This is a genomic window from Methylobacillus draconifructus (assembly GCF_045984355.1).
In the GTDB taxonomy this organism is placed as follows: Bacteria; Pseudomonadota; Gammaproteobacteria; order Burkholderiales; family Methylophilaceae; genus Methylobacillus; species Methylobacillus flagellatus_A.
Genome location: NZ_JBJQII010000003.1, coordinates 114,570 through 172,240, shown reverse-complemented (window position 1 = coordinate 172,240; position 57,671 = coordinate 114,570). Strand labels below are relative to the sequence as shown.

48 protein-coding genes, 1 tRNA gene and 1 riboswitch (2 of these 50 cut by a window edge) are annotated in these 57,671 nt (G+C 56.8%); of the genes, 23 read left to right on the top strand and 26 right to left on the bottom strand.

The features are described from left to right. The 9 genes from ACJSDX_RS07255 to ku all read right to left on the bottom strand — a co-directional run. Positions 1-19 carry the start of a cytochrome c oxidase assembly protein gene (locus tag ACJSDX_RS07255; RefSeq protein ID WP_407994136.1) on the bottom strand. The gene continues 863 nt to the left of window position 1, outside the view, so the window shows 19 of its 882 coding nt (coding positions 1-19); its start codon is at positions 17-19; its stop codon lies off the left edge, out of view. Positions 20-21: 2 nt separating this feature from the next. Further along, positions 22-390 carry a hypothetical protein gene (locus ACJSDX_RS07250; protein ID WP_407994135.1) on the bottom strand — a complete coding sequence of 123 codons (369 nt, stop codon included), beginning with the start codon at positions 388-390 and terminating at the stop codon, positions 22-24. Next, positions 387-1,049, bottom strand: a complete 663-nt coding sequence (locus ACJSDX_RS07245) for a cytochrome c oxidase subunit 3 (RefSeq protein ID WP_407994134.1) — start codon at positions 1,047-1,049, stop codon at positions 387-389. Before ACJSDX_RS07245 ends, ACJSDX_RS07250 begins: the two co-directional genes overlap by 4 nt. Beyond that, a complete protein-coding gene (gene ctaD / locus ACJSDX_RS07240) occupies positions 1,039-2,985 on the bottom strand; it encodes a cytochrome c oxidase subunit I (RefSeq protein ID WP_407994133.1) in 1,947 nt (648 codons plus the stop codon). The genes ACJSDX_RS07245 and ctaD overlap by 11 nt, the downstream gene beginning before the upstream one ends. Before the next feature lie 14 nt (positions 2,986-2,999). Continuing rightward, on the bottom strand, positions 3,000-4,070 hold the full coding sequence (gene coxB / locus ACJSDX_RS07235) for a cytochrome c oxidase subunit II (RefSeq protein ID WP_407994132.1): 1,071 nt from the start codon (positions 4,068-4,070) through the stop codon (positions 3,000-3,002). Beyond that, entirely contained in the window at positions 4,067-4,675 is a 609-nt protein-coding gene (locus ACJSDX_RS07230; protein ID WP_407994131.1) for a c-type cytochrome, read from the bottom strand. The genes coxB and ACJSDX_RS07230 overlap by 4 nt, the downstream gene beginning before the upstream one ends. After that, positions 4,656-6,422: a methanol/ethanol family PQQ-dependent dehydrogenase gene (locus ACJSDX_RS07225; RefSeq protein WP_407994130.1), complete on the bottom strand. Its 1,767-nt coding sequence runs from the start codon at positions 6,420-6,422 to the stop codon at positions 4,656-4,658. Before ACJSDX_RS07225 ends, ACJSDX_RS07230 begins: the two co-directional genes overlap by 20 nt. A 307-nt stretch (positions 6,423-6,729) precedes the next feature. Next, entirely contained in the window at positions 6,730-9,237 is a 2,508-nt protein-coding gene (ligD, locus tag ACJSDX_RS07220) for a DNA ligase D (RefSeq protein ID WP_407994129.1), read from the bottom strand. A gap of 12 nt (positions 9,238-9,249) precedes the next feature. Beyond that, entirely contained in the window at positions 9,250-10,107 is an 858-nt protein-coding gene (gene ku, locus ACJSDX_RS07215) for a non-homologous end joining protein Ku (protein ID WP_309564976.1), read from the bottom strand. 305 nt (positions 10,108-10,412) lie between these two features. Here ku and ACJSDX_RS07210 point away from each other — a divergent pair, with 305 nt between their 5' ends. Both ACJSDX_RS07210 and ACJSDX_RS07205 read left to right on the top strand, forming a co-directional pair. After that, positions 10,413-10,832, top strand: a complete 420-nt coding sequence (locus ACJSDX_RS07210; RefSeq protein WP_407994128.1) for an HhH-GDP family DNA glycosylase — start codon at positions 10,413-10,415, stop codon at positions 10,830-10,832. A 347-nt stretch (positions 10,833-11,179) separates the two neighbouring features. Then, positions 11,180-11,686, top strand: a complete 507-nt coding sequence (locus tag ACJSDX_RS07205; protein ID WP_309564978.1) for an FxDxF family PEP-CTERM protein — start codon at positions 11,180-11,182, stop codon at positions 11,684-11,686. 133 nt (positions 11,687-11,819) lie between these two features. On the opposite strand, the gene ACJSDX_RS07200 is transcribed toward ACJSDX_RS07205, so the two are convergent. The 11 genes from ACJSDX_RS07200 to ylqF all read right to left on the bottom strand — a co-directional run bounded on the left by ACJSDX_RS07200 (position 11,820) and on the right by ylqF (position 26,521). Beyond that, a tRNA-Arg gene (locus tag ACJSDX_RS07200) sits at positions 11,820-11,894 on the bottom strand. A gap of 114 nt (positions 11,895-12,008) precedes the next feature. Continuing rightward, positions 12,009-13,562: an alkyl hydroperoxide reductase subunit F gene (gene ahpF, locus ACJSDX_RS07195; RefSeq protein WP_407994127.1), complete on the bottom strand. Its 1,554-nt coding sequence runs from the start codon at positions 13,560-13,562 to the stop codon at positions 12,009-12,011. 99 nt (positions 13,563-13,661) lie between these two features. Continuing rightward, complete coding sequence (gene ahpC / locus ACJSDX_RS07190; RefSeq protein WP_309564982.1) at positions 13,662-14,231, bottom strand: alkyl hydroperoxide reductase subunit C; 570 nt, start codon at positions 14,229-14,231, stop codon at positions 13,662-13,664. Between the two features lie 98 nt (positions 14,232-14,329). Next, positions 14,330-15,514: a GGDEF domain-containing protein gene (locus ACJSDX_RS07185; RefSeq protein WP_407994126.1), complete on the bottom strand. Its 1,185-nt coding sequence runs from the start codon at positions 15,512-15,514 to the stop codon at positions 14,330-14,332. A gap of 98 nt (positions 15,515-15,612) precedes the next feature. Next, the gene (locus ACJSDX_RS07180; RefSeq protein ID WP_407994125.1) at positions 15,613-17,511 is read right to left on the bottom strand and encodes an ATP-binding cassette domain-containing protein; all 1,899 of its coding nucleotides are present in this window, start codon (positions 17,509-17,511) and stop codon (positions 15,613-15,615) included. A gap of 80 nt (positions 17,512-17,591) precedes the next feature. Next, entirely contained in the window at positions 17,592-19,697 is a 2,106-nt protein-coding gene (locus tag ACJSDX_RS07175) for an AsmA family protein (protein WP_407994124.1), read from the bottom strand. Positions 19,698-19,748: 51 nt separating this feature from the next. After that, the gene (locus ACJSDX_RS07170; RefSeq protein WP_407994123.1) at positions 19,749-20,900 is read right to left on the bottom strand and encodes an MFS transporter; all 1,152 of its coding nucleotides are present in this window, start codon (positions 20,898-20,900) and stop codon (positions 19,749-19,751) included. A 151-nt stretch (positions 20,901-21,051) separates the two neighbouring features. After that, entirely contained in the window at positions 21,052-23,058 is a 2,007-nt protein-coding gene (locus ACJSDX_RS07165) for a UvrD-helicase domain-containing protein (protein ID WP_407994122.1), read from the bottom strand. 175 nt (positions 23,059-23,233) lie between these two features. Next, entirely contained in the window at positions 23,234-23,932 is a 699-nt protein-coding gene (locus tag ACJSDX_RS07160; RefSeq protein WP_407994121.1) for a PEP-CTERM sorting domain-containing protein, read from the bottom strand. Between the two features lie 340 nt (positions 23,933-24,272). After that, entirely contained in the window at positions 24,273-25,316 is a 1,044-nt protein-coding gene (locus tag ACJSDX_RS07155; RefSeq protein ID WP_407994120.1) for a PEP-CTERM sorting domain-containing protein, read from the bottom strand. A 281-nt stretch (positions 25,317-25,597) separates the two neighbouring features. Continuing rightward, positions 25,598-26,521: a ribosome biogenesis GTPase YlqF gene (gene ylqF, locus ACJSDX_RS07150; RefSeq protein WP_407994119.1), complete on the bottom strand. Its 924-nt coding sequence runs from the start codon at positions 26,519-26,521 to the stop codon at positions 25,598-25,600. A gap of 264 nt (positions 26,522-26,785) precedes the next feature. Here ylqF and ACJSDX_RS07145 point away from each other — a divergent pair, with 264 nt between their 5' ends. From ACJSDX_RS07145 to ACJSDX_RS07130, 4 genes are all read left to right on the top strand, one after another. Then, entirely contained in the window at positions 26,786-27,556 is a 771-nt protein-coding gene (locus ACJSDX_RS07145; protein ID WP_407994118.1) for a PEP-CTERM sorting domain-containing protein, read from the top strand. 20 nt (positions 27,557-27,576) lie between these two features. Then, on the top strand, positions 27,577-29,094 hold the full coding sequence (locus ACJSDX_RS07140; protein ID WP_407994117.1) for an alkaline phosphatase: 1,518 nt from the start codon (positions 27,577-27,579) through the stop codon (positions 29,092-29,094). A gap of 88 nt (positions 29,095-29,182) precedes the next feature. Continuing rightward, on the top strand, positions 29,183-29,920 hold the full coding sequence (locus tag ACJSDX_RS07135) for a hypothetical protein (RefSeq protein WP_407994116.1): 738 nt from the start codon (positions 29,183-29,185) through the stop codon (positions 29,918-29,920). A gap of 90 nt (positions 29,921-30,010) precedes the next feature. Beyond that, a complete protein-coding gene (locus ACJSDX_RS07130; protein WP_407994115.1) occupies positions 30,011-30,832 on the top strand; it encodes a class I SAM-dependent methyltransferase in 822 nt (273 codons plus the stop codon). A 24-nt stretch (positions 30,833-30,856) separates the two neighbouring features. Here ACJSDX_RS07130 and ACJSDX_RS07125 read toward each other — a convergent pair whose 3' ends face one another. The 3 genes from ACJSDX_RS07125 to ACJSDX_RS07115 are packed head-to-tail and all read right to left on the bottom strand — an operon-like array spanning position 30,857 to position 32,577. Beyond that, the gene (locus tag ACJSDX_RS07125; RefSeq protein ID WP_407994114.1) at positions 30,857-31,795 is read right to left on the bottom strand and encodes a YihY/virulence factor BrkB family protein; all 939 of its coding nucleotides are present in this window, start codon (positions 31,793-31,795) and stop codon (positions 30,857-30,859) included. Positions 31,796-31,828: 33 nt separating this feature from the next. Further along, positions 31,829-32,278: a copper chaperone PCu(A)C gene (locus ACJSDX_RS07120; RefSeq protein WP_407994113.1), complete on the bottom strand. Its 450-nt coding sequence runs from the start codon at positions 32,276-32,278 to the stop codon at positions 31,829-31,831. Continuing rightward, positions 32,275-32,577 (bottom strand): hypothetical protein, encoded by a 303-nt coding sequence (locus ACJSDX_RS07115; RefSeq protein ID WP_407994112.1) that lies wholly within the window; start codon positions 32,575-32,577, stop codon positions 32,275-32,277. Before ACJSDX_RS07115 ends, ACJSDX_RS07120 begins: the two co-directional genes overlap by 4 nt. 280 nt (positions 32,578-32,857) lie before the next feature. On the opposite strand from ACJSDX_RS07115, the gene ACJSDX_RS07110 reads away from it, so the two are divergent. The 11 genes from ACJSDX_RS07110 (at position 32,858) to ACJSDX_RS07060 (ending at position 44,479) form a co-directional block, all read left to right on the top strand. After that, entirely contained in the window at positions 32,858-34,456 is a 1,599-nt protein-coding gene (locus ACJSDX_RS07110) for a sigma-54 interaction domain-containing protein (RefSeq protein WP_407994111.1), read from the top strand. 200 nt (positions 34,457-34,656) lie between these two features. Then, positions 34,657-35,214: an OsmC family protein gene (locus tag ACJSDX_RS07105; RefSeq protein ID WP_407994110.1), complete on the top strand. Its 558-nt coding sequence runs from the start codon at positions 34,657-34,659 to the stop codon at positions 35,212-35,214. A gap of 16 nt (positions 35,215-35,230) precedes the next feature. After that, entirely contained in the window at positions 35,231-36,379 is a 1,149-nt protein-coding gene (locus ACJSDX_RS07100) for an acyl-CoA dehydrogenase family protein (protein WP_407994109.1), read from the top strand. A gap of 29 nt (positions 36,380-36,408) precedes the next feature. Further along, positions 36,409-37,623, top strand: coding sequence for an FAD-dependent oxidoreductase (locus ACJSDX_RS07095; RefSeq protein ID WP_407994108.1), 1,215 nt, complete (start codon positions 36,409-36,411; stop codon positions 37,621-37,623). Positions 37,624-37,645: 22 nt separating this feature from the next. Further along, positions 37,646-39,022, top strand: a complete 1,377-nt coding sequence (locus tag ACJSDX_RS07090; protein WP_407994107.1) for a CmpA/NrtA family ABC transporter substrate-binding protein — start codon at positions 37,646-37,648, stop codon at positions 39,020-39,022. Positions 39,023-39,026: 4 nt separating this feature from the next. Continuing rightward, positions 39,027-39,896, top strand: a complete 870-nt coding sequence (gene ntrB / locus ACJSDX_RS07085; protein WP_407994106.1) for a nitrate ABC transporter permease — start codon at positions 39,027-39,029, stop codon at positions 39,894-39,896. Next, complete coding sequence (locus ACJSDX_RS07080; RefSeq protein ID WP_407994105.1) at positions 39,886-40,812, top strand: ABC transporter ATP-binding protein; 927 nt, start codon at positions 39,886-39,888, stop codon at positions 40,810-40,812. The genes ntrB and ACJSDX_RS07080 overlap by 11 nt, the downstream gene beginning before the upstream one ends. A gap of 28 nt (positions 40,813-40,840) precedes the next feature. Next, the gene (cynS, locus tag ACJSDX_RS07075; protein ID WP_407994384.1) at positions 40,841-41,284 is read left to right on the top strand and encodes a cyanase; all 444 of its coding nucleotides are present in this window, start codon (positions 40,841-40,843) and stop codon (positions 41,282-41,284) included. An 18-nt stretch (positions 41,285-41,302) separates the two neighbouring features. Beyond that, positions 41,303-42,151 carry an MBL fold metallo-hydrolase gene (locus ACJSDX_RS07070; RefSeq protein WP_407994104.1) on the top strand — a complete coding sequence of 283 codons (849 nt, stop codon included), beginning with the start codon at positions 41,303-41,305 and terminating at the stop codon, positions 42,149-42,151. A 6-nt stretch (positions 42,152-42,157) separates the two neighbouring features. Continuing rightward, a complete protein-coding gene (locus tag ACJSDX_RS07065) occupies positions 42,158-42,964 on the top strand; it encodes a sulfite exporter TauE/SafE family protein (RefSeq protein ID WP_407994103.1) in 807 nt (268 codons plus the stop codon). A gap of 66 nt (positions 42,965-43,030) precedes the next feature. Continuing rightward, the gene (locus ACJSDX_RS07060) at positions 43,031-44,479 is read left to right on the top strand and encodes an alginate export family protein (RefSeq protein ID WP_407994102.1); all 1,449 of its coding nucleotides are present in this window, start codon (positions 43,031-43,033) and stop codon (positions 44,477-44,479) included. Between the two features lie 147 nt (positions 44,480-44,626). On the opposite strand, the gene ACJSDX_RS07055 is transcribed toward ACJSDX_RS07060, so the two are convergent. Beyond that, positions 44,627-45,784: a PEP-CTERM sorting domain-containing protein gene (locus tag ACJSDX_RS07055; protein ID WP_407994101.1), complete on the bottom strand. Its 1,158-nt coding sequence runs from the start codon at positions 45,782-45,784 to the stop codon at positions 44,627-44,629. 209 nt (positions 45,785-45,993) lie between these two features. Between ACJSDX_RS07055 and hrpA the strand changes: the two genes are divergently transcribed. The 4 genes from hrpA to crcB all read left to right on the top strand — a co-directional run bounded on the left by hrpA (position 45,994) and on the right by crcB (position 53,222). Beyond that, positions 45,994-50,097 carry an ATP-dependent RNA helicase HrpA gene (hrpA, locus tag ACJSDX_RS07050; RefSeq protein ID WP_407994383.1) on the top strand — a complete coding sequence of 1,368 codons (4,104 nt, stop codon included), beginning with the start codon at positions 45,994-45,996 and terminating at the stop codon, positions 50,095-50,097. 186 nt (positions 50,098-50,283) lie between these two features. After that, the gene (locus ACJSDX_RS07045; protein WP_407994100.1) at positions 50,284-51,537 is read left to right on the top strand and encodes a lytic murein transglycosylase; all 1,254 of its coding nucleotides are present in this window, start codon (positions 50,284-50,286) and stop codon (positions 51,535-51,537) included. A gap of 64 nt (positions 51,538-51,601) precedes the next feature. Beyond that, positions 51,602-52,639, top strand: a complete 1,038-nt coding sequence (locus tag ACJSDX_RS07040; protein WP_407994099.1) for a Gfo/Idh/MocA family protein — start codon at positions 51,602-51,604, stop codon at positions 52,637-52,639. A gap of 196 nt (positions 52,640-52,835) precedes the next feature. Next, positions 52,836-53,222 carry a fluoride efflux transporter CrcB gene (crcB, locus tag ACJSDX_RS07035; protein WP_407994098.1) on the top strand — a complete coding sequence of 129 codons (387 nt, stop codon included), beginning with the start codon at positions 52,836-52,838 and terminating at the stop codon, positions 53,220-53,222. Between the two features lie 35 nt (positions 53,223-53,257). Here crcB and ACJSDX_RS07030 read toward each other — a convergent pair whose 3' ends face one another. Beyond that, positions 53,258-54,169 carry a LysR family transcriptional regulator gene (locus ACJSDX_RS07030; protein ID WP_407994097.1) on the bottom strand — a complete coding sequence of 304 codons (912 nt, stop codon included), beginning with the start codon at positions 54,167-54,169 and terminating at the stop codon, positions 53,258-53,260. A 119-nt stretch (positions 54,170-54,288) separates the two neighbouring features. Between ACJSDX_RS07030 and ACJSDX_RS07025 the strand changes: the two genes are divergently transcribed. After that, positions 54,289-55,485 carry a hypothetical protein gene (locus ACJSDX_RS07025; RefSeq protein WP_407994096.1) on the top strand — a complete coding sequence of 399 codons (1,197 nt, stop codon included), beginning with the start codon at positions 54,289-54,291 and terminating at the stop codon, positions 55,483-55,485. A 21-nt stretch (positions 55,486-55,506) separates the two neighbouring features. Here ACJSDX_RS07025 and ACJSDX_RS07020 read toward each other — a convergent pair whose 3' ends face one another. Then, positions 55,507-55,830, bottom strand: coding sequence for a thioredoxin family protein (locus tag ACJSDX_RS07020; protein ID WP_309565003.1), 324 nt, complete (start codon positions 55,828-55,830; stop codon positions 55,507-55,509). A 190-nt stretch (positions 55,831-56,020) separates the two neighbouring features. Next, positions 56,021-56,233, top strand: a riboswitch (cobalamin riboswitch). A 150-nt stretch (positions 56,234-56,383) separates the two neighbouring features. On the opposite strand from ACJSDX_RS07020, the gene nrdA reads away from it, so the two are divergent. Further along, on the top strand, positions 56,384-57,671 hold the 5' portion of the coding sequence (gene nrdA, locus ACJSDX_RS07015; RefSeq protein WP_309565004.1) for a class 1a ribonucleoside-diphosphate reductase subunit alpha. 989 nt of this gene lie beyond the right edge of the window; the window shows 1,288 of its 2,277 coding nt (coding positions 1-1,288); the start codon lies at positions 56,384-56,386; the stop codon falls past the right edge of the window.

Below are 57,671 nucleotides of genomic sequence, written 5' to 3'. Positions count from 1 at the left end.
ACAGGATAATGAATAGCATGTTCATTGATAGCAGGGAGAAATCAGCCAGGCGGTCAACCATAACATGGCGGTCACGATGGAAAACAATATGCCGCTCAAGAGCGCAATCCAGGCGACAAAAGCCTGGCGAGATTCGACGCGGCTTGATTGCCTGCGTCCGGCAGGGTCCGCTTTATCCTTTGCCTCCACCTGCCGCCATGCGCGCAGGGCCAGCCAAGTCAAGGCCATTGTTGCGAACAGGCTGGCTGCCGAGACGGCATGGAGCATCCAGCCTGCTTGTTGCTTGCATGCAGGAGTAGTGAGGGCATAGATGACAGACAAATGGCCAAGCACGACGAGAGGGGCCAACAGCAGCGCCGGCCAGCTTGCGGTTGTAGCACGCGTGGTCATGATGCGATCCACCTCGGGACAAGATAGATCACTGCGTAGATGGGCAGCCAGGTGAACACGACAAAATACCAATACAGGCCGTTTTCGCTGACATCCACATAGCTTTTACCTCCTACCGGCTCATAAAACATCAATACCGTCAGCACCAGGGAGTCCACGGTATCTGTGATCAGGTGTACGGTATGCAGCCCCAGCAACAGCCATACGGCGGAGCCATAGGCATTGCTGTCCCATGCCACGTTCAGGTGCCGGAATTCCAGCACCCGTATTGCCAGGAACAAAAACGAAAACATCATGCAGGCCAGCAGCCAACCCCGCACCTTGCGCAAATCCTGCGCTTCGGCGGCGTGCTTGGCCCAATGGTTGGGAAATGCGCTGGCGATCATGACGGCGGTGTTCAACGTGCCCCATGCCAAGTCCGGGGCATACCGGCTCATCGGCCAGACGTCGGCATGGCTTGCCAGGTAGAAATAACTGAACACCATCAATCCGAACACCGTACCCTCAATGAGCATCATGCCGAATGTTCCCCACCACATCAGGCTACGGTGCGAAAACGCATAGGTCGGCAACGACGAGACATCCAACACTTGATTGCTATCTGCTGGGTGGCGGCCTTTTCCTGGGGCCGGAGCGACCGTGTGCATTTCAGGCGCCATCGGAACGGTACTCCTGTTCGACATGAGTTACCCGGTCGGCATGGCGCGGCCAAAACCAGGCGATCATGGCGCACGCCACCGGCAGGCTGCCCCAGACTACCGCCCAAGGGGTGAAGATTGAGCCGATGAACAGGCCGGCGGTCGCCAGCGCACAAAGAAAAGGCCAGTAGGAAGGCTCGGGGAATTGCGGCCTGCTGTCCGGACAAGCATCAAGGGGAGTGGTGGCCAGCACTTGCCGGAAATTTGCAGCTACACCCTCAACATAGCTCGGAGATGGGATCTGGCCATGCTCGGACAGGTGCCGCTGCATGTCCCATAGCGGCTCTTGCCCGTGTACTACCGGCAGGCGGATGAAATTCGCTGCCGGCGGCGGCGATGCGGTAGCCCACTCAAGCGTGCCAGCACCCCATGGGTTGTCGCCGGCCGCCATTCCGCTGCGGCGGCTGCGCAAGATATTGGCGAGGAAACAGGCCAGGCTCGCCACGATCAACAGCGTGCCGCAGGAGGAGATAAAATTCAGCGGCCCCCAGCCGGTTTCCGCCGCATAGGTGTAAATCCTGCGCGGCATGCCTTGGATGCCCAGCTGGTGCATGGGGAAGAACGTGACGTTGAACCCGATGAAGAATAGCCAGAATTGCAAGCGGCCTAAGCGTTCGTCCAGCAAGCGGCCAGTCAGCTTGGGAAACCAGTAATATACGGCGCCGAACAACGGGAATATGGCGCCGCCCAACAGGACGTAATGCAGGTGGGCCACCACGAAGTAAGTATCGTGCACCTGCAGGTCAAGCGGCACCGAGGCCAGCATCAGGCCTGTCATGCCGCCCAGCACGAGGATGAAGAAAAACGCCAACGCGAACAGCAATGGCGTTTTCAGGTTGAGCCGCCCGGTCCAAAGCGTGGCGATCCAGCAGTAAATCTGCACGGCAGAAGGGATGGCGATCATCATGCTGGCGGCGGTGAAGAAGCTCTTTCCCAGTTCGGGCAGGTTGGTCGCGAACATGTGGTGTACCCATAGGCCGAACGACAGGAAGCCGGTGGTGATCAGGGAAAGCACCATGGCTGGGTAGCCGTAGATCGGCCGGCGCGCAAACGTGGCAATGATGGAAGAGAGGAAGCCAAGCCCGGGAATGAAGATCAGGTACACCTCGGGGTGGCCGAAAAACCAGAACAAGTGCTGCCATAGCAAGGCGTCGCCGCCCTCTGCCGGGTTGTAAAAATGCGTGCCGACCAAGCGGTCAAGGAGCAGGGCGGTGCTGCCCAGCATGACCGCCGGCATTGCGAAAACCACCATGAAGGAGGTGACCAGCATGCTCCATACGAACAAGGGGATACGGTTCAGGCTCATGCCTGGCGCCCTCAGCTTGAAGACGGTGGTGATCAGGATCACCGCTTCCAGCAAGGCGGATAGCTCAGTGAACGTGATCATTTGCGCCCAGAAATCCACACGCTTGCCGGGAGAATAGTCGGCGCCGGCAAGCGGTACATAGCCGAACCATCCCGCGTCCGGCCCGGTATTCAATAGGAACGCTCCGTAAAGCATCAGGCCGCCGAACAGGTAGACCCAGTAGGCGAATGCGTTCAATCGCGGAAAGGCGATGCTGCGCGCGCCTATCATCAGCGGGACGAAATACACGGCCATTGCCTGCATCACCGGTACGGCGAACAGGAACATCATGGTGCTGCCATGCATGGTAAACAGTTGGTTGTACAAATCCGGCCCGATCAGGCTGTTCTGCGGCACGGCGAGCTGGAGGCGCATGACGCCGGCAATCGCCACCCCGAGAAAGAAGAACAGGAAGGTGGTGTAGATGAAGCGCTTGCCGATGCTTTTGTGGTTGATCGCCGCAAACCAGCCCGGCAGTCCTGGCGGGTCGCGCCAGGTTTGCTCCAGCTGTGCTGCTTGGTCCAAAGATTGATGAGCGTTGTGCTTTTGCATGGATCGGCCCTTGCTCAAGGCAGGCTGGACAGATAAGCGACCAACGCCTGCAAGTCGTCAGGCGGCAGGTCTGTCGGCGGCATATTGGCCCCCGGCTTGATGGCTTGAGGATCGCTGATCCAGCGCGCCAGGTTCTCAGGCGTGTTAGCCAAGGTGCCGGCCGCGATACTTTCCCTGCTGGCTAAATGCGTCAGGTCAGGTCCGTGCCGCCCCCCTGCGCCAGTTCCCTCGATGGCATGGCACATGGCGCAGTTCCCGCCCAGGAAAACCTGTCGGCCGCGGCTTTCCAAGGCAGCCGCCGATTGTGCCGCAGGCTGGCGCTGAGCTTCCAGCCAGGCCTGGTAGCGGGCCGGGACATCCGCCCTCAGCAGGAATGCCATATAGCTATGCTGGTAACCGCAGAATTCGGCGCATTGCCCGCGATAGTCGCCTTCCCGGTCGGCTTGCAGGGTTAGCGTGGCGGTACGGCCGGGAATCAGGTCTTTCTTCCCGGCCAGGTTGGGTACCCAGAGGCTGTGGATGACATCGTCGGATTTAAGCGTCAGGATGACCGGCTTGCCGACCGGGATGTGGATTTCATTGGCGGTGGTAAAGCGGTTGGATGGCTGCGCATCGTCATAGCGCGCCTCCCACCACCATTGGTGCGCGGTGATGTCGATGTGTATCGCATCCGTCAGCGATAGCCCTGACAGCACACGGTCGGTGGCAATGCTGGCAACGGTAAGCAGGATCAGCAGCGCGGTAGAGACAATGACCGCCCATACCACGCTGCGGCGGATGCGTGGGTTGTCATCATGCAAAGCCGCCGGCGTCGTTTCAGTAGCCCGCGGCGCACGCCAGATGGCATACAGCACCGCCAATAGCACCAATGTGAAGACGATGCCGCACACGCCGACGATCAGATACCACAGCTCGGCAATATGGGCGGCTTGAGGGCCGGCCGGGGCCAGCGCGTTATGTGCGGCCGTCGGCAGCGCGGCATCGGCCGGAGAAGGATTTTCCCAAGCCATGAGCGCCACCATAAGGCTAAGCGGCTGCCATCTGTTGCCAAAGGCATGACCTGCATAATGGCGGTTCGTTTTCATGAGTGTTCCTTGGGCGGCGCGCTCTGCCGCATGTCCTGGCGCTCGCGCCTGGATTCAGGCTCGGCGGGCTGCAGGTTGTCGCTGCGGCTAGGAGCGGTATCGATGCGTAGCTGGCCGCTCATCGAACGTACATAGGCGACGATTTGCCATAGCTGGTCCTCGGTGATATGGCCGGCGAAGGAGGGCATGCCATTGGGCCTGCCGTGCAGGATGGTTGTGTAGATATCGGCAGGCTCTCCGCCGTAAATCCAGCGGTCGTCCATGAGCGGCGGGCCGATATCGCCTCCGCCGTTTGCGTGGCAGCCGTTGCAGTTGAACCAGCGGTAGAGCCGCCGTCCCTGTGAGACCGCGTAAGCGTTGTTCTCGTATTTCGCCTGGTAATCCGGCGGCGGCAAATGCTCGCCTCGCCCGACAGGCTGCGCAGGCTGGCCGGGCTGCAGTTCGGATTGCCGCAACGCCTGTGGCATCAACTTGGCATCCGCCGGCTGGGGAAAGGCGCGCTGCTCGCGCTCGCAACCGCTTAACGCGATAGCCAGGCACAAGCCGGCGAATCCGGCCAGCCCCCGGCCCATGACCGGCAAATACTTAAGGCAGCGCAAACACATACAGCATCCCGCCGCGCGTGGTATGGGCCGGCAAGGTTTTGACGGCATTGGCGAACCCTTTCGCGGCTGTCGCATCGCGCGCATCCAGCTCTCCCGACACCAGCGCGCCGGCCCAGCCGCCCACGCCGGAAAGCACGGCGATGTACTGCCGTCGGTCCGGCCCCCGGTAACTGATCGGCTGGCCGACGATGCCGGAACCGGTCTTGAATTGCCATAACAGCTTGCCGGTTTGAGCGTCTACCGCCTTGAACCAGCCTTCCATGGTGCCATAGAAGACAAGGTCGCCTGCGGTTGCGAGCGTACCGCTCCAGACCGGGAAGGTCTCGCGGATATCCCATTTTTTCTTGCGCGACAAAGGATCCCAGGCTGTCATCACGCCCAGGTTGCCTCCCAGGCCGGCGTACATGCGGGTATCGCTCCCGACGTAGGGCGTGCCGGCGATATAGCTGACGTTATAGCTTTGCGCGTCCTGGCACATATTCTGGTGCGGAATGTAGATCAGCCCGGTACGTGGCGAATAGGACGAAGGCTGCCAATCCTTGGCGCCCGGCGATACCGGGCAGATATCGCGTATGGTTTCCCCCACGCGCGGTTCCTTGGCGGGGTTGTATCGGATGCGTCCGCTTTTGAGATCGACGCCGGCCGAGGTGGTGACGCGCACGAAAGGATCTGCTGAGAGCACTTGCCCCGTGGTCCTGTCCAGCACGTAGATATAGCCGTTGCGTTCCGGGCGGATGAGGAGCTTGCGCTCACGTCCTTTGACGGGGGCGTCGATCAGAATGTTCTCGTTGATCGCATCGTAATCGTGCAGGTCATGCGGGCTGAATTGGTAGAACCAGCGTGCCTCGCCGGTATCGGGATTGCGGGCAAAGATGCCGGCTGTCCATTTATTGTCGCCAGGACGTTGTTCCGGATTCCATGGCCCCGGATTGCCGGTGCCGTAGTAGATGAGGTTCAATGCCGGGTCGAAGGATATCCACCCCCAGACATTGCCGCCTCCGTTCTGCCAGCTCAAGCCCGGCCAGGTCGTCAGCCCCAAATCCTTGCCCCGGTCGGAGGCGTAGTATGGCTTGAAGTTGCTGCCGATTAATACGTCTTTGTCCGGGCCCGTGCTCCAGGCGCGCCATAATTCCTTGCCGCTCTTTGCATCCAGCGCCGCAAGCCAGCCCCTCACGCCAAACTCGCCGCCACTATTGCCTACCAGCACCTTGCCATTGACCACCAGGGGGGCCATGGTCATGGTTTCGCCCGTCTTGATGTCACCCATCCTGGTCCGCCAGATTTCCTTGCCGTCTTCGGCATCCACCGCAATGGTTTGGTTGTCCAGGGTATTAATAAAAACCCGGCCTTCCGCATAAGCGGCGCCGCGGTTGACGAAGTCGCAGCACGCGACCCCTTGCGCTGCGGATTGCGGTTGCGGGTCGAACTTCCATTTTTGCGGCGCTCCCGGTTTGTTCAAATCCAGGGCATATAGATAGTTGGGATAAGGCGTGACGATATACATCGTATTGTTGATCACGAGCGGCGCAGCCTCATGGCCGCGGTTTACGCCGGTGGAGAATGTCACTACCGGCTTCAGCGTATGCACATTAGCCGTGTTGATGTCCGACAGGGCGCTATAGCGGGTACTGGCGTAATTATTGGCTGCCATGGGCCATTCGCCGTCCTTTTCTCCGGCAAAGGCATTTGCGAAGCTCAAGCCCGGAAAGGATAACCAGCAGCCCGCGATAAGCGGCAACCATGACATTGTGGCTCTGGCTATTTTTATGAATTGCATACGCTTAACGATGACGATTAAAGTTCATGCATGCGTCTTTAAGATAGAGCACCGATACTGGTGAAATGTGACCATCTTAATGCAACCAAAATAAAGGGCTGGGAGGAATGCTCCTAATTATCTGTAGGCATGCGCTGACAAATATCAGCTTCCTGGAACGCTGCATGGCATCTCTGAAAACAGCTGATCGTACGGCAGGCTGTGCAAGTGAAAAGGAAGGCCGGTCTTGAGGCAAAGCCAGAAGTGCGGCTTTGATATATTGCATTGCTCCCAGCCTTCAGCTGAACAGCTTGAGGATCTTTGCTCCCAGCCTTTGGCGATGGCCAAGATAGCCTTCCCAGGGATCGGCTTTGAGCTGCGCAAGGCGCTCGCCTATGTTATTAATGTTGAAGGCGTCGGCATGGATATCCGGCCTGACCTCGTCCCAAGCCAGGGGGGTCGCCACCGGGGCGCCCGCCTTGGCACGGGTGGAGTAAGGCACTACGGCGGTGGCGCCTGCGCTGTTGCGCAAATAGTCGATGAAGATGCGTCCTTCGCGCTTCTTTTTCGAGAGGCTGGCTGTGAACCGCTCGGGTATCTGCGTCTCGATATGGCGGGCGATTCCGTGGGTAAACTCTTTCACAGCATCCCAAGGATGTTCCGCCTTGATAGGCACTTCGACATGCAGCCCCTTGCCTCCGGTCGTTTTAACGAAGCAGGCCAAATCCAGCTCTTCCAGCAGGCCCCGCAACAATAACGCCGCTTCGGTCACTCGCTCCCAGGGCAAGCCTGGATCCGGGTCAAGGTCGAAAATGAGCCTGTCTGCCAAGGATGTATGCGGGTAGCGTGATCCCCAGGAATGAAGCTCCAATACCCCAAGCTGTACTAGCTCCACTACGGCCGGCAGTGTATTCGCCATAAAGTATTCCGACTGTCCTCCCTTGCTGTCCAGCTGTACCGACTGCAGGTGGTGATGGTTGCCTTGGGTGACGTGCTTTTGGAAAAAACAATGGTGGTTGTAGCCGTCGGGGCAGCGCACGATGGATATCGGCCTGTTGTGAAGATAGGGCAGTATCCATTTTTCCACCGCCGCGTAATGGCGGGCGATATCCAGCTTGGTAAAGCCATCTTCTGCAAACAGTATCTTGCCAGGGTTGCTGAGCCGTATCCCGGCTACTTCCGTGGCGTGAGGAGCAGGCTGAGCTGAAGCGGTTTTCTTGGTGTCTTGCTTGGAGACAGCTTCCTGTGCTCTCTCATGGGTAATCTGTTTAGCCGGCTTATCGCTACGCAAGCCGACAAAGCTGGCATGGCGCACCAAGCCATCGCTGGTCCATTGGGCAAATTTGACTTCGGCGACCAATACCGGCTTGAGCCAGTGCACGCCGAGCGCTTCGCGCCCGCGTGGAGGATTTTTGAATGCGGGCTTGGCGCTGCTGAGCTTGGGGAATTCCTTGGCGATCAGCTTGAGGCTGTCCTTATTGAAGCCCGTGCCGACTCGGCCTGCATAGCGCAGGGCTCCGCTCTCGTCATGCACGCCAAGCAATAAAGCGCCGAATGATTCACGGCTGCCTGCGGGGTCGGTATAGCCTGCCACGACGAACTCCTGGCGTAACCCGCACTTGACCTTGAGCCATTCATCGGAACGCCGTTGCAGGTATTTGCCTTGGGCATGCTTGACCACGATGCCTTCCAGGCCGTGCAGACAGGCATGCTCGAATACCTCGGGCGCGTTGCCGGCGATATGGTCGCTGAAGCGCAAGAGGCCTTGCGATGGCTGGTTGGCAAGCAATGCTTGCAAAAGCTCCTTGCGCTGCAGCAGGGGAAGTTGTGTCAGGTCGTGCCCGTCAAGGTAGAGCAGGTCAAAGACGAAATAGGCAAGCTTTGCCCCGTTTCCCAGCCGCATGGCATTCTGCAAAGCCTGGAAGCTGATGCTGCCATCCGGCTCAATCGCGACCACTTCCCCATCCAGCCATGCCGAGTCGGCGGGCAAGCGGGAGAGCGCTTCAGCAAGAGCCGGCCATTTGCCCGACCAATCATGGCCATTGCGCGTCAGCATCTTCACCTCGCTGTGATCAATCCGCGTCAAGGCACGATAACCGTCGTACTTCAGCTCCGACAGCCATTGGCCGCCTTCAGGGGCATGGCTGACGAGGGTGGCAAGCTGAGGCTGGTAAGCGGCGGGCATGGCGGTGGGGGTGGCCTCATCGAGTGCGTTTTCATCGCCTGTGTCTGCCGGTGACGCCGGCTCATTATGGAATGGCAGGGCACTGACAGATTCGGTAGAGGTTTCGGTGATGATGGCGTCTGGCCCGCTACGGGCTTGTTCGTCTTGTTCCTTGATCAGCAACCAATTGGGCTGGTCTTCCTTTGCTCCTTGGCGGGCCTTCATGCGCACCAGCGCCCATTTGCCTTGCAGTTTGTGGCCGTGCAGGCGGAATTTGAGAGCGCCTTTCTCGTAACCTTGCACCGGATCGCCGATGGCTTCCCACGTGCCTTTATCCCATAACATGACATGGCCCGCGCCGTATTGGCCCGCAGGTATGTCGCCTTCAAAACTTCCATAGGCGAGAGGATGGTCTTCTACCTCTACGGCCAGCCGCTTCTCGCTAGGGTCCAAGCTGGGGCTCTTGGGAACCGCCCAGCTTTTTAGCGTGCCTTGCAGCTCCAGCCTGAAATCATAGTGCAGGCGCCGTGCATCATGCTTCTGGATGAAAAACCTGAGCTGCCCGCCTGATTTTTCAACCTGTCCGCGCGGCTCCTGAGTGATCTTGAAATCACGCTTTTTCCAATATTTCTGCAACCCCATGATGAGCTCCAATCAAGCCGAACGCCTGCGACCGGGCTTGGCCGGCTTCGCAGGCGTCGAGCGGGTGGCTTTTTCCCCGATGCTGGCCTTGAGCAATTGCATCAGGTCCACCACGTTGCTGGGCTTTGCCTCGTTCTGCCCGTCCTCTTCATCGCTCGGCTCGGTCAGGATATGGGTTTGCTTCGCTTTCACTTTTTTCTTCACCAGCGCCATGATGTCCTGCCGGAAAGTGTCTTGGTATTGCCTGGGGTTCCAGGGTTCGGTCATGTCCTCCACCAACGACAGGGCCATTTCAACTTCCTTGACCGACACCTGGCTTTGCTTGCCTGCCTTGGGCTGGGGTATTTCGGGCAGTTCGCGGAGTTCTTCCTGGTAGCGCAGCAGATTAAGCACGATGGCATCCTGATATGGCATCAGCGCCGCAAGGTGTTGCTTGGTCCGGATCACGACCTGTCCTAGCCCCAGCTTGCCCGATTTCTCCAAGGTCTTGCGCAGCAGGGCATAGACTTTTTCGCCTCCCTTGGCAGGCACCAAATAATATGGCTGGTCAAAGAACATGATGGGAATGTCGCTGGCTTCGACAAACGACACGATATCGATGGTTTGGGTGCTTTCAGGATTGGCATTGCGCAAGTCGGCATCGGTCAGTACGACATATTCATCTTTTTGATACGCATAACCTTTGACAATGTCTTGCTGGGTCACTTCTTTGCCTGTGACCTTGTTGTATCGCCGGTAGCCTACCGGGGCAAAGTCGCGTTTATCCAAAAGATCGAGATCTATGCCGGCGGGAGCGCTGGCTGAATGCAATTCCACTGGGATGTGGACCAGGCCGAAGCTGATGGCGCCTTTCCAGATAGGGCGGGACATAGATAACCTTCCTGAAAGCCAATAGATAACCATCATCCTCATCTTGCATACTGCAGCGCTATCAGGGTTGTTCTGAACATAATGTAGGAAAAAGCAGTAATGAGCGGATGCTCATGCAGCAGTTCACGTCATGCGATCCGACAGCAAGTTCAGACCACTCCTATAAATCATCGCTTATTGACCGAATACATTGATTGCATCGCATCCTTAAGTATGCGGAAGCGGGAGCTTCGCGGAGAGCGATAGCCAAAACGGCAAGGTTTGCCAGAGCACTTCCCATCATTTTTAAAGATACGGAATGAACCATGACTGGAAAGATAGGCGCAAATGATCTAGGGCTGGATCCGAAATCCGGCAAGGAAAGCGAATTGTTTAAATGGTTTCTCGCTTGTTACTTGTTCGGCCACCGCATTTCCCAGGAAATTGCCGTCAACACCTGGAAAGTGTTCATGGCGCACGGTATCGATTCCCCCAGCAAAATCTCCAGCAATACTTGGCAGCAACTGGTGGACCTGCTTGGCGAGGGCCACTATAAGCGCTATGACGAATCTACCGCGCGCAACATGCTGAATATGGCGGCATTGCTGCAAGATAAATATCAAGGAAAAATCGGCAACCTCATCTCTGCATCCAAAAATAGAAGTGAAATAGCCGAACGGCTTCAGGAAATCAAAGGAGTGGGGCCTAAGGTGGCAGAAATATTCCTGCGGGATGTGAAAGCATAATTATCCGCCTCGATTTGGGGTCAAAACGCCATCAGAATTGATGCAATTGCATTCTCCGAACGGCTAATCTTGGTAATGGAATGTAATAAAACCTTGCTGAATGCATGAAAAGCATAGTCCATTGGGACCTCATACACAGCAGATAGCACCTGGTCGGTGTAGCTTGGCGGAAAGAGCCGCGAACGCAATGATAGCAAGGGTTTGCATATTATTAATTCTGGAAATTTTTAAGGATGAGGTTATTTGAAAGTTATATAGGAATAACTATAAGTTCTTTGTGGCGAGGCAGGTCTGTTTATAATTTGTCTGGGGGGAATTTCATCGACAACAACTTTTAAGGAGTCTGTATGAATATTCTCAAAACAGCGATTGGTTCCGCAACGCTCATAGTTGCTTCCTCTGGCGCGTATGCCGCCGATGTGGTGGATCTTGGCGAACTGCATGCTGGTATCAATACTTATACCAACACTGTAGCCGCTGATACTACGTTCACCAATACCTTCAACTTCAGCTTGGCTGATGTCTCCACAGGCACTTTCTCGCTCAGCGACTTGCCGCTTACCAACGGCGATGTGAACGTTCTAGGCTTTAGCGACCTCAGCTTCAGCCTCTACAACAGCTCTGACACATGGCTTGCAGGTTCTGTGGCTGGTGGCGAATTCACTTTTGCCAATCTTGAGGCCGGAAACTATTACATCAATGTAGAAGGCACCGCCAATGGAGTAGCTGGCGGGGTCTACAGCGGTGCAATTAGCGTTCAGGCCGTGCCTGAGCCGGGTTCATATGCACTTCTGGGTGTCGGTCTAGCACTGATAGGTGCTGTCGCTATGCGCAGGAATAAAAACCTGGGCTAATTCTCCAACCTGATAAAAGCCACCTTCGGGTGGCTTTTTTGCTTTTTGAAGACAGATTTGAAACAGAAGCAGATGAAGACTCTATCGAAGGTCGTTATCTGTAGATGGTTTTGAATTCGTTTGGACAGTCAATTGGTGTCCCCGTCAGGACTCGAACCTGAAACTGACCCTTAGGAGGGGCCGGTGATATCCGTTTCACCACGAGGACATCCAAGCTCGCTATTCTACCTTCTAAGCAGCCTGAGCGGTACTGTTTCGCTTGGTTTTTGACCGTTGCGCCGATCTTCGGCTTTTGGCCTTGTATCGTAAGTGCCGCTGCAGTTTAGTGGCGGATCAGGTGCTCGAAAGCGCCTAACGCGGCTTTTGAGCCTTCACCCATCGCGATGATGATCTGCTTGAATGGCACAGTGGTGACGTCGCCCGCGGCGAATACGCCAGGTTCCGAGGTCTGGCCTTTGTCATCCACTTCGATCTCGCCGAATTTGCTCAAGGTGATGGTGTCCTTGATCCAGTCGGTGTTGGGCACCAGGCCGATCTGGATGAATACGGCAGCCAGGTCGATGCGGTGCGATTCGCCGGTTTGCCGGTTGGTGTAGGTCAGGCCATTGACCTTTTCGCCGTCGCCGTTGATCTCGGTGGTTTGCGCGCCGGTGATGACGGTGACGTTGGGCAGGCTGAACAGTTTTTTCTGCAACACGGCGTCGGCACGCAATTCGCCGTTGAATTCGATCAAGGTGACGTCCTTGACGATGCCCGCAAGGTCAATCGCGGCTTCGACGCCCGAATTGCCGCCGCCGATCACGGCGACGCTCCTGCCCTTGAACAAGGGGCCGTCACAATGAGGGCAGTAGGCCACGCCGCGGCCGCGGTATTCCTTTTCGCCGGGAACGTTGATTTCCCTCCAGCGTGCGCCGGTGGCGATGATGACGGACTTTGCCTTGAGCGTGGCGCCGCTTTCGAGCCTGACCTCGGTGAAGCCGTCGTCATGCGCCGGCACCAAGGCTGCTGCGCGTTGCAGGTTCATGATGTCCACGTCGTAGCTCTTGACGTGTTCTTCCAATGCCGCAGCCAGCTTGGGGCCGTCGGTTTCCTTGACCGAGATGAAGTTCTCGATGGCCATGGTGTCCATGACCTGCCCGCCGAAACGCTCGGCGACCACGCCGGTGCGTATGCCTTTGCGGGCCGAGTAGATGGCGGCAGAAGCGCCGGCAGGGCCGCCGCCGACGATCAATACGTCGAAAGGCTCCTTGGCGGAAAGTTTCTCCGCTTCTTTCTTGATCGCGCCAGTGTCGATCTTGTTGAGTATTTCCTGCACGCCCATGCGTCCGTGGCCGAACTCCTGCCCATTCAGGAAGATGGTGGGCACGGCCATAATCTTGCGCTCGTCCACTTCCTTCTGGAACAAAGCGCCATCGATCATGACGTGGCGGATGTTCGGGTTGATGGCCGCCATCAGGTTGATGGCCTGTACAACTTCAGGACAGTTGTGGCAGCTCAACGAGATGTAGGTCTCGAAATTGAATTCGCCTTCGAGGTTGCGGATTTGCTCGATGACTTCCGGCTCTGCCTTGGGCGGATGCCCGCCGACCTGCAACAGCGCGAGTACGAGCGATGTGAATTCGTGTCCCATGGGCAGCCCGGCAAAGCGGATGCCGAGGTTTTTCCCTGGGCTGTTCAAGCTGAAGGATGGCTTGCGCTGAGTGTCATCATCACTTTGCTGGACGGTGATGCGGGAAGACAGGCTCTTGAGGTCGTCAAGCAATTCCAGCAGCTCGCGCGATTTGTCGCCGCCATCTACAGAGGCGGTGATTTCGATAGGCTGGGTGAGTTTTTCGAAATAAGCCTTTAATTGTGTCTTGATATTTGCGTCCAACATGATGTGCTCTCAATCTGTATTGATATTGCTGCAAAAAATGCCCGGGCAGAAAGGCAGGGAGTTTGCGGTTGCCCGGGCACGGTCCAGCTTGGCTAGCGTTTAGATCTTGCCGACGAGGTCCAGGGATGGAGCCAATGTGGCTTCGCCCTCTTTCCACTTGGCTGGGCAGACTTCACCAGGGTGGCTGGCAACGTATTGCGCGGCCTTGATCTTGCGCACCAGGTCGGAAGCGTCGCGGCCAATGCCTTCTGCGGTGACTTCAATTGCCTGGATCACGCCATTGGGATCGATGATGAAGGTACCGCGGTCGGCCAGGCCCTGGTCTTCGCGTAATACGCCGAAGTTGCGGGTGATGGCGGCGGTCGGGTCGCCGATCATCGGGAACTTGATCTTGCGGATGGTATCCGAAGTATCGTGCCAAGCCTTGTGCGTGAAGTGGGTGTCGGTAGAGACGGAGTACACTTCAACGCCCAACTTTTGCAATTCATCGTAGTTGTCGGCGATGTCGCCCAACTCTGTGGGGCAAACGAAAGTGAAGTCGGCTGGGTAGAACACGACGGCAGTCCATTTGCCTTTCAAGTCTGCATCGGTGACGGTGACAAATTCGCCGTTGTGGAATGCGGTGGCCTTGAATGGTTTGATTTCGGTATTGATAAGGGATGTGGTCATTGCAATCTCCTAGGGTGGTTGAAATAGTGAGATTGCAGTTTAGGGGATTTGGTTGATTAAATAAAATTGATTGTTTAAATTTATATGATAAGTAAATTTTATTGATTGTCGGCTTCGATGCTGTATTGCAGCATGCAATTCCGGCCTGCGGCCTTGGCGGCATATAAGGCGGTATCGGCATGGTGCAGCATAGCTTCCCAGCTTGCAGCCAGGTCAGTGTTCGGGTTCCAGGTATACAGGCCCAGGCTACAGGTGACCTGGCGATTATCGCAGTGTTGATGGTGCAGGTTGCGCATGGCTTCCAGCAGGCGCTCGCCCAAGGCAGTGGCTTCATCCTTGGTCGTGTGCGGGCAAATGATGCATAGCTCCTCGCCGCCATAGCGGCCGATGATATCGGTATTGCGGCAGGTGTTGCTCAAGGTCAGGGCCACGCTTCTCAATACCTTGTCTCCCGCATCGTGGCCATAGGTATCGTTGATCAGCTTGAAGTGATCCAGGTCCAGCATGAAGATGCTGATCGGGCGCTGATAACGGTGCGCCAAGTCGATCTCGCGCCGCCCGAGGTTGACCAATGCCCGCCGGTTGTAAATCTTGGTAAGCTCGTCGTGTGTCGCCAGGTGTTCTTTTTCGTGGATGATGGATTCAAAATACATCAGCAGCAAGCCGAGGGACCCCAGCAGGTTGCACCACATCGGGATCAGGTAAAGCCCGAATACGTTGATGGGGTCATGGCTTTGCGGCGTGAGGTCGATGCCGCCGCTGATGGCGAGGATGCCGCGCAGGATGAAGTCTGCCGCCGCCAATGTATAGGCGATGATGACCAGGCTGTTGGCGAACGATAGCCTGACCCCCCTGGCCAGGACGACCTCGACCACATTGAGGAACGTCAGCAGCGCCAGCATGAGCGACAAGAACAGGGTGCGGATGCCGACGGCCAGCTGCAGCAGGACGATCAGGCTGTAGCCAATGAAAAAGCCCAGTACCAAATACCAGCCGACATAAGCCGGCCGCTTGCCGAAGAAAGCCTGGGTGCCCCACCATTTGGCCGTCATGGCCGCGATCATCAGGGTGGAGCCGGTAATGAGGGGCAGATGCCCGAACTTTGAAATGCTGAAGGCGGTGAGCGTGGAGCCGAATACGCTGATCAGGCCGGAGAGCGCCCAATAGCGCGTACAGCGCTCCGTGGGCGCGAGGAAATACATCCCGCCCATGATGATCGCGATGCACAGCTGGCTGATCGAATAGGCGATGTTGGCGGTATATGAATTCCAAAAAGAATCCAAGCTATTGTTCCCTCAGGTATTCACAGTGCAATGAGTCATAAGTATTGCAAGGGAGGCATGAGCGATATAGCGCCCACGCAACCTCTGCTCACTCTACGCTAATTTCTGCTTTCCAGTTCTTCCCAGCGCAACATGGCCTGGTCAATTTCCGTGCCGATCTCGTTCAACCTCTGCTGCAGTGCGCGCGCTTGTTCAGCGTTTTCCCGGTAGATGTCCGGGTTCGCAAGCGCCGTATTGATTGAGGTTTGCTCTGCCTCAAGCGCTTCAATCTTGGCGGGCAGGCTTTCCAGCTCACGGTTTTCCTTGAAACTGAGTTTGGCTGTGGGTTTCTTTGCAGGAGCTTCTTGCCGGGGCTTTTCGGCCGGGGTTTTTGCTGCTGTTTTCTCAGCTGCCCGTGCCTGCGTGTGGCGGGACCAGTCATCGTAGCCTCCGCCGAATTCGCTCAATACGCCATCGCCTTCGAAGGCGATGATCTGGGTGACGGTATTTTCCAGGAAGGCGCGGTCGTGGCTGACCAGGAACAAGGTGCCCTCGAACTCCTGCAGCAGGCTTTCGAGCAGTTCCAGCGTTTCGATGTCCAGGTCGTTGGTGGGTTCGTCCAGCACCAACACATTGGCCGGGCGGGCAAACAAGCGGGCCAGCAGCAAGCGGTTGCGCTCGCCGCCGGAAAGCGACTTCACCGGCGACCTCGAGCGCTGTGGCGGGAACAGGAAGTCTTCCAGGTAGCTGATGACATGCTTGCGCTCATTGCCGATCTGCACGAATTCGGAGCCGGGGCTGATGGTGTCGGCCAGGGTGGCCTCTTCATCCAGCTGCTCGCGCATCTGGTCGAAATACGCCACATTGAGGTTGGTGCCGCGCTGGATGCTGCCGCTGTCAGGCTCGAGTTCACCGAGAATCAGCTTGAGCAGGGTGGACTTGCCTGCGCCATTGGGGCCGACCAGCCCGATGCGGTCGCCGCGCATGATGCGGGTGCTGAAATTCTGGATCAGGAGTTTTTGATCGTATGCCAGCGAGATACGGTCAAGCTCCGCGACCAGCTTGCCGGAGCGCTCACCGCTATCCAGCGTGAGCTTGACGTTGCCCTGGCGCTCGCGACGGGCGGCCCGTTCAAGGCGCAGGGCCTCCAGCCTGCGCACCCGGCCCTCGTTACGGGTGCGCCGCGCCTTGATGCCTTGGCGTATCCAGACTTCTTCCTGCGCGAGGAATTTATCGAACTTCGCGGCATGCGTCGCTTCCACTGCCAGCAGTTCTTCCTTCTTCACCTGATATTGGCTGTAATTGCCGTGGAAATCCGTCAGGCGCCCACGGTCCAGCTCGACGATGCGCGTGGCAAGCCGGTCGAGAAAGCGGCGGTCGTGCGTGATGAACAGCAGGCTACCCTTGAAGTCCAGCAGCAGGTTCTCCAGCCATTCGATGGCGGCAAAGTCCAGGTGGTTGGTGGGCTCGTCGAGCAGCAACACTTCCGGCTCCGCCACGAGGGCGCGGGCGAGGGCGACCCGCTTGCGCCAGCCGCCTGAGAGCGTGGCAATCTTCGTCTCAGGTTCAAGCTGCAGCCGGCTCAATACGGCCTCGACGCGTGCTTGGGATTGCCAGCCCCCTTGCGCCTCGAGGTCGTGTTGCAGGACTTGCATGCGCGCGATCAGGCCGTCAATGTCGGCCCCGGGCTCCGCCATCTGCTGCGAAACTTGATGGTATTCCACCAAGGCCTGGCGCAAGCCGCCTAGGCCTTCGGCCACAGCCTCGAAAATGGTATGTCCGGGCGACAGGGACGGTTCTTGCGGCACATAGACGATGCGGGACTTGGGCGCGCGCCAGAAGGCGCCGTCATCCAGCTTGCTTTCGCCGGCGATGACCTTGAGCAGGCTGGATTTCCCGGCGCCGTTGCGGCCAATCAGGCCGACCCTTTCTCCGGCGTCGAGCTGGAAATCGGCATGGTCGAGCAAGGGATAATGTCCATAAGCCAGGCTGGCTTGATCTAGGGAGATATAAGGCATGGGGCGTATTGTATCAGTAGGACCGAGGCTGCTATATGGCCCGTTTGGGCCTAGAGGCGGCTGCTAAACGGGCTTTGCGTTCAATGTCCGGGAACGGCAGGCACAGGTGCTTGCTGTGGCGGTGGGGTCTTGTCGTCTGCAGGTGCCTTGGCCGGTTTTTGCGATGAGTAGGTGTTGAGCGCCTGGCTGCAATTGTAGGCGTTGCTCTTGGAGCCTGTATCCAGGTAAGGCAGGATGGCAGCTAGCGGATTGACGAAGGCGAGCGCCACGCTGCCGAGCAGGCGCGCGGCGATCGGCACGGCTTCAGGGCGTACCTTGGGCTCGACGAAGCTGCCCTGCACCCTGATCGGCGAACGTACCGTCAATGGCGAGAAATTCTTGGGTTTTGCCGCGAGCAGCAAATCCAGCTTCTCCTGGCCGAGGTCGATATTGCCGTCGATCAGCACCAGCGTGACCGGCGTGTCGATGAGCGCGACTTCCGGGCGCACCACGCCATTGGACGCCTTGAGGTCCATGACTGCGCATTGCAGCCGCTGCGATTGGTCTCCACCCAGCCAGGCGCTCACGCTTTGCGCGATATCTAAGCCCAGCAGCTCCATCACCAGCCGCGATATTTCCCCTTGCTCGACGAACAAAGTGGTCTTGCCGTTGAGAGAGCCCAGCAGTTCGGCAGTAGTCGAGCCCTTGCCGCTGAGGTCGGTGCGTCCGTTGAGGGTGCCGGTGATGTAAGCGGGCGGCACGGGCTTGCCTTGCTTCTTAGCCTCTTCCTGCCGAGCCTTGGACACCTGCAACCATTTGCCGAGATCAATGTCCTTCCAGCCCAGCTTGATCTGCCATCGAGGCGGATATTTTTCCTTATCGGTTTCTTTACTTTCCTGGGCGTCGACCGAGAAGCTGCCCGTCAGGGTGCCGTCCGCAGTCTGCGCGAGGATGTCCCCGACCATGAACTTGCCCTTGTCCAGGCTAAGTTGGGCCTTGAACGGGGAAATCGGCAGGGCGAAAACGCTGCCGAGCTCCATGTAGTCCAGTTTGATGGTGATGTCGGCATCCATGCGGTTGAGCGAAGGCAGGTCCAGCGGCCGGTTGGGAATGGCGCGGCCTTCGACCGGCTGCGGCTTGCTGCCGTCCGCCTGCAAGGTGCCGAACGCGGGCGCCAGGTCGGCCAGGTAGAAGCGGCTGCCGTCGATACGGCCGCTCAATACCGGAATGCCGGTGGTTTTGCTGCGCGGATCGTACTTGAACACTGCGGCAAGGCTGCTCCTGCCGATCTTCGCGGAATCCACATTGACTTCCCATACATCGCTATGCTTGCTCAGGCTGGCGCTAAGACGGAACGGATCGGTAGTCGGGAAAACGCTGCCGACCAGCTCGCCCAGCACTGAAAGTGATGGGCCGGTGACTACGGCGTTGCCCTCGATGTCCTGCCGGCCGAAGAGGTCGGCTACCTGACCGTCAAAATCCACCCTGAGCTTGCCGTATTCGAGCCAACCCTTGGATTTGATCGGCGGAGAATCTTGGTCTTGCGTGGCGATGGGGAGGAACCCAGGCGTTTCCAGGAATGCCTTCAGCGGCCTGCGTTGGAACTGTCCATCGACACTGACTTCGGAGCGCAGGTCTTCCTGACTGGCGCCTTCCTCGGTCTTGAATTTTGCTTCCAGCGCGGTGCTGCTGATTGCGTCGTCGATATGGCTGCTGCCGCTCTTCACGATCAGCGTTTCAATGACAGGGAAGGGAGTGGCAGGCTTGCTCTCATCTGTGGGAAATTCCCACGTAGCGCTGCCATCGGCATGGCGGACGAGTTGGGCGTCGATGTCATCTACCTTGATTTCACGGATGCGCAATTCACCGTGCTTTTTGTAGTGCCAGAGGTCGCTATAGCGCAACTTGACGCTGATGTTGCCGGCATCCACCAGATGCGGGACATTGAATTTTTCCGGGGCGGAAATATACAGGTGGCCGAGGTCGAGCTGGACTCCTGCCCACAGGTGCAGCCGGAAAGGCTTGTCCAGTTTGATGTCGCGTTCCAGCTGCTTGCTGAGGAAGGATTGCGCGGGCTCGCGCAAGAACGTCCAGCCTTGGATTTCGCAAATGACCAAAGCCAGGACCAGACCCAGGAGCAGCCAGAGCAAGGCTTTGCCGAATTTGATCAAGCCGCGGGCAGGTTGCCCGGCAAACTGTTGCGCCATTGTTCACCTTTGCTTTTGTTCAGCTCAGGCAAAGTTTGCAGGAGCTGATGGTTATAGGTTCTTTTTTCCGTAGTGCTGCATGCTGTACAACGTCAGTAACGCCCCGCATACGGCGACGGCCGCACTTGCCAAAGCGACGGCAGGCAGTCCGAAGCCGAAGTGGATCACCGCACCGCCGAGAAAGGCGCCGCCCGCATTGCCCAGGTTGAATGCGCTCTGGTTGACGGTAGATGCCATCAATGGCGAGTCGCCGGCCTGCGCCATGGCGTTGGTCTGCAGGCCAGGCCCGACGGCAAAGCTCACCATGCCCCAGATGAACGCTGTCGCGATGGCTGCAAGCGTGAACTGCATGCTCCAGGCGAATACGATACCCAGTAAGGCCATGCCTGTTAGTGAGAGGGTAATTGTCGGCAATAGTTTCCAATCCGCCATTTTTCCGCCGATATTGAGCCCGATGGTGGCCGCGATTCCCATGGCGATCAGCATGAAGCTGACGTGGTGGGGCGAGAGCCCGGACATGTCTTCCAGTATCGGCGTGATATAGGTGAAGATGGTGAATACCCCGGCGAAGCCGATGGCGGTGATCGCCATGGCGAGCAGTACGTTAGGCTGGAATACGGCATGCATCTCGCGGCGGATATCGGGCCTGGGCATGGCGCCGAGGTCGGGAATGAAGCGCCAGATGGCATATATGGCAACCGCGCCACAGGCCGACACCGTCCAGAATGGGACGCGCCAGCTGGTTTCCTGGCCGAGCAGGGTGCCGAGCGGCACGCCGAGCACGTTCGCCATGGTGAGGCCGGTGAACATCAGTGCCAGGGCGCGGTTGCCTTGGCCGGGAGGAGCCAGATAGAGCGCGACCACGGCGGCGATGCCGAAAAACGAGCCATGGCTCAATGCGGTGAAGATACGGGCAGCGGCTAGAGTGAGGTAGTTCGGCGCCAGGGCGCACAGCATGTTGCCGAACGTGAAAATCGCCATCAAGCCCAGCAGCGTGGCCTTGCGCGGGCGGTTGATCGTGAGCGCCACCATCAAGGGCCCGCCGACCACCACGCCAAGGGCATACACGGTGACCAGGTTGCCGGTAGCCGGGATGGATACGTCCAGCCCGTGTGCAATGTCGGGCAACAATCCCATGGGAAGAAATTCGGTCATGCCGATGCAGAACGCACCCGCGGCCAGCGCAATCATCCAACTGCCCATACTTGCCTTAGTCAATGTGTAGAGAAATTAAAGCTTGAAAAGAAAATCCTGTGCTTCCGAATGAGCGGAGCGCACGAAAGGAGGGGTCATCTAAGGGCGCTACTTTACCATGCGGCGATGTACTGGATATGAATTTATGACCCGGTCAATATCAGGAACTACCGCCTGTTCCGCCACCTAGCATGGCGCGGATTTGCGCCATGCGCTGGCGCGCATTCTCCTTGTTGGCGGCCGGATCGCTCTGCGGTTGGCCGGAATGGCGCACGTCGTCTTCCGGCAGCTCGGCGATGAAGCGGCTGGGCTCGCAGGATTCATGTTCCCCGGCGCGCTTGCGCTTGCGGCACCAGGAAATATGGAGTGATTTCTGCGCGCGCGTGATGCCGACATACATCAGGCGCCGCTCTTCCTCGATCTTGCCCTGGTCCACGCTCTCGCGGTGCGGCAGGATGCCTTCCTCGCAGCCGACCAAGAACACATGCCCGTATTCCAGCCCTTTGGAGGCATGCAGGGTGGAAAGCTTGACGGCATCCGGCTCGGCATCCTCCCGGCCTTCCAGCATGCTCATGAGCGAGATCATCTGCGTCAGCGCCAGCAGGTTCTTTTCGTCCTCGTCTCCTTTGCGCGTGAGCCAAGCAACGAAGTCGAGCACGCTCTTCCATTTGTTTTCCGCACTGCGGGGCTCTTCCGTATCGTAGAGGAAGGCCTCGTAGTTGATGGCGTTGAGCAGGTCGTTCAATACCTCGCCTGCAGGGTCTTTCTCGGCGCGTTCCTGGATACGGTTGATGAATTGGCAGAAGGTCAGCAAGTCTTCCAATTGCCGGTTGGCCATGGTGCGCTGGAAGTCCCCCTCGAACGCGGCCTCGAACAACGACATCTTATGCGCGCTGGCATATTCGCCCAGGCGTTCCAGCGTGGTGTTGCCTATGCCTTTCTTCGGCGTGGTCGCGGCGCGGATGAACGCGGGATCGTCATCTTCGTTGGCAATCAGCCGCAGATAGCTGACGAGGTCCTTGATTTCCGCCTTGTCGAAGAAGGATTGCCCGCCCGAAATGGTGTAGGGAATCTTGTGCTGGCGCAGCTGCTGCTCGAAAATGCGCGCCTGGTGGTTGCCGCGGTAGAGGATGGCGTAATCGAGGAACTTGGTGCGGTGCTCGAACTTGTGCGCGAGCAGCTTCATCACCACGGACTCCGCCTCGTGATCCTCATCCTTGGCGGCGCTGACCTGGATCAGGTCGCCCGTACCGAGTTCGCTCCAGAGCTTTTTCTCGAACAGCTTGGGATTATTGGCAATCACCTGGTTGGCGGCGCGCAGGATGCGCACGGTGGAGCGGTAGTTCTGCTCCAGCTTGATGACCTTGAGCCGGCTGAAATCCTCGGTGAGCTGGCGCAGGTTTTCCACGTCGGCGCCGCGCCAGCCGTAAATCGCCTGGTCGTCATCGCCCACGGCGGTGAAGCGGCCCTCCACGCCGGTGAGCATCTTCACCAGCTTGTACTGGCAGGCATTGGTGTCCTGGTATTCGTCGATCAACAGGTATTTCAGCTTGTGCTGCCATTTGCGCAATGCATCCGGGTGCTGCTCGAACAATTCCACCGGCAGCTTGATCAGGTCGTCGAAATCCACCGCCTGGTAGGCTTTCAATGTCTGCTGGTAAACCTGGTAGACCTTGGCTGCGGCATGGCTGAGTTCTTCGTCTGCGGTCGCGGCGGCCTGGTCCGGGTTGATGAAGGCGTTCTTCCAGCTGGAAATCTGCCATTGCGTCTTGCGCAGCAGCTGCTTGTCCGTGGTGGCAAGCGCATCGGAGAGGATCTTGAAACTGTCGGACGAGTCGAGGATGGAGAATTGCGGCTTGTAGCCCAGCAGCTCGGCTTCCTGGCGCAGCATTTGCAAGCCGAGCGAGTGAAACGTGGCGATGGTGAGCCCTTTGGTATTGCTGCCTTGCAACAAGTGGCCCACGCGCTCCTGCATTTCGCGCGCGGCTTTGTTGGTAAAGGTGATCGCGGCGATTTCCTTGGGGGAATAGCCGCATTGCTCGATCAAGTAGGTGATTTTTTGCGTAATGACGCGGGTCTTGCCGCTGCCGGCGCCGGCCAGCACCAGCAGGGGGCCGTCTAGGTATTTCACAGCTTCGCGCTGCTGCGGGTTCATGGAATTCAGCATGTTGATCTGCCTGCGGCTCTATAGATGAATCTTGGGAAAAGCTGCTACAAGCATGTAACAACATCGGCCCTGATTTTATCTTGAGCTGTGTTTTGAAGCTAGCCAATACAGGTAATGGCAGGCATAAAAAAAGCCCCGCCATATCGGGCGGGGCTGTGAAAGCGATGTGTCGCGATCAGGCGTAAAGCTTGTGGCTGCGGCGGCGCGCGGCAAATCCGACCAGGCCGAGACCCAGCGCCAACATGGCATAGGACTCGGGTTCGGGTACGGCAGTCACGCTGTAAAGCGTGAAATCGGACTTATCCTTGAGCGAGGTCAGCGAGAAGGATTTGACGGCAAGGTCACCGAAAGGGTTGTCCAGGCTCCATACGCCGCCCAGGTCCTGAATTGCCGGGCTCAGGTTCGTCACGGAGCCGAGGCCGGTCCAAGACGCTGTGGCATTGCCTGTGGCAACCAGTTTGAAAGTGCTAGTGGAATTGTCGAAATAGGTGACGGTGATGGAGGCCTGTTCCTTGTTGTCGCCGTATTCCGGGCCGTTGAACAGCAGACCCAGGGTGATGTTGCTGATGACCTGCGCGTCGTCGAACTTGGCGATAATCCACTCGTTCTTGTCGATTTCACCCACGGTGGTATCGCTGCCCTTTTTCGGGGATACGCCGACGCCTTGATAGCCGTCTTGCGCGGGCTTGTAACTGAACACGGCGTCTTTCAGATTCTTCTTGCTTGTGCCTGTCTTGGCATAGAAGGTTACGCTGGTATCGAGAATATCAGTGGTGTAGCTGGAACCAGTGCCGAATTCCGTGCCGTAAACCGTATCGGTGGCGGCAGCACTGAAGGAAGCGGCCAATAGTGCGCTTGCCGCGGTTGTTGCCATTATCTTGGAAATGCTCATTTGGATCCCCTCTTAGCGTAATGAATATGAATTTAACTAGTTGTTTGTGTTATCGATTGACAGCACTTGCATGCTAGCTCTGCAATAGGGATCGCTCAATAGTCTGTTGTGGCTGATACGTTTGGACTAATCATTTCAGGTACGGTGGAAGGTTTTACTGATAATGCTATGATAAATATCAGTAAATATTTGCTATGAAAATTTCTGATGACGGTGTGTTGTTGCAGGAGCGGCCGCATTCTTGGCAAAACAATGCCGACGGAATGTAAAAAGCCCCGCCAACGACATATGGCGGGGCTGGACTTACGGTGGAACGTTTTGGCTATGCCCGTTTCTGTTGCCTGCGAACCGACCAGCCAACCAGGCCGAGCCCCAGCGCGAGCATGGCATAGGCGCTTGGCTCCGGCACGGGCGTGAGGATGAAGCCGAACGTATTGCCGCTGCCAGCCAGAGCGCCCCAGCCCACGATCTGGCCCGAGGCGTTGATGTCGCGCGCTTCGCGCAGGGTCCAGCCCAGCGCCGGGTCGATCAGGTCGTTGAGGTTGAAGATTTCGCCATCTTGCCAGAGGGTGGCGAAACCGTTGGATGTGCCCACGATTTGGCCGAGGTTGTTGATGCCGAAAGCCTCGCTGCTGCCGCTGAGCGTGCCAAGATCGATGATGTTGCCATTGTCCCACAGGGTGGCGTGGGTTTGTTGGTTGCCAATGATGGCGGAACTTCCGACGATCTGGCCGTGGTCATTGATATCACGGGCCTGCCCACTGTTGCCTCCCAACGTGCCCAGATTGGTGATGCTGCCATTGCTCCACAAGGTGGGAATGCTGCTGCCGACCTGATAGGAATAGCCGACGATATCGCCATTGTTGTTGATGGCGAAGGCCTGGCTGTTCTGGCTCAGGGATCCCAGGTTGGTCAGTGTGCCGTTTCCCCATAATGTGGCACGGGCGCCTGCGCCCGGCACAGCCTGTGAATAGCCGACGACCTGCCTCTGGTCGTTGACGCCGTAGGCGATACTGATGCCGCCGAGGGTGCCCAGGGCGGTGGTGCTGCCTGCATCCCACAGCGCGGCGTTGAAGCTGGAGGTTGCCGAGCCGCGGCCTACCGCCTGGCCTGAATTGTTGATGCCATAGGCACTGCTGCTGTTACCGTCAATCAGGGTGCCGGTGCCGTTTTCCCATGAGAAGGCGCGCGCGAAACCAGCCGCCGTTATTGAGCCGGTCACTTGCCCCAGGTCGTTGATGGCGTAAGGTTGAACGGTGGTTGCAGGAATGTCCACCAGCGTGACGGTATATTGAAATGCAAATGCGGGCATTGCAGCAAAGAGTGCTGCGGCAAGCATGCCGCGGATGAATGTTTTATTTTTCATGCTAAAGCTCCCCAATGATGAATGGTTGGTATAAAGATTGAAGCAATCAATCTGATACTCTCGCTATTTATGTATTTCCGATTATTGGTAAAGATGGAATTATTGTTTTGGAATAATAGCTTTCCCGATATTCTGGGGAAGACTCATCTCGTTGCAATAGTCCATTGGGACTAATGATATGGGGGCAGGATATTGTTGATAAAAAGGGATAAATTGCAGCTCAAGGCTGGAGCCCGAGCGTTTTAAAAGCCACGAGTATTTTTTGATTTTATAAGGTTTTTTTAACGCTGACCTGCTGCTGTATCTTGATTATCCTGCTCCTGATCTTCCACCTCGACGGCAGCTAATGCTTCCGCGATCATTTCCGTGCGCGATTCCGGGGTTTCCAGGCTGATGCGGCCCAGTGTGCCGGAGCGGTAATCCACCAGAAAAGCCATGGCGGTCTTCTCCATATCCAGCTCTCCGCCCTTGAGCAGGTAGCCGCGGCGTTTGCCGACGGCTTCCAGCAGGTCGATGGCATCCATGTTGCTCACATCCGTTTTGTAGCGGGCTTGCAGCAGGGCGGGGTAGCGTTCCAGGAGGATGCTGGCAAGAAACTCCGCCACGTCTTCATCAATCACGGCATTGCGGCCGATGGCATGGCTGGCGGCGAGCATGTAGCCATCGCTCTCGTATTTGATCTTGGGCCACATCATGCCGGGGGTGTCGGTGATGCTCATCTGGTCATTCAGGTCGAAGCGTTGCTGGCTCTTGGTCACGGCGGGCTCGTCGCCTACCTTGGCGATGCGGCGGTTGAGCAGGGCATTCATGAGCGTGGATTTGCCTACGTTGGGAATGCCCATGATCATCATGCGCAAAGGCTTGAGGTTGGTGCCTCTATGCGGCGCGAGGCTGCGGCAGAGGCCGGGGATTTTTTTCGCATCGCCAGGCTTCTTGCACGAAAGCGCTGCGGCCTTGACGCCTTCCTGTCGGTTGAAATGATTGAGCCATGCCTGGGTCACGGCAGGGTCGGCCAGGTCGGCCTTGTTGAGGATTTTCAGGCTGGGACGCTGCCGGAAAAGGCGCAGGTCTTCAATCATGGGGTTATGGCTGGCTTCCGGCACGCGCGCATCCAGCACTTCGATCACCACATCGGTGAACTCCATGGTTTCTTCCGCCTTCTTGCGCGCGGAAGTCATGTGTCCCGGGAACCATTGAATTGCCATGATGAGCTGCTCTATGTGAATGCGTTGATGAAAAAAGATCGGGCTTTTTGTGTGCTGCTTGCGGCCAAGCCTGTCATGGCTGTCATTTTAGCATCCCGGCTGCTATTCCGGCCCCGTTTTGCATCTTTGTTGCAGAAATGAAGGGCTACGCATGCCATGGACTAGTCCATTAGGACTATTTTGCATCCATATATCTAACACAAGCGCTTCCTAGTATGGCTCCCGAACCGTTTTCTACTCTCACTCTTTTAAAGGGGAATCACCATGAAGTTACAAAAACATGGCGTAGCGCTGGCCCTGGCCGGTTCCATGCTGTTTGCCGTGCCTGCCTTCGCGCAGGAAGTCATCGTCAACGGCGGCTTTGAAGCCGACGCTGCCGAAAGCTACAACCCGCAAGGCTGGCAAGTGGCCGAGCAAGGCATTGCCGGCTCCGTTCTTGCGACAGATGCTACCGAGTCCTACGCCAGCGGCTACAAGACCGTCGGCGCCGCCAGCGGCCAGTTCTACGGCTTCCTGGATTCTTCCTACGCCAGCAGCCAGGTGCTGTACCAGAACTTTTCCATCAGCGCCGTCACTTCCGCCGTATTGTCTTTCCAGATGTTCGTGAACGACCAGAGCGACAACGGCATCGTCTACATCAACCAGGCTGGCCTGGATGCCACTACCGGCGGCAGCTACGAGGCCAACCAGCACGTCCGCGTCGATATCCTGCGCGCCGATGCCGATCCGTTCTCCATTCATGCTACTGACATCATCGGCACTTATTATCTCGGTGGAGCAAACGGCCGCCGTTTCGATGGCGATGACAACGTGAACAACTATGTAGATTACAGCTTTGACATCAGCGACGTACTCGCAGCAGGCGGGGATTACACCCTGCGCTTTGCCGCAGTGAGTAACCAGGGCGCCTTGCAGGTCGGCCTGGACAACATCAGCCTGAACGTCACGCCTGTGCCTGAAGCCGATACCTACGCCATGCTGCTGGCCGGCCTGGGCGTGCTTGGCCTGGCATTGCGCCGCCGTAAAACAGTTTAACCACAATGGGAGTGCATAAAATGAAAAAGGCAACAATGAAGGTTTCCGCCTTGGCGGTCATGATGGCCCTGTGTGGCCAAGCCATGGCGGAAGACGCCAACACTTGGTACCAGGATGGCCAGGAGGCCTTGGCAGCCGCCAAGAAGCTTTACCCCAACAACCGCAAGGCCAAGAACGTGATCCTGTTCGTGGGCGACGGTATGGGCGTATCCACCGTGACAGCCGCCCGCATCCTCGAAGGCCAATTGCAAGGCCGTGACGGCGAGCGCAACAAGCTGGCATTCGAGAAGCTGCCTTACCTGGCTTTGTCCAAGACTTACTCCGCCAACCAGCAGACTTCCGACTCCGCACCTACCATGACTGCCATGGTGACCGGCGTGAAGACGAATGACGGCGTCATTTCTGTCGACCAACGCGTATTGAACGGCGACAAGGACAACAGCAAGGTGCAGGCTGCCAAGCTCGCGACCATCCTGGAACTGGCTGAGCAGAACGGCCGTGCCACCGGCGTGGTTTCCACCGCCCGCATCACGCACGCTACCCCTGCAGCGACCTATGCCCATACTTCCACCCGCGATTGGGAGTCCGACAACAACGTGCCTGCTGATGCGGACGTAAAGGACATCGCTTCACAGTTGATCGATAACTTCGGCGCCGGCGCGATTGGCGACGGTATTGAAGTGGTATTGGGCGGCGGCCGCAGCCGCTTCCTGCCTAACACTGTCGATGATCCTGAAAATGCGGGCCGCAAGGGCGACCGCCGCGACGGCCGCAACCTGGCGCAGGAATACGTGAACAAGTTCGGCGGCAAGTTCGTCTGGAACCAGGCGCAATTCGATGCCATCAACCCTGCCAACACCACCCGCCTGCTGGGCTTGTTCGAGCGCTCCCACATGCAATACGAGCATGACCGCCCGAACGACACAGGCAAGGAGCCGTCCCTGGCCGACATGACCGGCAAGGCGATCGACATCCTGCAGAAGAACCCCAAGGGTTTCTTCCTGATGGTGGAAGCCGGCCGTATCGACCATGGCCACCACGCCAACAATGCCTACCGTGCGTTGACTGACACCATCGCCTTGTCTGACGCAGTGAAGAAGGCGCTGGAAAAAGTGGACCTCAACGACACCCTGGTGATCGTGACTGCCGACCACAGCCACACCATGACGATTGGCGGCTACCCTGAGCGCGGCAATCCTATCCTCGGCAAGGTGACGGTGGACGGCCAGTTGACCAAGGCGACTGACGGCAATCCATACACCACGATTTCATACGCCAACGGCAAGGGTTACTACCCCAACGTCCCAGGCGAGGATGTCTATGGCTTCCCTGCACGTAGCGGCCGTATCGAGGACATGACCAACGTCGACACCAGCGACCCTGACTTCCACCAGGAAGTGACCGTGCCTCTCGATTCCGAGACCCATGCGGCTGAAGAAGTGGAAATCTTCGCAGGCGGTCCCAAGGCCCACCTGTTCCAGGGCGTGCAAGAGCAGCACTACATATTCCACGTCATGAAGGATGCTTTCGGCTTCTAATGCAGCGCTTGATGTTGTGTGATTGAGGCGGTTGGGATGGCGCAAGCCATCCCATCCATTTTGCTTTTGAGTTTGTGAGAGTATGAACATGCAAAACAACATGAGATATGCCGGGGCATTGTTGCTCGCCCTGTTGCCCAACCTGGCCGCCGCCGAGGCATTGCCCAGCCTGGATGCCCGTTTCGAGACATCGCAATGCGCGGTGCCCTGCCAAAAGCCGGTCAAGCGCGAGTGGCTCATGCTGCGCGGGGCCAACCAGGTCGAATTGCGCGATTTCAACGCCAAGCACAGCGACCTTTGGCAGTGGCAAGACGGCACCCTGGATTACGTCTACCTGATGCATGATGAAAAACGCGCGATCGACTACACCTCCATCGATCTGCGTTTGCTGGGCATTGGCGCCAGTGAAGATAAATGGCAGGCATTGGCGCAATTGGTGAAGGCCAGCGAGCTTGCCAGCCTGCAGAAGAAGCCGGGCCAGCCCTATGAAAAGATGGCGACCGAGATTTACCAAGGCAAACTGAACGGCGTAGACACCGAGATCACCTGGATTCCTGCATTGCAGATCCCATTGCAGGTGGAATACCGCTACCCCAAGCATCACGTGACCGTGAAGCTGGTGGAGCGCTATCAGGGCAAGCTGCCGGTGGAAAGAACCACTAACCAGGTGCTGCAGGCATACCAGCATGTGGATTTTGTCGATATCGGCGACATGGAGCATGACAAGCAAGCCGTGGCGTGGCTGTCGGCAGCCAAGGGTGCGCCTGGGGTGCATGTGCATCGCCATGATCATGACGAGCCCCACGACCATCAACACCAGCACTGAAGCATGCGTGAATCCTGCTTGCCAGCGCATTTGTTTATTTAGCATGGTGCGCTGGTGAATAGGTTGGAAGGGCGATGCTAAAATAGCGGCATGACGCTCATCCCAGAAATCAAGCCCCAGCAATCCGTCGAACTCCTCAAGGAGCTGCACATCCTCACGCGGGAAGGCAAGCTCAACCAGGATACGCGGCGCAAGCTCAAGCAGGTATACCACCTCTACCACTTCATCGAGCCGCTGCTGCTCGAGGTGATGGAAAACAATGCCAACCCCATCGTGGTCGACCATGGGGCGGGCAAGTCGTATCTGGGGTTCATCCTCTATGACCTGTTCGTCAAGCAGCAGGCGGCAGGGCGCATTGCCGGGATAGAAACCCGCAGCGAACTGGTGGAAAAATCCAAGTCGCTCGCGGAAAAGCTGGGTTTCGAGCGCATGGATTTCCTGCACTTGAGCGTGGAAGAGGCGATTACTTCGCCTGCCTTGCCCGAGCAGGTGGATATCGTCACCGCATTGCATGCCTGCAACACGGCGACCGACGACGCGATCCGTTTCGGCTTGGAGAAAAAAGCCCAATTCATGGTGCTGGTGCCTTGCTGCCAGGCCGAGGTGGCGGAAGTGCTGCGGCGCCACAAGAGCGATTCGTTCGGCAAGACGCCGTTATCCGAGATCTGGCGCCACCCGATTCACACGCGCGAATTCGGCAGCCAGATCACCAACGTGCTGCGCTGCCTGCAGCTGGAGGCTCATGGCTACCAGGTGACGGTGACGGAGCTGGTGGGTTGGGAGCATTCGATGAAGAACGAGCTCATCATCGCCCGCTATAAAAACAGCCCGCGGCGCAATGCCCAATCCAGGCTCGAGCAGATCCTCGAGCAGCTTAACCTCCAGGACCTGCATCACCGCTTTGTCTATTGATGCTTGATACTTCCGCCCGTTGGTTTACTTGCGGGGAATCCTGTCCGCCGGAATGTCGCGCAGGCTGCCGAACGTGAGCGCATATTGCCGCGTGATTTCGGCGCCGAAGAAGAAAATCTGCGCGGAGTAGTACACCCAGAGCAGCAGGGCGATCAAGGAGCCTGCCGCGCCAAAGCTTGATGCGACAGCGCTGTTGCCCAGGTATATCCCGATCAGGTATTTGCCCAGGCTGAACAGGATGGCGGTGAACGCGGCGCCGACCCAGACATCGGACCACGGCAGTTTGACGTCCGGCAGCATCTTGAAGATGACGGCGAACATCGAGGTGATCACGCCGAAGCTCACCAAGGCGGAAATATGCTTGAATATGCCGATCGCAGTGATGAAGCGGCCGACGAATTCCGCGAAAAACTGTTCCACGAGCGCCAGGCCGGCATTCACCAGCAACGAGGTCAGCAGCAGGAAAGCGAGCGATAAGATGATGCTGAAGGAGAGCAGCCGGGTCTTGACCAGGTTGCCGATCGCCTGCCTGCCTCCCTGGGCTTTTTCCTTGGTGGTTTCCCAGACTTCATCGAGGCTGGCCTTCAGTTCGGCGAACACCGTCGTCGCACCCACAAACAGCAAGGAGGAGGCAATTAGCGTCGCAATGATGCCGGACTTGGGGTTGCTCGACTTCGCCAGCATGTTCTGGATCACCTGCGCGCCGCTTTCGCCCACGAGGTCGGACATCTGCGCCACGATTTCGCCATGCGCGGCACGCTCGCCGAGGAAGTACCCGGCAATCGCAATCACCAGCACCAGGATGGGCGTGAGCGAGAACATGGTGTAGAAGGCCAGCGCGGCTCCCTTGCTGGTGGCGCGGTGGGAAAACCAGGACAGCACCGACTGGATCAACAGCTGGCGCAGGCATTTGAGCCGGTGCAGGGCTTGCTGGCTGAGGCCTTGTATTATTTTTGCAACCAAAGCGTTCTCCTGTTTATGACGGCGGCAGGCGGATTAATGGGCGTGATGTTCCATGCCCTGATGGGCGACGGCGCGACCGTTGAACACGACGTCTACGCTCTCACGCGCGGCTTTCTTGTCTTCAAACACCAGGGTAAGCGGAATGGCGTCGCCTGCCTTGACTGCATTCTTGATCCCGACCAGCATCAAGTGCAAGCCGCCGGGCTTCAATTCCACCGGCGTGTTCGCCTTGAGTTCCAGTTGCTTGAGCGGGCGCATTCTCATGATGCCGTCATCCATCTGCATCTCATGCACTTCGACCTTGTCGGCAAAGCTTGAGTTCGCCGAGACCAGGGCGACGTCCTTGTCCGAGACGATGCGCACATAGCCTGCCGCCACTTTTTGCCCGGGCGCGGTGGTGCGCACCCATGGCTCGACGACGGTGACCCCGGCTTGCGCCTGCAGGCTGCACAGCAATAACAGGCTTATGCAGATGCTTTTCATGGTTGTTCTCCTATGGTAAGCGGCTCAGCGTAGGCGCTGATGCCGGGCAGGGCGAATGCGGTTGGCCCAAGCGTCAATGTCTGCGAGACGAGCTGGTGCGAAAGCGCCACGCACGCAATGCATGGCGTGAGGGGCTTGGTGCCGGAAGCAGGGGTAACAATACAGAGTTCGCCAAAGAAATCCGCATCTGCAGGACCGTCGCCCATGGTCGCGGTCTGCAGCAATAACCAGCAGCCGAATCCAAACAGCAGGAAGAAAGCGCTCAGCCCGCCTACCAGCTTCAATTGACTAAGTTCCATGCAGCTATCTTAACATGTGACTTTGTCGATTTCTTCGAAACTGTCTTGCCGTGCTTGACCAGTCTATGAGAAAGGTCATGACAATTGCGAACGTCTCTGGCCGGGCTTCAACCGTTTTCAGATGACCTTGAGCCAAGTCTTCGAGGAGTGTGTTTATTTGTATGTCATCGTGTATGCCTCACAGAGAACGGGTCAAAATGTGAAGATCGGATGTGTTTAAAACTTGGAATATGAAGATGTACGGTCTGGTAAGCTACCGTTAGCATCAGTGGGAGTTTCGATGGATCAAGACAGCAATCAAAAACAGGAAACTATTACCAGCGAACCATCATGGAACGATCAGGAACGGCTGTTGCTGGGCGAAGTCATGCGCCTGGTGGGACAAAGCCTGTCGTCCGATATTGTGTTTAGGGAAATGCTGCATCTAGCTTCGGAACTGCTGGGGCTGAATCGGGGCAGGGTGGTGTTGAAGCAGGCGCATCCCGACGAAGATGGATATGTTGCGAAGATTGCCTATGCCTATGGCCTGACAAGGCATGAGATCGGCCGTGGTCGCTATAAGGCCGGTGAGGGCATTACAGGGGCGGTGCTAGCAACAGGGCAGGCGATCATCGTACAGAATATTGATGCCGACCCTCGCTTTTTAGGTCGTGCTGTAAACAGGGCTGACCTACCACAGGAAACAGTGGCGTTCATTGCCGTTCCCATTGAGGTGAACAAGCGAGTCGAAGGCGTGCTGGCCGTCCATCGCATTCGTCGCCGCAACCGTCTGATCAGTGATGATGTCTCGGTACTGAAGATATTGGCTACGCTGACGGGCCAATTATTGCAACTTCAGGGGCTGGTAGAAGAAAAGACCCGGTCGCTGGAAGTGCAGAATGAAATGCTGACCAATGCGCTGGAATCGTCCACTGCCCGCTATGGCATAGTGGGGCAGTCGCCAGCTTTGCTAAAGGCTATTTCCGATCTGGAAAGGGTTTCTAATTCAACAGCTATTGTCCTATTGCTGGGGGAGTCGGGCAGTGGCAAGGAGCTGTTTGCCCGGGCATTGCATATGGCAAGTCCAAGGCGGGGGTCGCCATTTGTGAAGGTCAATTGCGCCGCTATTCCTGAGTCCTTGTTCGAGTCCGAGCTTTTTGGGCATGAGCGCGGCGCCTTTACCGGTGCTAATGCACCACGGGTTGGCTGGTTCGAACAGGCAAATAACGGCACGATATTTCTTGATGAAATCGGAGAAATGCCGTTGCTGATGCAGACCAAGCTACTCAGGACACTACAGGAAGGCACGATAATCCGTCTCGGTGGGAAAAAGGAAATTAGCCTGAATGTACGTGTCGTTGCCGCAACCAATCGGGATTTGCAACAGGAGGTCGACGACGGCAATTTTCGCGAGGATTTGTTCTATCGGCTGAATGTGGTGCCTATTCAGCTTCCTTCGCTTGAGGAGCGGCAGGGGGATATACGGGCATTGGCCTTGCATTTTCTGAATCGTGCAAACCAGGCAAATGAGCGTAATGTCTATCTTTCTCCCGAAGCGCTCAATCACCTGGAACAGATGGAGTGGCCTGGCAATATCCGGGAGTTGGGCAATGCGATCGAGCGTATTGTATTGCTTGCAGACCAGCAGACTGTGGGAGTAAAGGATGTGATCCGCCTGCTTGGCAGTAAGACGAGAAAGCCGCGCCATAAGCCTGTTTCCCCGGCAATCGTTCGCGAGCAACCGTTGATACGCGAATATCTGAAGGCTGAATCCCACGATGCAGATAGCCTGGTGCAAGCCATGCAACGCGCCGGGAATAACCAATCGCGCGCAGCCCAATCATTGGGACTCACCCTGCGGCAGTTCCGGTATCGCTGGCAAAAAATCATGAACGGTTAAATTGTTAACAATGTGTCAATTATTGTTAACACATTGTCCACATTTTTCTTGATTTTTTATCCTGAAGTTTGTTTATTTATTTCTTAATTTATACTTATAAATCATGATATTGTGAAATTTTCTCTTTGAGATTTTAGTATGTTGGCATAGCTCTTGCGATTACGGAAATGTCATTTCTTTAATCATCGGAGTCATACTCAATGAGTACAAACACAATTCAAGAGCAAGAGACTACTTTCACCAAGTTCTTGCGACCAATTGATCGTGAAGGTTTGCTGCAATTTGCCGAAAAAGGGCGTAACAATCCTGCAGCCCGTGGTACTAACAAGGTCCATACGGTTGTGGATGGCAAATTCCGCACCTTGAGTTATGTCGGCGATCATAAGGCTGTGGTGGTGGATGAGCCTTTGCATTTGTTCGGTCAGGATACTGCACCGGCACCAGGCGAGATCGTATTGTCCGGTCTGGGTGGCTGCCTTTGTGTCGGGATTACTGCCGTTGCCACATATCGTAACGTCAAGCTCAGTAAGCTGGAAATCTATCTGGAAGGCGATATAGGTAATCCGGCAGCGTGGGGTGCCGGTGGTGCGGAAAAACAACCGCATGAGATGGGCTTCCAGCAAATTCGCGTCAAGGTGGATGTTGAAGGTGATGCGCCACGTGAAGTTCTGGAAGAGATTGTCAAGCATGCCAATTTCTTCTCGCCCGTGGCTAACACCATGCGTAACCCAATTCCGTTCGATATTTCACTCGCTTAGTCAGAGGGAGTGATCCATGTCTGCATTAGTCGACTCTGACTTGAAACTGGATGCTTCTGTGGCCGCTGCGCATGAAGCTATGCTTCAGGCTGTGCATAAGATTGCCCGAACTTCCCTGATTGAGCTGGTGGAGGATATTGACCGTATCGGGACTTATCCTGAAGCAGTACTCCGTCAATTGGGCGAAGTCGGCGCTTATGATTGTCGTGATCGGGAAATCGGTTCGGTCAACCTTCAGGCGACCATGCGTGCCATAGCCGAAGTATCCGAGGTTTGTGCAGCAACAGGATTCATGATGTGGTGCCATGTAGCATGCGGCCTCTATATGGATCACTCTCACAATTCAGCATTAAGTGGCGTGGCTTTGCAGCAGCACCTTGAAGGCAAGACCCTGGGCGGCACTGCATTGAGCAACCCCATGAAGGCTATGGCAGGCATCGAGAAAATGTTGCTGAAGGCCCATAGGGTCGAGGGCGGTTATCTGGTGAATGGCACCTTGCCATGGGTCAGCAACCTTGGCCCAGAACACTACTTTGGGGCAGTGGCCACGATAGACTCTGCCGATGGTCAGCGCGAAGTGATGTTCAGGGGATATTGCAATGGACAGGGAGTTGAGTTGAAAGACTGTCCTTCGTTTGCTGGAATGGAAGGTACAGGCACATGGGCGCTAAGGTTTAAGGATGCATTCATCAGCGACAGTGAGGTGATTGCCGAGGATGTGCCGGCATTCCTCAACAAAGTCCGCGCTTCTTTCATTTTGCTGCAATGCGGCATGGGATGGGGTGTGGCGCAAAGCGCTATTCAGGAGATGTGGAACGTAGAGCAGCAATTGGGGCATGTAAACCAGTTTCTGGAAGACCGGCCAGCTGCCTTGCAGGCAGAGTTGGATGCCTTGAAAGTCAGGACATTGAAGCTTGCGGAAACACCGTATGAAACAGACAAGCAGTATCTTCTGGATGTGCTGGATGTGCGGGCGCATGCTTCTGAGCTTGCTTTACGCGCTGCGCAGTCTGCTGTACTGCACACGGGTGCCAGAGGTTATCTGATGTCTTCGCCAGTGCAGCGCAAGGTGAGGGAGTCGCACTTTGTAGCAATTGTGACACCGGCACTCAAGCATCTGCGTCGTGAAATGGCGCGTCTTAGCAAGTCGGAGCAGCCATCATGACAGCGAGGACGCCTCTGCAGGATGAACCCGTGAATACTTGGCGCCAATATATCTGCCTGGCATGCGGCTTCATTTATGATGAGGAGCTAGGTGATCCTGATGGTGGACTGCCGCCTGGCACGCGGTTTGAGGATATTCCAGATGACTGGGCGTGTCCGCTGTGCGGCGTGACAAAAACGGATTTTGAGTTATATGTCGCTCAGGACATGGCTGCCTTATCCTCTCAATCCAGCGCTAATTTCGGAGGTAGTCGTCATCAAGCCAGCGTAGTGATTGTCGGCGCCGGCAGCGCCGGCTGGCAGGTGGCCCGCGCCATTCGTGCGCTGGATCAGACTATGCCTATCGTAATGGTGACGGCATGTAGCGGCGATGTTTATGATAAACCCATGCTTTCTGTTGCCATTTCCAAGGGCATGGAGCCGATGTCTCTGGTCAAGGAAACCGGGACGGAAGCGGCTGTGAAACTGGGAGTGAGGTTGTTGACCAGTACGGATGCCATTAGCGTCGATACTGTCAGTTCGACATTGCGCACAACCAGAGGCACTTTGAAATATACCCATCTGATACTGGCACATGGCGCAATACCTCGCAGGGTTGATGCCTTGCCTGCCAATATCTGTTGGCAAATCAATAATCTGCAAAGCTACCTCGATTTTCGTGCGCGCCTGGATGCCATGGCAGAAAAAAGCACGATTCTGATTGCCGGGGCTGGTCTGGTCGGCAGCGAGTTGGCCAATGATCTGGCGCTGGCGGGGCATCATATTTATCTGACAGATATCCAACAGAGTCCATTGGGTAATTTATTGAATGTCGAAGATGCACAACGGCTTCTGGAAGCATGGCAATCTCTGCCGATTGAATTTATGGGCGGTGTCACTGTGCAGGCAATCCATGAGCAAAATGGTCGGAAACATGTCGAACTCAGTAATGGTCAGGCATTGGATGTTCATTTTGTGATTGCCGCCACAGGACTGCAAACGCCGAGTCGGCTGGCGAGAACCGCCGGGCTGGAATGGAATGAAGGCATTTGCGTGGACCCGGTAACGCTGGATACCAATGTGTCCAATATTCATGCGTTAGGAGACTGCGTGAGCATCAGTGGTCAGGCGATCCGTCTGATTGAGCCGATTCATCGCCAGGCAAAAGTCATTGCAGCCAAGGTTACCGGCTGTGAACCTGTGCATTACACACACTTCAACCCTGTTGTACGTATTAAAACATCTTCTCTTTACTTCAGTGTTTGATTAATTAGACCTAAGGACTGTCATGACAAAACATTTCTCACCCTATGATGCTGATCTACCTCTCTTCGCGACTTGTTCCTGTGGGAAACATGCCAGTGAAGAGGAACACCTGAAGGCCAGCGCTCATGCACACGCAGATGACAGGCGTATCTCAGAGGAAGAATATTCCAATGATTTTATCGAGGCAGCTTTGGTCAAGGCCATTCTGCCACAAGAAACCCAACGTCGTGATTTCCTGAGAGCGGTCGGCAAGGGAGCGGCAATGGCTGCTATCAGCACCATTTTCCCGTTGGGATCATTGAGAGCCATGGCATTGGAGAAAGGGCCGATAGAGAAGTCCACGGTCAAGGTTGGATTTATTCCTATTACCTGTGCTGCTCCATTGATCCTGGCCGAACCTATGGGATTCTTCAAGGAGCAGGGGTTGAATGTCGAGCTGAATAAGGCGGCAGGCTGGGCCTTGGTGCGTGACAAGATCATGAACCAGGAGTTTGATGCTTCCCAGTTTTTGGCCCCTATGCCGCTTGCCATGACGATGGGCGCAGGTTCGAGTCCACAGGCAGTCAATGTTGCCGCGATACAGAATGTCAACGGCCAGGCCATTGTGCTTGCAGCCAAGCACAAGTCGAACCGAGATCCAAAAAACTGGAAAGGCTTCAAGTTTGCCATTCCGTTCGAGTTCTCCATGCACAACTTCCTGCTGCGTTACTACCTGGCCGAGGCAGGGATTGATCCTGACCGTGATGTACAGTTGCGCGTGGTACCTCCGGCAGAAATGCTGGCGAATCTGCGTGCCGGCAATATTGATGGCTTCCTGGGGCCTGATCCATTCTCGCAACGGGCGGTTTATGACGGTGTCGGCTTTATCCAGATTCTTTCACAGGATATCTGGAATGGCCATCCATGCTGCACCTTCGGCGCCTCTGCCAGCTTTATTCAACAAAACCCAAATACCTTTGCAGCCTTGTATCGGGCCTTCCTCAAGTCTTCAGCGTTTGCCAATGACAAGAACAACCGGAAAGAAGTGGCGACCGTCATTTCCAAGCCGGCTTATCTCAACCAGCCAGAGGTGATCGTCAATCAAGTCATTACCGGCCGGTTCGCAGACGGGCTGGGCAATATCGTCAATGCACCGCAGCGTGTCGGCTTCGAAGCGGTGCCTTGGGAAGGCATGGCCTTGTGGATGCTTACGCAAATGAAGCGCTGGGGATACATCAAGGGTGATGTCAGCTATCGCGCTATTGCAGAAAAGGTGTTCATGATGACCGATGCCAAAAAGGCAATGAAGGATCTTGGACTAGCTGTGCCTGAAACCAACCGAAAGATCGTGGTGATGGGCAAGGTTTTTGATTCTCAGCAGCCGCAAGCCTATGTCGATAGTTTCAATATTAAGAGGTAAGGTCATGAAAGCACTCAACACACAGAATGTGAAGGCGGGGTTTCTCTCTCTGATGCTTTTGCTTCTGATTGTCGTGGTCTGGGGCATTGCCACGGCACCAAGTACGGTGGCGACGTCTGAGATTTCTGCTGAGGAGCTGGAGTATCTGCAGTTGATGGGGCAGGACCCTGCTTCTGCAAGCCAGCAGACTGCATCGTCTTTCCCTAGGCCTAGCGAACTGGGTGCGACCATCGTATCCCAGCTTGCGCACCCGTTTTACGACAATGGCCCGAATGACAAAGGGATTGGTATCCAGATCGCCCACTCCCTGGGGCGCGTCGCAGTTGGTTTCAGCATGGCGGCGCTGATTGCCATCCCGGTGGGTTTTCTGATCGGGATGAGCCCGCTGGCCTTTAAGGTGCTGGATCCATTTATCCAGATTTTGAAGCCTATCTCTCCACTGGCCTGGATGCCGATCGCCCTGTATACGATCAAGGATTCTACGGCTTCGGGCATTTTCGTGATTTTTATCTGTTCCATCTGGCCGATGCTGATGAACACGGCATTTGGTGTCGCAAATGTCCGGAAAGAATGGCTTAACGTGGCGAGGACACTGGAGGTTGGTCAACTGAGAAAGGCATTTTGCGTGATCCTCCCTGCAGCTGCGCCGACGATAGTGACCGGCATGAGAATCAGCATGGGCATTGCATGGCTGGTGATTGTGGCTGCGGAAATGCTGGTGGGGGGTACAGGGATTGGTTACTTCGTCTGGAATCAGTGGAACAACCTGTCTCTTTCTGACGTGATCTTTGCCATTCTGATGATCGGGATTGTGGGCATGATCCTGGATATGTGCTTTGCCCAATTACAAAAGGCGGTGACGTATGTCGACTGATACAACCGTGATGGGTAATGCCATCTCAAAGAATTTTCTTAAAGTTGAAGGTTTGGCCAAGCAATATCCTGGCGCTGCCGAGGCTACTTTCGATGCTGTCAATTTTTCGATTGCCAAGGGTGAGTTCGTCTGCCTGATCGGTCATTCCGGCTGTGGCAAAACCACTATCCTGAATGTGCTGGCAGGACTGGAAAGCGCGACAGAAGGTGTGGTCATTATGAATGGGCGCGAAGTGTCTGCACCCGGCCTGGAGCGCGGCGTCGTGTTCCAGGGGCATGCGCTTATGCCGTGGCTGACAGTAAGGCAAAACATTGCATTTGCTGTCAAGAGCAGGTGGCCGACATGGAGTGCAGCCAAGGTCCAGGAGCAAGTGATGAAATATGTTTCGCTTGTCGGCCTGCAATCCGCCGTGGATAAGAAGCCTTCCCAATTATCCGGGGGGATGAAGCAGCGGGTGGGTATTGCACGTGCCTTTGCCATCGAACCGAAGATGCTGTTGCTGGACGAGCCTTTTGGCGCACTGGATGCCTTGACCCGTGGCACGATACAGGATGAGCTGCTGAAAATATGTCGTGAAACCCAGCAGACCGTATTCATGATCACTCATGACGTCGATGAAGCCATCCTGTTATCGGACAAGGTGTTGCTGATGAGTAACGGCCCACGCGCCAGAGTGGCGGAAATTGTCGTGAACACCATGTCGAAAGATCGGCATCGTACTTCCCTGCATCACGATCCCCAGTATTACAAGATTCGCAATCACTTTGTTGACTACCTGGTATCGCGTTCCAAGGATTTATCTCATGGTCGCGCGCCAGAGCACCCGCCGCTTGTGTATCCGGGGCTGGATTATGTATCCCCGGAGGCAGGTGCCGCTGCCGATCAGTCGGTAGTGCCATTGCACAAGACCGCTTAACCGTTTCACTTTTTTACAGGAGCTAATGATGAGTCGCCTAGATGTAACTGAAAAAATTATCACCGCCAAAGTGATGAAAGGACTGAAGTGGGCCGAGGTTGCCGCCAAGCTGAACCTGAGCAAGGAATGGGTCACGGCTGCCTGCCTGGGTCAGATGGCCTTGAATGCCGAGCAAGCGAAAATCATTGCCGAGATATTCGATCTGAGCGATGAAGATCAGAAATGGTTGATGGTGCCGCCATCCAAGGGAACATTCACGTCGGCCATTCCCACTGATCCATTGATCTACCGATTCTATGAAATGATCAATGTTTATGGCAGCACCATCAAGCAGCTCATCCATGAAGAATTCGGTGACGGCATTATGAGCGCCATCGATTTCAAGATGGACCTGCAGCGTGTTGCTGACCCGATGGGCGACCGCGTCAATATCGTCCTGAACGGCAAGTTTCTCCCCTACAAGCAGTTCTAGGTAATAAAGAGGCTCACGATGAATGGTCAGGTAAAAGCATTTTATGATCAGGCGACCTCCACCGTGAGCTATGTCGTTTTTGACGAGCCTGGTGGGTACTGTGCAGTGATTGATTCTGTACTGGATTTTGACCCGAAAGCCGCCAGGACTTCCACTGCTGGTGCTGATGAGATTGCGGCATTCGTCAAGGCCATGGATCTTACGACGATATGGCTGCTTGAAACCCATGTTCATGCCGATCACATCTCAGCTGCTCCCTATCTCAAGAAGCGTCTGGGAGGGTCCATCGCCATCGGCTCGGAGATACAGGGAGTGATGGATAAGTTCAACCTGATCTATAACACCATGGAGTTCGTGGGTTTCGACCAGCTGTTCGAAGATGGCCAGATATTCTACATCGGCCGGCTCAAAGTGACTGCGCTCCATGTGCCCGGCCATACGCCAGCGGATACGGCCTACGAGGTGGACGGTGTCGGTATATTTGTTGGCGACACGATTTTTATGCCGGATGTGGGCACGGCACGATGTGATTTTCCGGGAGGTGATCCCAGGAAATTGTATCGATCCATCAAAATGCTGCTGAGTTATCCGCCTGACACCATCCTCTACAGCTGTCATGACTATCCAGGTGAGGACAGAGAGGCCAAGTGGTGCAGTACTGTTGCAGAGCAGCGCAAGGCCAATATTCATATGCATGACGGTGTAGATGAAGCGGAATTCTGCCGGATGCGCAATTCCCGGGACGCAACCCTTGCCTTGCCTACCCTGATGCTTGCCGCAGTGCAAGTCAACATCAGGGCGGGCCAATTCCCGCAGGCGGAGGATAACGGCGTGCAATATCTTCGAATACCTATAAATCTCCTTTAAATCCAAATGATTACATTTGTTACAGCACTGCTGTCTGGGACAGCGGTAGGGGTTCTGCTTGGCCTGACGGGGGGCGGGGCTGGTGTTTTTGCCATTCCGCTTCTAACCCTGTTGATGGGGTTCAGCTTCATTGAAGCCAAGCCCATTGCCTTGATTGCCGTCGCGATTGCAGCCTTTGTCGGAGCATTGCAATCGGCCAGATCGGGCCACTTGAGATGGCGGGCTGCTCTTTTCGTTGCGCTCATCGGCAGCCTGGTTTCTCCCTTAGGGCAATGGATTGCTTTCCATTTGTCGCACCAATGGCTGGTGTATTCCTTTTCGATACTGATGCTGGTCATGGCATCAGGTTTGTTCAGGCAGGCATTGGCGATGGTTGGATCGCGAGGCGCTGACAATGACAGCATCCAGCGGCCTTGCATGCTCAGCGAGCGAACTGGCCGGCTGATCTGGACCAAAAGGTGTGCATCCAAACTTACCGCAGCAGGGATTAGTTCAGGGGTGTTTTTGGGACTTTATGGTGTTGGTGTCGGATTCATCCTGGTGCCGGCCTTGTCGAGGTCCACCAATATCAGTGTGCAAGCAACCACCGCCACGTCGCTCATGGTGATCGCGCTGATGTCATCGATTGTCGCTGGCGGCATGTTGATCGATGGCGTCACGATCAACCAGACGGGCCTGACTTTTATTGGTGCCGCATGCGTAGGCACAGTGATCGGTCGGCTGTTGAGCTTGCGGCTCTCTCCTATGACTCTCAAGTGCGGGTTGGGCACGCTGATGGTGATCACAGCCATCCTGTTTGCCTTGATGAGTTAAGGAGCGAATGTTCACGAATATGCAATGTTTTCCACTTTTTTGAAACCGTAAATCAAGGAGCTATCCATGAGTGTCATCAGCCCAACCGCAAGACTTGGCATCATCAGTGCCCTGCTGGGAATCACTGCATTTTCAGCGCAGGCAGAAGAAAGTGCACCGCAATCCTTTATGGAGGCAATCAAGGCCGGCAAGAGTCTGTCCAGCCTGAGATTGCGATATGAAGACGTAAACCAGGATGGCTTGCAACCGCCAACCACTATCGGTACTCAAGTCAACCCTGGGGCCAATGAGGAATTGAGAGATACCTCTGCACTGACGCTCAGGACATTGCTTGGATGGCAGACTGCGCCATATCAGAACTTCAGTTTTACTGGTCAGATCATCAATGTCACGAAGCTGACGGATAACTTCAACGACAGCACCAATGGCACTATGATCAATGCGGTGTCCAATGATCCCAGCAATGTGGACAGGGCAAAAATTGTTGATCCTGACATTACCGAACTCAATCTGTTGTTTGTTGATTGGACCGGGATAAAGGATACGCGCATCCGTTTGGGCCGCCAGCAGATCAATCTGGATAACTACCGCTTCATTGGCGACGTAGTGTTCAGGCAAGTCATGCAAGTGTTTGACGGCGTGACCATGCTGAATACTTCATTGCCCAACACTGAGATTTATCTGGGGCATATTGAGCGAGTAAGGCAGTTGACGACAGAGCTACGAGATGATGGTGCTCTGGAAATCATCAATATGAAGTACCACGTGACGCCTACCACTTCTCTGACTGGTTACGGTTATCTCTCCAGTTTCGATGACCTTGGGTTTGGTCGGGCATGGTTCGGCAATGCTGCTGGTGCTGCCGGACTTGCGCAGGGGAAAAATGGAGCGGTCAACCAGCAGGCAGATCAGGGCAACAAGATCATTGGCGTGAGGCTGGAAGGTATGCAGCCCATCAACAAGGAATGGAAGGCCCTCTACAATGCTGAATATGCCAAGCAAACCGATTACAGTGGTGGTGATTCACGCATCGATGCGCACTATTACAAAATCGGCGGTGGCGTAGGGTATAACGGTTTTTCCTTGAGAGTCGACCAGGAGTTGCTGTCCAGCAACGATGGCCAATACGGATTTCAGATGCCCTATGGCACCAACCACTTGTTTCAGGGGTGGGTGGATAAATTTCTTGCCACACCACAAGAGGGGATGCGGGATACGTTTGTCACTGCGGGGTACAAGGCAGGAAATTTTGCCTTCTTCTTCGACTACCACATCCTGGATTCTGATGTGAGCTTCAATACCGTAGGCGGAGGTACGGGGTCAAAGTTTGGTAAAGAGTGGAATGCAGCGGTGACCTATACTTTCGACAAGCACTGGATGGCCAAGCTTGAGTACGGTAATTTCAAGGAAGGTGACCACTATGCTGCGCTGCCTGCAGCAGATACAGTTGCTGGAAACAGGGGCCGCTTCAGGGATACTGACAAAACCTGGCTGACCGTCATGTATAGTTTTTAAGATGAAAAATAAGGGTCAGTGTAAATGACGGAGTGTTACATACATCTTCATACCAAGATGCATGTAACACTGAATCGCGCGTGACTTTAAATGATCCAACCATTTTTAAATGGTATGTAGACTCTGCTATAAGCAGAGGGCATTGAACTAACCTACCGAGGGGGTTTTTCGGCGTGCACTACGCACCAGCAACCCCAAGCCCGCTAGCAGCATGGCATAACTGGAAGGTTCGGGCACTGGCATGAGCAGGTAGGCGTTGTAGTTGTCGTTGCTGTCTAGTCCACGCGCGATGATCCAGCCTTGGTCATTGATGCCGTAGGCGGAGTCCAGCATGATGCCGGAGGCGCTATCGATCAGGGAGTTCAGGTTGATGCGGCTACCGTCGATCCAGAGCGCGGCATATTCCTCCAGATAGCCGGTCGTGCCATCAATTCCGATAAAGCTGCCAACCACATGGCCCAGGTTGTTCAAGCCATAGGCAAAGCTGGCGTAGTCGTCAGGCCTACCAAGATCAATTGCTGTGCCATTGTCCCAAAGTGTAGCGTGTTGCTTGCCATCTGCCGATGCACTCCAGCCAATGATGAGGTTGTTGCTGTTGATGGCGTATGCTTCAGCGCCAATGCCGCCGATAGTATTTAATAGGGTAAGTTCATTGTTGTTGTTCCAGAGAGCGGCATAGTCTCCAAAGACTTTGGATAGACTTCCAACTATATTGCCTTGATCATTGATAGCGTTGGCCTCTCCTCGATAACCATCGAGACTGGTAAGTGCTGTGGGAAGGTTGTTGCTCCACAACGTAGCGGTGATCTGGTTGTCTGCACCCAGGCTCCAGCCGACAACTTGACCAAGATTGTTGATTCCTTTGGCTTGCGCATATTGTCCCGATAGGCCAGGCAATGTTGTCGCAGTGCTGTTTTGCCATAGGGTTGCTTGGCCATCATAAGATGGTGAAGAAGGTATCGTTTCTAATCCACCAATAGTGGGTTCATAAAATCCTGATCGGGTATAGCTGACCCCGACCACCTGTCCGTGATCATTGATGGAAAAAGCTGCGCTGTATCGGCCTTGTCCGTCTGTGAGGGCTGATGCTGTGCCGTTTGCCCATGAAGTGGCAAGCGTCTTCAATGGATAGGTTTCGAGATCGCCATAGCCAACTATCTGGCCATGATGGTTGAGTGCTGCTGCAAAACTTCCTGGGTAACCAGCCAGTGGACTAAGTGCTGTGAGTGAATATTGTGGTGATGCGTGCGATAGGCTGGCGATGGATAATAGGCTAACAGTCGCGAGTAGGTGTGCAAATGTCATTGATGTGGCTCCCCGAGAGTTTGGTTTATTGGCTTAAACGTTATTAATATTCATTTTCATTTATTTGGTGATTATATCGGCGGTGCCGAATGCTGGAAAGGTGGTCGTCGTAGTCAGAAAGCACTATTGGAATGACAGGGAAAATCTGGCAGCCATGCTAAAATCCCGGCCTACCTATGACGACAAACAGCCCCATCAATGAGCGCCAGATGCTCCAGCATTTACAGGCGCAACTACCCGATTGTCTATTGCTTGACCGTTTTAATTTCAAGCGACGCTTGCAACAAGTGAATGCCATGCTGGAGCAGGGCAAGCCAGTGGACAAATCATTGGCAGAACTGGCCGTGAAAATCCAGGCTTCAAGTGCTCGACTGAAGCTTAGACGAGAACAATTGCCCAAGCCGGAATATCCTGCCGAACTGCCGGTCAGCGCCCGCAAGGATGAAATAGCCGAGGCGATTAGCAAGCACCAGATCGTGATCGTCAGCGGCGAAACCGGCTCAGGAAAAACGACGCAATTGCCCAAAATCTGTCTGGAGTTGGGACGTGGTGTTGCCGGATTGATAGGTCACACCCAGCCGCGGCGGATTGCCGCACGCTCGGTCGCGTCGCGCATTGCGCAGGAACTGAAGTCTCCGCTGGGCGAGGCGGTGGGCTACAAGGTGCGCTTCAACGACCGCCTCTCGGAAATCAGCTATATCAAGCTGATGACCGACGGCATCCTACTCGCGGAAACGCAGGGTGACCGCTTCCTCAACGCCTACGACACCATCATCATCGACGAGGCGCACGAGCGCAGCCTGAATATTGATTTCCTGCTCGGCTACCTGAAGCAATTACTGCCGCGCCGGCCCGACCTCAAGGTGATCGTCACCTCGGCGACCATCGACGCGGAGCGCTTCTCGCGCCATTTCAACGGCGCGCCGGTGATCGAGGTTTCCGGCCGGACTTATCCGGTTGAAATCCGCTACCGTCCTTTGGGCAGCCGCCGTAGGGCGATCGCGGCGCCGGCGCCAGTCGCTGCGCCTGCGCCTGTTCCCGTAGTGAAAAGGGAAGCAGAAGCGCCGCAAGAAGATATCATTGACATCGGCATCAAGCGCAAGGCGGGCAATATCGACCCTTCCATCCGCAAATGGCTGGATGACGATGATGATGTGGAGCTGCTCGGCCAGGACATCATGGGCATCCAGCGCAAGCCGCGCGCCGAGGCCAAGTGGCTGGAAGAGGACGATGCCGAGGAGGCGATGGAAGAGGCGATCCTCGATTCCGTGGAGCAGCTTTCCCGGCTCGGCGGCGGCGATATCTTGGTATTCCTGCCGGGCGAGCGCGAGATTCGCGATACGGCGGATTACCTCAACAAGCACTTGCGCCATGTCGAGATATTGCCTTTGTTCGCGCGCCTCTCCATAGAAGACCAGCAGAAAGTATTCCGCTCCAGCGGCGGGCGGCGCGTGGTGCTCGCAACCAATGTCGCCGAAACTTCGCTCACCGTGCCGGGCATCAAGTACGTCATCGATACCGGCTTGGCGCGGGTCAACCGCTACAGTGCGCGCGCCAAGGTCGAGCAGTTGCAGGTGGAGAAAATCTCGCAGGCGGCGGCACGGCAGCGCGCGGGCCGCTGCGGACGCGTGTCCAACGGCATCTGCATCCGGCTTTACGACGAGGCGGATTTCAACAACCGTCCCGAATTCACCGACCCGGAAATCATGCGTTCCTCGCTGGCCGCCGTGATCCTGCGCATGGCCGCGCTCAAGTTAGGCAACGTGCAGGAGTTCCCCTTCATCGAGGCGCCCAGCTCGCGCTACATTGCCGACGGCTACCAGCTATTGCAGGAGCTGGGCGCGGTGGATGCGGAGCAGAACATCACCGAAACCGGCAGGCAATTGGCCCGGCTGCCGCTGGACCCGCGCGTCTCGCGCATGATCCTGGAAGGCAAGAAGCAGGGCTGCGTGCGTGAAATTCTCATCATCGCCAGCGCGCTGGCGATCCAGGACCCGCGCGAGCGCCCCATGGACAAGCGCGAAGCAGCCGACCAGGCGCATGCCAAGTTCAAGGTCGAGCATTCCGATTTTCTCGGCTTCATCAAGCTGTGGGAATGGTACGAGGACGCGTTCAAGACCAAGAAATCGAACAAGGACTTGCTCAACAAGTGCCACAGCAATTTCCTCTCGTTCCTGCGGCTCAAGGAGTGGCGCGAGCTGTACCAGCAACTCCGGGAGATCGCCGACGAGCTGGAACTCAAGCTCAATGAGCAGCCTGCCTCTTATGAGCAGGTGCATCGCGCCTTGCTTGCCGGGTTGCTGGGCAATATCGGTTTCAAGGATGGCGAGGCGGACAATTATCTCGGCGCGCGCGGTATCCGTTTCCATGTCGCGCCCGGTTCCACCTTGAAGAAAGCCCGCCCGAAATGGGTGATGGCGGCGGAACTGATGGAAACCACCAAGTTGTATGCGCGTTGCGTAGCGAAAATAGAACCGGACTGGATCGAGCCGCTGGCGCGCGGCCTGACGCAGAGCCATTACAGCGACCCGCGCTGGGACCGTAAGCCGGCGCAAGTGGCGGCCTGGGAGCGCGTGAGCCTCTACGGCCTTACCGTGGTGCCGCGCCGCCGCGTGCATTACGGCCCGATCAACCCCAAGGAATCGCGCGAGATTTTCATCCGCGAGGCGCTGGCGAACATGGAGTTCGATACCCGCGCGCCGTTCTTTGCCGCCAACCGCCGCCTCATTGCCGAGATCGAGGAGCTGGAGCACAAGGCGCGGCGGCAGGACGTGCTGGTGGACGAACATACGTTGTTTGCGTTCTACGACGCGGTCGTTCCAGAAGGCATCGTCAACGGCGCCGGGTTCGAGAAATGGCGCGAGGACGCGGAAAAGGACAACCCGAAAATCCTCTACCTTACGCGCGACCACCTGATGCGCCACGGCGCGGCGGGCATTACCGAGGTGCAGTTCCCGGAAAGCCTGGAGCTGGACGGCGTGAAGCTGCCGCTCAAGTACCGCTTCGAGCCTGGGCACCCATTGGATGGCGTGACGGCGACCGTGCCGCTGGCCTTGCTCAACCAACTCAACCCGGTGGAGGCAGAATGGCTGGTGCCGGGCATGATTCGCGACAAGGTCACGGCGTTGATCAAGGCGCTACCCAAGACCTTGCGCCGCGTCTGCGTGCCGGTGCCGGATTTCGTGACCGGCTTCCTGGAAACAGCATCCAAAAAAGACGGGGCATTGCTGCCGGCGTTGGCAAGCTATGTCCAGCAGCGCACCGGCTTGCAGCTGGGCGCCGGGGAATGGCAGGCCGATGCGCTGGATGCGCACCTTTACATGAACTTCCGCGTGGTGGACGAGAAAAACCGCGAGCTTGGCAGCGGCCGCGACTGGCATGCGCTCAAGGCGCAGCTGGGCCAGGCGGCGCAGCTGACCTTCCGCAGCAGTTCGCCCGGCATCGAGAAGTCCGGACTCAAGCAGTGGGATTTCGGCGACTTGCCGCCGACCCTGAGCTTCAGCCGCGACGGACGCCAGTTGACCGGCTACCCGGCGTTGGAGGACAACGCCGACAGCGTCGCCATCAAGCTGTTCGATACCGAGCTGGCCGCCCGGCTATCGCATCGCGCCGGGGTGCGCCGCCTGATGCGCTTCGAGCTCAAGGAGCAGATGAAGCAGCTGGAAAAAGGCCTGCCCGGCTTCAACCAATATGCCTTGCAGCTGCGCAACATCATGAATCCGGACGAGTTGCGCGAGGACATGCTGGTCGCGATCAGCGACCGGGCGTTCATCGGCGAGGATGAGCTGCCGCGCAGCAACCAGGACTTCATGGCACTGAAGACCCGCGCGCGAACGCGCCTGCCGGCGGTGGTCGAGGGTGCGGGCCGGCTGGCGACGGCGATTGCCGCGGAATACACGCAACTCACACAAAAGTTGAACGCCGCTCCCGCCAACCTGTCCAGAATCAAGAAGGAGCTGGAAGGCCAGCTCGCGCGCTTGCTGCCCAAGCGTTTTTTCAGCGCGACACCGTGGGAAACCCTGCAGCACTTGCCGCGCTATATCAAGGCCATGCGTCTGCGCCTGGAGAAGTATCCAGGCGCGGTAGAGCGCGATACGCGCAGCGGCCAGTCCGTGCAGCAAGTGTGGGAGCGTTGGGAGTCGCACGTGCTGGGCTTGCGCAAGGCCAACCATGAAGTGCCGCCGGCCGTGCTGGATTATCGCTGGCTGATCGAGGAGCTTCGCGTTTCCCTGTTTGCGCAGGAGTTGAAGACACCGTTCCCGGTATCGGTGAAGCGCTTGGATAAGGCCTGGGAAGACATGGTTCGCGCTTAGATCAGCTAACAAAACCCTTTTGGCGCCGTTGCTCTGCCTTGCCGTACTTGTTGTACTGTCTGCAGTAGAACGCCTAGCCAAAATCGCTTCGCTGGGTTTTGTTGGCGGCTCTTAATACGCATTGTCGCCAGCTAGTGCCTAATTTAATGATGCATTAAGCATTGCAGCAATATTAAGGAGGAAGCGTTGTTCAAATTGCGCCGTTCGCTAGCTTGTATATTGGCTTGCAGCCTGTTTTACAGTGTGCTGTCGCATGCCGACGGGCAAAGCTTTGACGAATGGGTGCAGGATTTCAGCCGCGATGCGCAGGCGCAAGGGATTTCAGCGGCGACGTTGCAAGCGGCCCTGGCGGATGCCCAGCCGATAGACCGCGTGGTCGAGCTGGACCAAGCGCAGCCTGAGTTCGTGCAAACCTTCCTCGGCTACCTCGGCCGCCGCGTGACGCCAAAGCAGATCGCGCGCGGGCAGGGCTTATTGCAGGAGCAAGCGCCTGTGCTGCAGGCCGTGGAGCAGAAGTACGGCGTGCCTGCCGCTGTATTGCTGGCCTTCTGGGGGCTGGAAACCAATTACGGGCAGACGCTTGGCAGCTTTTCCACACCCAAGGCGTTGGCGACGCTCGCTTACGAGGGGAGGCGCCATGCGTTCTTCCGCAGCCAGCTGCTGGATGCCTTGCGCATCATCGATGCGGGCCATATCGAGGCCGGCAACATGGTGGGGTCATGGGCGGGCGCGGTCGGGCACATGCAATTCATGCCCTCGACTTTCCTGGCCTATGCCGAGGACGGCGACGGGGACGGTAGGATCAACGTCTGGCAATCCATCCCCGATGCCATGGCTTCCGCGGGACATTACTTGAGCTCGATAGGCTGGAAGCGCGACGAGCCCATCGCCGTAGAGGTGGCGCTGCCCGAGGATTTTGCCTGGCAGCAGGCCGCCATCAACCAAAAGCGCAGCGTGGAGCAATGGCAGGCCCTTGGCGTGCAGGCGGCGAACCAGACGGCGCTGCCAGCCGGCCTCAATGCGGCGATTGTGCTGCCGCAAGGCTGGCGCGGCCCGGCCTTCATGGTGTTCGATAATTTCAACGTGGTGATGCAATGGAACCGTTCCACCAGTTATGCGCTGACAGTGGCGCACCTTGCCAGCCGCCTGCAGGGCGGGCCTGCGTTGGTTGGCGGCGCCGGGGCCGAGCAGGAGGCGGTGAGCATCGATGCCGTCAAGCGCCTGCAGCGGCAATTGACGGACCTGGGCTTTGATACCGGCGGCAGCGACGGCCTGCCCGGCCCCAAGACCCAGGCGGCAATCCGCGGCTATCAACTGGCCCATGCCTTGCCTGCGGACGGTTACGCATCGCCCAACCTGATGCAGCACGTCGCCACCACGCTTGCAAGCCAGACGGTGGATACCGAGTTGATTCCGGGCTTTCCCGGCACGCAGCCTTGACCAAGCTTGCTGACAAAATTTCAAAGAGTGAAATATTCAAATAATAGTTAAAGGAGAACCGCACATGAGTCAGGATCGCGTGAGTCAAGATCGAAAGCTGCGCTGGGGCATACTGGGCGCGGCCCGCGTCAACGAGCGCCTGTTGCCCGCCATCGTCGATGCGGCCAATGCCGAGCTGGTGGCGATTGCCAGCCGCCGTCCGGGTGCCGCCGCTGCAACCGTGCAAAAGCATGCGCCCCAGGCGGCAAGCGCGGTGAAAAGTTATGACGAGCCGGAAGCGCTGCTCGACGACGACAATGTCGAGGCCGTCTACCTGCCGATGTCCAACCACGAGCATACGGAATGGGCGTTGAAGGCGATTGCGAAGGGCAAGCACGTGCTGATCGAGAAACCGCTGGCGCTGACCGTGGCCGACGTGGATGCCATCGCGAATGCAGCACAGCAGCAGGGCGTGATCGTGATGGAAGGCTTCATGTACGTCTTCCATCCGCAATTCGCGCGCGTACAGGAGTTGCTGCGTTCCGGCGTGATCGGCGACGTGAAGTTCGTGCGCGCAAGCTACTCCTTCATCATGAAACCCGCGCGGCTCTACCGCCTGGAAAAAGACGTGGACCATGGAGGCGGCGCGATGTGGGATATCGGGCCCTATGCCATCCATTCATTGCGCAGCGTTTTCGGCACCGAACCCAAGAGCGTCGTGACGATAGCGCAATACACGGAAAGCGGGGCGGATATCGCCACCAGCGGCGTATTCGATTTCGGCGAAGGCAGGCAAGGGCAGTTCGATATCGGCTTCGAATGCTCGCGCCGCTCCGAATACCAGGTCACGGGCAGCAAGGGCGGCCTGAAATGTCACACCGTCTGGCAGCAGGCGGGCGACGTGCCGGTGATCACCTGGTGGACTGAGGACGGCCATTTCTGGGAAGAACGCCTGCCCGCCAGCAGCCATTTCATCCTCGAAATCGAGCATTTCAGCGATTGCGTGCTCAACGGCAAGCCGCCGTTCCTCAGCCTGGCGGATGCGCGCGGCAACTGCAAGGCGATCGTGGCGGCGATGCAGTCCGCCGCGCAAGGCCAGCGGGTCGAGATTTCCCCGGATTGAGCCGGGAACGGTAGGCCGCCAACGGCCCTGCCGTTATACGGTCTACGGGCCTTTCCTGCCGGGTAGCTGAGGCAGGATCGCTCGACCCTGTCCTGCAGCAGGCCCAAGCCGCCTTCCGTGCCGCCGCTTGGCCAGGCTTGCCGGCCGATATAATTCCTGCTCCAATTTTCCAAGTTTGCTTTTTGAAAGGGATGTAATGAATCAGGTAATGCTCGTGGCCTTGGGCGGCGCAATTGGCTCAGTTGCACGCTTCAAGCTTTCAGGCTTGGTTTTGCGCTACAGCCTGGATTGGCGGTTCCCGTTCCCCACTTTCACCGTCAACATCATTGGTTGCCTCGTCATCGGCATCCTGGCCGGGCTTGCCTCGAGGGAGGGATTCATTTCAGCCGATATGCGCGTCCTGCTTTTTACCGGGTTGGTGGGCGGGTTCACCACGTTTTCCGCCTTCGGGCTGGAAACCATGGTATTGCTGCGTGAAGGCCATATCGGCATTGCTGCCGCGTACGTCGTTGCAAGCATCGTCGTTGGGCTGGCGGTGATGTGGCTCGGGTTCGAGCTGGCAAAGATTGCGATGCAGGCTTGAACGCATTGTCCGGCTGAAGCGCGGCCGGCAAAAGCTTAAAGCAGCCTGATGTCGCTCAGCCTTTCCGCGCAGGTATCGCGGATGATGCGCGCAAGATCCTGCGTGTAGGGCCTTGCCATGACGTCCGGCATGCCGAGCGCATGCAGCTCGGACCAAAGCCCCTTGCGGCCGATGGGCTTCGCAATCACGTACTCATGCTCCACGTAGCTCTGTATGCCCCAGTTGGGCAGGGCGGCAATGCCGCGGCGGCTGGCGACCAATTGCATGATGGCGATGGTGAGCTCGCTGGTGCGGCGGCTGAATTCGATATTGGCAGGTTTGAGCACCTGGCGGATGACGTCGATGCGCTCTTCCGGCACGGGGTAGGTGATCAGGGTTTGTCCCGCGAAGTCTTCCGCCATCAGGCGCGGCTTGTTGCGCAGCTCGTGCTCGGGCGGCAACACCCCCATGATCTCGAACTTGAATAGCGGAATCGCGCCGAGTTCGCGCTGTTTCTCCGGCAGGCTGCCGATCACGAGATCGGCCTTGCCGTCGTGCAGCAAGTGCCAGGGATCGCTATGGAAACCGGCCACCAAATCCAGCTCGACTTCCGGCCAGGCGCGGCGGAAGGCGTCCATTACCGGGGTGAGCCAGTCGAAGCAGGTGTGGCACTCCAGCACGATCCTCAACTCCCCCGATTGGTCGCTCTTGAGGCGGATCAGGTCGCGCTCGGCCTTTTCCTGTGCCTCCAGCATTTCCTTTGCCAATGCCAGCAACCGTTCCCCGGCGGGCGTGAAGCGGATGCCGTGCGCGGTGCGCTGGAACAGGGTGGTGTCGTAATGTTTCTCCAACACGCGGATCTGGTGCGAGAGCGCGGATTGCGTGAGGAAGACCCGCTCTGCGGCATGGGCCAGTTTTCCAGTGTCGGCAATCGCGATCAAGGATTTCAGGTGGCGGATTTCCAGCATAAGAAGCTTGGATAGATATGAAATGAATTCAATTTTACCAAAAAAACTTTCGCTTTTTTAAATTGCTTGCCTGCCGGAAAATTCGCGGTTTCGTTAAAAATTCAAGCAAGGCATTGGGTATGGCAAGCGCACATATTCTCGGGTATCCGCGCATCGGTGAAAAACGTGCGCTCAAATACGCCCTGGAGGCGTTCTGGAAGGGCGACCTGACTGCGGCGGGATTGCAGGAAATAGGCAAGGGTCTGCGGGAGCGGCATTGGAGCAAGCAAAAGCGGCTGGACTTCATCACCGCAGGGGATTTCTCATTTTACGACCACGTGCTCGACCATGCGGTGATGTTCGGCGCGATTCCCAGAAGATTTGGCTTTCAGGGCGTTTTATCCGAACATGACTATTTTGCGCTGGCGCGCGGCAATGCCGTCCAACCGGCCATGAAAACCGCCAGGTGGTTCGATACCGACTACCACTATATCGTGCCGGAGCTCGATGCGGATACCAGCTTCACGATCAACGCCCATGAATTCCTGAGCCAGCTCGACGAAGCGCAGGCGCGTTCCATGCCGGTCAAGGCGGCGTTGCTGGGGCCTGTCAGCCTGCTGTATTTGAGCGGCGCGGATGGCTGCGACCGTTTGCAGCTGCTGGATAGGCTGGCGGAACAGTATGCGCATTTGCTGAAGGAGCTGTACCACCGCAAGATTGCCTGCCTGCAGCTTGAAGAGCCCATTCTAGCCTTGGACCTGGATGATGCATGGCTGGGCGCTTTCGAACGCGCATATGCCTGGTTCCGCACGCAGCGGCCGGCGATATTGCTCGGCACCTATTTCGGCAATGTCGCCCGCTATCAAGGCTTTGTCACGCATTTGCCAGTGGACGGCATTCATCTCGACCTGGTCAGTGCGCCTGAGCAATTGGCGCCATGGCTCAATGCCTTGCCTGGGCATTGGATATTGTCCGCCGGCATCGTGGACGGCCGTGGCATTTTGCGCAATGACCTGAGGCAGAGCCTCGGTCTGTTGCAGCCATTGGCGCATAAGCTCGGCGACAGGCTTTGGGTAGCCCCCAGCTGTTCCTTGCTGCATGTGCCGGCGACGCTGGCGCATGAGCAGGCGATGGATGCGGCAACCAGGTCCTGCCTGGCCTTTGCCGATGAAAAGATTGCCGAGGTGGTCGCGCTGGCGCGCGGCCTGAATGAAGGCGAGGCCAGTATTGCCGAAGATTTGCTGGTCTCCGACGCCGCTGTGCGGTTGCGTCACGCTTGTTGCGTGAAGGCCGATGACAATCTGACTGTCCTGGTAGCCCGTAAACCGGTGGCTTGAAAAGGGTGTAGCGCTGGATTGTTAGGATGAAGGCAAGTGCGCCTGTAGCAGCGCCGAGATGTCTTCCCGGCTTTCCGGGCGCACCACGCGCCCGACTTCCGTCCCACCCCGCAACAGGATCAAGGTAGGCCATAACTTCACCTTGAAGCTGCGGCCCAGCCGCCTGCCTCTGCCGTCCTCGATGCGTTCGTGACGCAGGGCGGGGAATTGCCGTAATGCCGCGCTGAGCGAAGGCTGCGCCGCCTGGCAAAAGCCGCACCAGCTGGCGCCGAACTCCAGCAACAACCATCCCGGCGTTGCATCGATATCGTCGCGGCTTGGTTCTGGATTCAGGGCTGGTTTCATTATCTGGCTTGGCGGAACTTGCGTTTCATGATAGGGGATTGTGGCATGGTGGCCGTGTCCATGAATGACCAAAATCCGAGTAAAAAATTCGCAAAAAAATTCCCCTTAAAAATCCTGCATATATCTCAAAAAAACAATATCTAGTGTTTTTGAGTGTACACAAGCACATTTTATTGCGCTATAGTCCATCCCATCTACGGTGTTCGACGGTTGTTCGATTGAGTCGGAAAAAGGGAATGCGGTCGCAGGGCGGTGCCTTGCCAAGCCGCAGCTGCCCCCGCAACTGTAACCAGTGAGTGGCATGCCAACAAGGGTCACTGGGCCTGAAAGTGTGAGGCCCGGGAAGACAGGCCGGTCATGTGGACCTGGGAGCCAGGAAACCTGCCGTAGATCATTTTCATAACGTTTGAGGCGGGGTGTCCTCGGCCGGATAGGGTATTGCGCTGATGCGTCGGCGCCTTGCCCGTCATGCTGCTTTGTGATTGTTGCTCGGTTGCCTCGGCAATCGATGCGTGGTCATGAGGATGCCTTGCTTCCTGACAGGGAGCCTTAGATGACAAAGTATGAATCCATGAATGCCACCAAGCGGGATGGTCGCCGGGAACCGATCAACCTGGACAAGATCCATCGCGTGATCGATTGGGCGGCGCAGGGACTGGACAACGTATCGGTATCGCAGGTCGAGCTGAAATCGCATATCCAGTTCTACGACGGGATTCGTACCGACGTCATCCATGAAACCATCATCAAGTCCGCCGCGGACTTAATCTCCGAGGATACGCCGGATTACCAGTACCTGGCGGCGCGCCTGTCGATTTTCCACCTACGCAAGATTGCCTACGGCCAGTTCGAGCCGCCGCACTTGTTCGACCACGTCACCAAGCTCACCGAGATGGGCAAGTACGACCAGCATCTCCTCGCCGACTATAGCCGTGAAGAGTTCAACGAGCTCAACGACCATATCGACCACTGGCGCGACATGAATTTCTCCTACGCCGCCGTGAAGCAGCTGGAAGGCAAATACCTGGTGCAGAACCGGGTGACCAAGAAAATCTACGAAAGCCCGCAGTTCCTCTATATCCTGGTGGCGATGAGCCTGTTCGCCAAGTACGAGGGCAAGGCGCGCCTGGAATACATCAAGCGTTTCTACGATGCGGTGTCCACTTTCAAGATTTCCCTGCCTACGCCCATCATGTCCGGCGTGCGCACGCCGACGCGCCAGTTCAGCTCCTGCGTGTTGATCGAGTGCGACGACAGCCTGGACAGCATCAACGCCACCACCAGCGCGATCGTGAAATACGTCTCGCAACGCGCGGGCATTGGCGTCAACGCGGGCCGCATCCGCGCGCTGGGCAGCGAGATCCGCGGCGGCGAGGCGCAGCATACCGGCTGCCTGCCGTTCTACAAGTTGTTCCAGGCGGCGGTGAAGTCCTGCTCGCAGGGCGGCGTGCGCGGCGGTGCGGCGACCTTGTTCTATCCCTTGTGGCACCTGGAAGTCGAATCGCTGCTGGTGCTCAAGAACAACCGCGGCGTCGAGGAAAACCGCGTGCGCCACCTAGACTACGGCGTGCAGATCAACCGCCTGCTGTACCAGCGCCTGATCAAGGGCGGCGACATCACGCTGTTCTCGCCGCACGACGTGCCCGGCCTCTATGACGCCTTCTTCGCCGACCAGGACGAGTTCGAGCGCCTGTATACGCAATACGAGGCGGACGACAGCCTCCGCAAGCGCACGCTGCCGGCAGTGGACCTATTCTCGCTCCTGATGCAGGAGCGGGCGGGCACGGGCCGCATCTATATCCAGAACGTCGACCATTGCAATACCCACAGCCCGTTTAACC

Excerpts from the sequence above, each read along its gene's own strand:
- ACJSDX_RS07250 (WP_407994135.1), bottom strand. The coding sequence starts at position 390 with ATGACCACGCGTGCTACAACCGCAAGCTGGCCGGCGCTGCTGTTGGCC.
- ACJSDX_RS07245 (WP_407994134.1), bottom strand. The coding sequence starts at position 1,049 with ATGGCGCCTGAAATGCACACGGTCGCTCCGGCCCCAGGAAAAGGCCGC.
- ctaD (WP_407994133.1), bottom strand. The coding sequence starts at position 2,985 with ATGCAAAAGCACAACGCTCATCAATCTTTGGACCAAGCAGCACAGCTG.
- coxB (WP_407994132.1), bottom strand. The coding sequence starts at position 4,070 with ATGAAAACGAACCGCCATTATGCAGGTCATGCCTTTGGCAACAGATGG.
- ACJSDX_RS07230 (WP_407994131.1), bottom strand. The coding sequence starts at position 4,675 with ATGTGTTTGCGCTGCCTTAAGTATTTGCCGGTCATGGGCCGGGGGCTG.
- ACJSDX_RS07225 (WP_407994130.1), bottom strand. The coding sequence starts at position 6,422 with ATGTCATGGTTGCCGCTTATCGCGGGCTGCTGGTTATCCTTTCCGGGC.
- ligD (WP_407994129.1), bottom strand. The coding sequence starts at position 9,237 with ATGGGGTTGCAGAAATATTGGAAAAAGCGTGATTTCAAGATCACTCAG.
- ku (WP_309564976.1), bottom strand. The coding sequence starts at position 10,107 with ATGTCCCGCCCTATCTGGAAAGGCGCCATCAGCTTCGGCCTGGTCCAC.
- ACJSDX_RS07210 (WP_407994128.1), top strand. The coding sequence starts at position 10,413 with ATGACTGGAAAGATAGGCGCAAATGATCTAGGGCTGGATCCGAAATCC.
- ACJSDX_RS07205 (WP_309564978.1), top strand. The coding sequence starts at position 11,180 with ATGAATATTCTCAAAACAGCGATTGGTTCCGCAACGCTCATAGTTGCT.
- ahpF (WP_407994127.1), bottom strand. The coding sequence starts at position 13,562 with ATGTTGGACGCAAATATCAAGACACAATTAAAGGCTTATTTCGAAAAA.
- ahpC (WP_309564982.1), bottom strand. The coding sequence starts at position 14,231 with ATGACCACATCCCTTATCAATACCGAAATCAAACCATTCAAGGCCACC.
- ACJSDX_RS07180 (WP_407994125.1), bottom strand. The coding sequence starts at position 17,511 with ATGCCTTATATCTCCCTAGATCAAGCCAGCCTGGCTTATGGACATTAT.
- ACJSDX_RS07175 (WP_407994124.1), bottom strand. The coding sequence starts at position 19,697 with ATGGCGCAACAGTTTGCCGGGCAACCTGCCCGCGGCTTGATCAAATTC.
- ACJSDX_RS07170 (WP_407994123.1), bottom strand. The coding sequence starts at position 20,900 with ATGGGCAGTTGGATGATTGCGCTGGCCGCGGGTGCGTTCTGCATCGGC.
- ACJSDX_RS07165 (WP_407994122.1), bottom strand. The coding sequence starts at position 23,058 with ATGCTGAATTCCATGAACCCGCAGCAGCGCGAAGCTGTGAAATACCTA.
- ACJSDX_RS07160 (WP_407994121.1), bottom strand. The coding sequence starts at position 23,932 with ATGGCAACAACCGCGGCAAGCGCACTATTGGCCGCTTCCTTCAGTGCT.
- ACJSDX_RS07155 (WP_407994120.1), bottom strand. The coding sequence starts at position 25,316 with ATGAAAAATAAAACATTCATCCGCGGCATGCTTGCCGCAGCACTCTTT.
- ylqF (WP_407994119.1), bottom strand. The coding sequence starts at position 26,521 with ATGGCAATTCAATGGTTCCCGGGACACATGACTTCCGCGCGCAAGAAG.
- ACJSDX_RS07145 (WP_407994118.1), top strand. The coding sequence starts at position 26,786 with ATGAAGTTACAAAAACATGGCGTAGCGCTGGCCCTGGCCGGTTCCATG.
- ACJSDX_RS07140 (WP_407994117.1), top strand. The coding sequence starts at position 27,577 with ATGAAAAAGGCAACAATGAAGGTTTCCGCCTTGGCGGTCATGATGGCC.
- ACJSDX_RS07135 (WP_407994116.1), top strand. The coding sequence starts at position 29,183 with ATGCAAAACAACATGAGATATGCCGGGGCATTGTTGCTCGCCCTGTTG.
- ACJSDX_RS07130 (WP_407994115.1), top strand. The coding sequence starts at position 30,011 with ATGACGCTCATCCCAGAAATCAAGCCCCAGCAATCCGTCGAACTCCTC.
- ACJSDX_RS07120 (WP_407994113.1), bottom strand. The coding sequence starts at position 32,278 with ATGAAAAGCATCTGCATAAGCCTGTTATTGCTGTGCAGCCTGCAGGCG.
- ACJSDX_RS07115 (WP_407994112.1), bottom strand. The coding sequence starts at position 32,577 with ATGGAACTTAGTCAATTGAAGCTGGTAGGCGGGCTGAGCGCTTTCTTC.
- ACJSDX_RS07110 (WP_407994111.1), top strand. The coding sequence starts at position 32,858 with ATGGATCAAGACAGCAATCAAAAACAGGAAACTATTACCAGCGAACCA.
- ACJSDX_RS07105 (WP_407994110.1), top strand. The coding sequence starts at position 34,657 with ATGAGTACAAACACAATTCAAGAGCAAGAGACTACTTTCACCAAGTTC.
- ACJSDX_RS07100 (WP_407994109.1), top strand. The coding sequence starts at position 35,231 with ATGTCTGCATTAGTCGACTCTGACTTGAAACTGGATGCTTCTGTGGCC.
- ACJSDX_RS07090 (WP_407994107.1), top strand. The coding sequence starts at position 37,646 with ATGACAAAACATTTCTCACCCTATGATGCTGATCTACCTCTCTTCGCG.
- ntrB (WP_407994106.1), top strand. The coding sequence starts at position 39,027 with ATGAAAGCACTCAACACACAGAATGTGAAGGCGGGGTTTCTCTCTCTG.
- ACJSDX_RS07080 (WP_407994105.1), top strand. The coding sequence starts at position 39,886 with ATGTCGACTGATACAACCGTGATGGGTAATGCCATCTCAAAGAATTTT.
- cynS (WP_407994384.1), top strand. The coding sequence starts at position 40,841 with ATGAGTCGCCTAGATGTAACTGAAAAAATTATCACCGCCAAAGTGATG.
- ACJSDX_RS07070 (WP_407994104.1), top strand. The coding sequence starts at position 41,303 with ATGAATGGTCAGGTAAAAGCATTTTATGATCAGGCGACCTCCACCGTG.
- ACJSDX_RS07065 (WP_407994103.1), top strand. The coding sequence starts at position 42,158 with ATGATTACATTTGTTACAGCACTGCTGTCTGGGACAGCGGTAGGGGTT.
- ACJSDX_RS07060 (WP_407994102.1), top strand. The coding sequence starts at position 43,031 with ATGAGTGTCATCAGCCCAACCGCAAGACTTGGCATCATCAGTGCCCTG.
- ACJSDX_RS07055 (WP_407994101.1), bottom strand. The coding sequence starts at position 45,784 with ATGACATTTGCACACCTACTCGCGACTGTTAGCCTATTATCCATCGCC.
- hrpA (WP_407994383.1), top strand. The coding sequence starts at position 45,994 with ATGCTCCAGCATTTACAGGCGCAACTACCCGATTGTCTATTGCTTGAC.
- ACJSDX_RS07040 (WP_407994099.1), top strand. The coding sequence starts at position 51,602 with ATGAGTCAGGATCGCGTGAGTCAAGATCGAAAGCTGCGCTGGGGCATA.
- crcB (WP_407994098.1), top strand. The coding sequence starts at position 52,836 with ATGAATCAGGTAATGCTCGTGGCCTTGGGCGGCGCAATTGGCTCAGTT.
- ACJSDX_RS07030 (WP_407994097.1), bottom strand. The coding sequence starts at position 54,169 with ATGCTGGAAATCCGCCACCTGAAATCCTTGATCGCGATTGCCGACACT.
- ACJSDX_RS07025 (WP_407994096.1), top strand. The coding sequence starts at position 54,289 with ATGGCAAGCGCACATATTCTCGGGTATCCGCGCATCGGTGAAAAACGT.
- ACJSDX_RS07020 (WP_309565003.1), bottom strand. The coding sequence starts at position 55,830 with ATGAAACCAGCCCTGAATCCAGAACCAAGCCGCGACGATATCGATGCA.